The sequence below is a fragment of the uncultured Algibacter sp. genome, assembly GCF_947487605.1.
Taxonomy (GTDB): Bacteria; Bacteroidota; Bacteroidia; order Flavobacteriales; family Flavobacteriaceae; genus Algibacter_D.
The window spans coordinates 1-57,671 of the sequence record NZ_CANKXK010000003.1 but is presented as its reverse complement, the minus strand read 5'-3'; the positions used below and the strand labels follow the sequence as shown (position 1 = coordinate 57,671).

The window sequence follows — 57,671 nt, the reverse complement described above, 5'->3', positions numbered from 1 at the left end:
TTCTAATACCTTAACTAAAGAAACGGATAATATTTCTAGAGGTAAGATTGAAGATATGGCGAGTCAGATTGCAAAACTTCAAGATACTTATGAGTTTATAATTGTGAGTTCTGGAGCTATTGCGATTGCTAAACAGTTTGTGAAATTGGAAAGCAAACAAAAAGAAGTTTTTGTAAAACAAGCTTTGGCTTCTATTGGTCAACCGCATTTAATACGCATATATCAAGAGATTTTTAGGGAGTATGGCTTATTGACATCTCAATGTTTATTATCGTATTCAGATTTTGAAAAGGAAGAAAGTAGAACAAATATTAAGAATACCATTAAAGTCTTAGTAAACAATAGTTATATCCCGATTATCAATGAAAATGATACGGTTGCCACTGATGAAATTAAGTTTGGAGATAATGATAAGTTAGCAGCTTTAACCAGTTCACTTTTAGATGTTGATTTGTGTGTGATTGCAACTAATACAAACGGTATTTATACCAAAGCGTCCTTGGAGAATGGTGAGCCAGAGACTATTAAAGTTGTTGAGGATTTAGAAGCTTTAAAAGCACAAGTTGTCAATTCTAAATCGTCACATGGTAGTGGAGGTATGAAATCGAAGATTGAAGCAGCAGCAGTAACTAAAGATGCTAATATTGAAACATGGATAGTAAACGGTTTGGAAGATAATTTCTTAATTAATGCTTTAGAAGATAAAGTCGCGTTTACTAAAATAAAATAAGTTACCTGCAAGGTTTTAAAAACCTTGTAGGCTTTATAAATTAACCGAGTTGAGACCTGATTAGGTTTTTAAAACCTGACAGGTCTGGAAAATTAGATAATAAAAATGAAACATTACACGTCCATAAACGACATTGACGATATCAATTCTTGGATAGAAGAAGCAAAAAATCTAAAAGCAAATCCGTTAAAGGATATTGAATTAGGAAAAGACAAAACCTTAGGTTTGTTATTCTTTAATTCTAGTTTGCGTACCCGTTTAAGCACGCAAAAAGCAGCTTTAAATTTAGGAATGAATCCTATTGTAATGAATGTTTCTGGTGATGCTTGGGGTATTGAGTTTGGAGATGGCACGGTAATGAACGGGAATACTGCTGAACATATTAAAGAAGCAGCAGCAGTAGTCTCTCAGTATTGTGATATTATAGCGGTAAGAGCATTTCCAACATTAACGGATAAAGTTAAGGATGAGAGTGAGCAGGTTATGAATGCGTTTAAAAAATATGCATCCGTACCTATTGTAAATATGGAAAGTGCTACAGGACATCCGTTACAAGGTTTAACTGATGCACTTACTATTTCAGAACATGCCAAAGTCGAAAAACCAAAAGTAGTATTAAGTTGGGCGCCACATGTAAAAGCATTACCACATGCTGTAGCAAATAGTTTTATACAAGCCATGCAAAAAATGGATGTGGAATTTGTGGTGGCTAATCCTGAGGGTTATGATTTAAATCCTGAAATTACAGGCGATACAAAAATTTATCACAATCAAAGTGAAGCGTTTAAAGATGCGGATTTTGTTTATACCAAAAACTGGAGTTCTTATGAAGATTACGGAAAAGTGAATAACACCGACCCGAATTGGATGATTACTAAAGACAAAATTGGAGAAGCTAAATTCATGCATTGTTTACCAGTAAGACGAAATGTAGTTGTTGAAGATGCCGTTTTAGATACCAATAGTTCGTTGGTTATTGAGCAAGCAAATAACAGAACCTATGCAGCGCAATTGGTGCTTAAAAAAATATTGAAAAATATAGATAACTAGTAGTTAGACCTGTCAGGTTTTTAAAACCTGACAGGTCTAAAATAGAAACTAAATGGAAAAATTAAGTATCGTAAAAATAGGCGGAAACATCATTGAAGATGACACATCTTTAAATGCATTCCTAAAATTATTTTCTAATTTAGAAGGCAAGAAAATTTTAGTACATGGCGGCGGAAAACGAGCAACGTACGTAGCTTCCAAATTAGGTATAGAATCTAAAATGATAGATGGGCGACGCATTACCGATGCCGATACTTTAGAAGTTATTACTATGGTTTATGGTGGTTTGGTAAACAAAAATATGGTTGCAAAATTACAAGCTTTAAATACCAATGCCATTGGTTTAACAGGAGCAGATGTTAATAGCATCAAATCTGATAAAAGACCAGTAAAAGAAATCGATTTTGGATTTGTAGGAGATGTAAAAAACGTAGCTTATAATGCAATCGATAAATTAATTCAAGCTGATTTTACGCCAGTATTTTGTGCGATTACCCATGATGGAAACGGACAATTATTAAACACCAATGCAGATACTATTGCATCACAAGTTGCTGTTGGTATGAGCGCATTGTATGAAACCTCAATTTACTACTGTTTTGAATTGAATGGTGTTTTAGAAGATATTAACGATAAAAACTCGGTAGTAAAACATATCAACGCTAATACCTATCAGGAGTTGTTAGATAAGGGCATTATTGCAGACGGTATGTTGCCAAAGTTAGAGAATTGTTTTGATGCTCTACGTGGTGGTGTGACTACTATAAACATGGGGAACACCTCCATGTTAACTCAAGAAAACGATAATTTCACAAAAATAACCTTGTAAATGGGACTAGAGAAATTAACAACGAATGCTATTGCGCTTTTAAAGAAGTTGATTGAGACCCAATCATTTTCTTCAGAAGAAGCACCAACAGCAGTACATATTGAGGATTGGTTTACGCGTTATAATATCGATTTTAAACGCACAAAAAACAATGTTTGGGCAGTTAATAAATATTTTGAAGAAGGCAAACCCACTTTGTTGTTGAATTCACATCACGACACGGTAAAACCAAATTCAGCCTACACCAAGGACCCATTTAAAGCCATTGTTGAAGATGGGAAATTATATGGCTTAGGAAGCAACGATGCAGGAGGGTGTTTGGTGTCTTTAATCGCAACCTTTACCCATTATTACAATCACGAAAATTTAAAATATAATTTAGTTATTGTCGCTTCCGCGGAAGAAGAAAGCAGTGGTCCAAACGGGCTAAATAGTATGTTGCCTATTATTCCAAAGATTGATGTCGCTATTGTTGGAGAACCAACCTTGATGAATTTGGCGGTTGCCGAAAAAGGCTTAGTAGTTTTTGATGCAGTCATAGATGGTACACCAAGTCATGCTGCACACCCGAACGATAATAATGCAATTTACAATACAATTGAAGCTTTACAATGGTTTAAGGATTTTAAATTTGAAAAAGGGTCTGAAGCTTTAGGAGATGTTAAGTTAACCGTTACACAGATTAATGCAGGAAATCAGCATAATGTAGTGCCTGGTCATGTCGATTTGGTAATCGATGTTCGTGTAAATGACGCTTATAGTAATACTGAAATTGCTGAAGTTTTACAAGAAAACGCTCCAGTAACCAGTATTACACCACGTAGTCTAAGATTAAATTCATCATCCATTCCAATGGATCATGATTTAGTAAAAGCAGGTCTTGCAATGGGAAGAACAAGTTATGGATCCCCAACATTATCAGACCAAGCAGTATTATCTTGTCCGAGTTTGAAATTAGGACCTGGAGATAGTACACGTTCGCATTCGGCAGATGAATATATTTATGTAAATGAAATAGAAGAAGGCATAGAAATTTATGTGGAGTTGTTGAATCGGGTTATAGTTTAACAGTTCTGTCATTCCTAGTAAGGTAGGAGTGCAAAAAGAAAATAAGATTAATAAAATAGACCTGTCAGGTTTTTAAAACCTGACAGGTCTGGGGAAATAAAAACTCTTAGAAGGTTTTTAAAACCTTGTAGGTATAAAATAAAACTAATTAAAAATGAAAGTAGAGATTTCTGCTTTCGCAGAAATTTATGAAACTCTGGGACAAAGGCATATCAATAGATAAAAAAATAGAACAATTTACTGTTGGCAACGATAGAGAAATTGATATTCATATTGCAAAATACGATGTTATTGCATCAAGAGCGCATGCAAAAATGCTTCAAAAAATCGGGATTATTTCTGTTGAAGAATTAGTCGATTTATTAAGCGGATTAAAAGTTTTAGAAGAACAAATTGAAAACGGAACATTCGTTATTGATGCCCAATTTGAAGATGTGCATTCTAAAATAGAATTCGAATTAACTAAAAGTCTTGGTGAGGTTGGAAAAAAGATTCACACCGCACGTTCTAGAAACGACCAAGTTTTAGTGGCTTGCCATTTATATTATAAAGAGAACTTAGGTCTTGTAAAAGACAAGACAAGAACACTTTTTAACACGCTTTTAGATTTAGCAGACACCTATAAAGATAAAGTTTTGCCAGGATATACACACTTACAAGTGGCTATGCCATCGTCATTCGGATTGTGGTTTTCAGCTTATGCAGAACTTATGATTGACGATGTTTATATGCTAGACGCCGCCATTAAAACGGTAGATCAAAACCCATTAGGTTCTGCTGCTGGTTACGGAAGTTCATTTCCAATAGACAGAGAATTAACCACCAAAGAAATGGATTTTGCAACCTTAAAATATAATGTGGTTGCGGCACAAATGGGGCGTGGAAAAAACGAACGTACCATTGCTGCTGCTTTAGGAGGTTTAGCAAATACTTTAGCACGTTTTGCTATGGATACATGTTTGTATATGAGTCAGAATTTTGGATTTATTTCTTTTCCAGATGAGCTAACTACTGGTAGTAGTATTATGCCACATAAAAAGAATCCAGATGTGTTTGAACTTATTCGAGGGAAGTGTAATAAAATACAAGCCTTACAGCATGAAATGGTTTTAATTACTAACAATTTGCCTAGTGGTTATCACAGAGATTTTCAATTGCTGAAAGAAAACATGATTGCTGCTTTTGAAGAGTTAAAAGACATCTTAGATATTTTTAATTTTTCAATTCAACAAATTATTGTGAAGGATGTCGATATTCATGATGATAAATATAAATATCTATTTACTGTAGATAATATAAACACATTAGTTGTAGAAGGACAATCGTTTAGAGAAGCCTACCAAAAAATTGGCGGACAAGTACAGGATGGTACTTATGTTCCAGATACCTCTAAAAAACATACCCATGTTGGGAGTATTCATAATTTGAGTTTAGATAAGATTAAGGAGAAGTTTCCTAAATAACGTGAGTTCGACATAAATTTCATCAAATAAATTGCATTTATAATTCTGAAAAATAGTGTTTTGTCATATCGACAGAGCGAAGAATGAGCGACGAGATATCTCAATTTAATGAGATTCCTCCTCGATTGCTCCGCAATATACTTTCAATCAAAACATGTTTTGATTTCAGTAGCGTTCGGAATGACACAATTTTATTACTAAAATATTTAAAACATTGTAAATCAATGTTTAGTATGTCGAACTCACGTTAAATAGCAATTTAGATGACTTTATCTAGACATTAAGCGAATCTAAAATTTCACATTAGGGGTTATAATAAAAATCTTTTTAGTGAGGGACGAGTAAAAAAATTGTAATGTAAAACCCGACCAACTGTCTTGAGTGAAGTAGAAGGGTATAGTAACCTGCCTACTGGCAGGTAGACGTTCAAATTTAAAAACATTAAAAAAGCACATCGGTTAAAATGCGCTTTTACTGGACTCCAAAAAGTTTAGTTTATTTGGTGACTAACTCAAAATAATTAAATAATCGTGGACTGTCCTAAATGTATATTTGTAAAATTTAAATTTGTTTCTTCTGGGTTATTTATATAATCTTCAATAAAATCGCCCACTTTACTGGTTGAAATATTATCGTATTTCGTATTTAAATCTGGTGTTGTAATTTGAAGTTTCAACGATTTGTCTACTGCCTTTCTAATAAGTGATGCTTCATCATCTAATCCAAAATGGTCTAATAACATCGCTGCCGATAAAATGGAAGCAATTGGGTTTGCAATGCCTTTGTTGGCTGCTTTAGTATAGGCACCGTGAATAGGTTCGAACATGGCATATTTATCGCCATGTGATGCTGATGCTAGTAATCCAATAGAGCCTACAATTACGCTTGCTTCTTCTGATAGGATATCGCCAAACATGTTTTCGGTTAAAATAACATCAAACTGCCTTGGGTTGATTATAAGTTCCATGGCGGCATTATCAATATACATGTAATGTAATTTTACATTAGGATATTGTGGTGCTATTTCTTGAATTATTCTGCGCCAAAGCCTAGAGCTTTCTAAAACATTGGCTTTATCTACTAAAGTTAGTTTGCGTTTTCTTGTTTGAGCTGCTTTAAAGGCTAAATGGGCAATTCGTTCTATTTCAAGCCTACTATATTCACAAGTATCGGAAGCTGTATTACCATCTTCACTAAGAGTTCTTTTTCCAAAATAAATACCTCCAGTAAGTTCTCTGTAAATAAGTATGTTGGTATCTTTTATCTGCTTTTTCTTTAAAGATGATTTGTTTAAAATATCTTCATAAGCAATTACAGGACGAATATTAGCGTATAAACCAAGTTCTTTGCGAAGTCCTAAAAGCCCTTGTTCTGGACGAACCTTTGCATTGGGATCAATATCGTATTTGGTATTGCCAATAGCGCCAAATAAAACGGCGTCTGCTTTTTTACATGTGTTTATAGTTTCTTGAGGTAAAGGCTTCCCTGTTTTATCGATAGCAGATGCACCAACCAAAGCTGTATTGAAAGTAAATACATGGTCAAACTCCATAGCAATAGCTTTTAACACCTTTACAGCTTGAGCTATAACTTCTGGACCAATACCATCACCTGGTAAAACGGCAATATTTAATTTCATCACTTTAACTTTTTGTCATTCCCAGCTTTCTACTACCACTCAAGATAAACTGGGGAGAGAATCTAATTTTATTAACTAGAAATAATTTCGTTATATACTTTGCTGTTTTCTATTATTTGATGAATGTCTGAATCGTCAACTTCTTTCTTTTTATCTGCAAAATCTAAGAAGTTAATATAGATTTCGTCTAGTTGAAGTTTTGTTAATTCATACCCAACATTTTTTGCTCTATAGGCTAATGCAGCTCTACCACTACGTGCTGTTAATACAATTGCCGATTCGGTTACACCTACATCTTTAGGGTCTATTATCTCGTATGTTTCACGGTTTTTAATCACACCATCTTGATGAATACCAGAACTATGAGCAAAAGCGTTTGCACCAACAATTGCTTTATTAGGTTGTGTGTAAATACCCATGCTATCGGACACTAATTGGCTTATGCCATAAAGCATTTCGGTTTGAATACTCGTATCTAAGTTTAAGTAAGGATGTTGTTTTAAAATCATAACAACTTCTTCAAGAGCCGTATTACCAGCGCGTTCTCCAATACCATTTATAGTACATTCAATTTGTCTTGCACCGTTAATAACGCCTTCAATGGAGTTGGCTGTTGCCAAACCTAAATCGTTATGGCAATGGCAAGAAATAATAGCCTTTTCTATGCCTTTTACATTTTCTTTTAGGTATTTAATTTTAGCGCCATACTCACTTGGTAAACAATACCCAGTAGTGTCAGGGATATTTAAGACCGTAGCTCCAGCTTTAATAACCGCCTCACATACACGTGCTAAATATTCGTTGTCTGTTCTGCCAGCATCTTCGGCGTAAAATTCAATATCTTCAACAAAAGATTTAGCATAACTTACTGCTTTAACAGCACGTTCAATAATAGCTTCTTGAGTTGATTTGAATTTATGTTTTATATGCGATTCAGATGTGCCAATACCAGTATGAATTCTTGGTATTTTAGCATATTTTAAAGCCTCAGCAGCAACTTTTATGTCGTTTTCAACAGAACGAGTTAAACCACAAACAGTTGCATTTTTTACAATTTTTGAAATTTCTTCAACCGATTTAAAATCACCTGGGCTAGAAACAGGAAAACCAGCTTCTATTATATTAACGCCTAAACTATCAAGCTGTTCTGCTATTACTAATTTTTGCTCTGTGTTAAGTTTACAACCAGGAACTTGCTCACCATCGCGAAGCGTTGTATCGAAAATTTGTACGTTACTATTAGACATTTATTAAAATATATTTTCGTATTCTTATACGAATGTATATTTTGGTTTGATAAATGACGTTGCTTCAATAATCCTTTTTACGATGTTTAACCTGTTTAATTTTTGTTTAATCAATTGAATGTCAATTTTTTAATAGAGATTTTGTGACTATGACAAGAGAGCAAAAAGATAATTTATTTGTACTAGTTAAATCGCTTTCTAAATCGGAAAAAAGACAGTTTAAGCTGTATGTTGGCCGGTTGGGAGTAAATGAAGACTCAAAATTCTTATTACTTTTTAATATTCTCGATAAACTAAAAGTTTACGATGAAGCGATTATTTTAAAGAAAGGTATTGTTAAAAAACAACAATTATCTAATTTAAAAGCACACCTCTATAAACAGATTCTTATAAGCTTGCGTCTTAATCCGTCTCATCAAAACATTCGAATTCAAATTCGTGAGCAACTAGATTTTGCGACTATTCTTTATCATAAAGGGCTTTACAAACAGAGTTTAAAAATATTAGATAAAGCCAAAAATTTAGCAGTTGCAAATGAAGAGAAAAATGTTGCCTATGAAATTGTTGAGCTTGAAAAAGTAATAGAGTCCCAATACATTACAAGGAGTATTAGTAATCGAGCCGATGAATTAACTATTCAAGCCAAAGAGCTTAGTTTACAAAATGTATTGGCAAGTAAACTATCGAACTTATCTCTACAGTTATACGGTTTATTTTTAAAAACGGGTTATGTAAAAAACGATGAAGAGCATCAAGTTATTACTAATTATTTCAATGATAGATTACCCAAATACGATATTAATAAATTAGGATTTCGAGAAAAACTTTGGCTTTACAAATCTTATTTATGGTATAGTTTTTTAACTGTAGATTTTTTATCCTGTTATAAGTACGCATCAAAGTGGGTAGATTTATTCTATAAGAATAAGAACATGATAATTTTAAATCCTGTCTTTTTCTTAAGAGGAAATCATTATTTGTTAGAAGCGTTATTTTACTTACGTCAGTATGAAAAATTTCAAGAGACACTTAAGAATTTAGAAGAAGTAACCAGAGAAAAGTGGTTTCCATTAGACGATAATAATGATAGTTTAGCTTTTTTATATATCTACAATAATAAATTCAATTTACATTTTATTGAAGGTAGCTTTAAGGAAGGTTTACCATTGATTGATGAAGTTTTAGAGCAGCTAAAAGATTTTAAAAATAGGATAGATGAGCACCATATTATGGTGTTTTATTATAAAATGGCAAGTATGTATTTTGGTGCTGGAGAAACTAAAAAGTGTATTTTTTATCTTGATAAAATTATAAGTAATAAATCGCTTCAAATGCGAGAGGATTTACTCTGCTTTTCTAGAATATTAAATCTTGTAGCACATTATGAAGCTGGATTAGATTATAATTTGGATGTGTTAATAAGAAGCACATATAAGTTTTTAATTAAAATGGAAGATTTATATGAGGTTCAAAAAGAGTTTATTAAGTTTTTAAGAGGATTGGGAGATATTTATCCACATGAAGTAAAAGGTGAATTTGTTAAACTGCACAAGAAGTTAAAAGAGTTTGAGAATGACCCATATCAAAGTCGTGCGTTCTTATATCTAGATATTATTTCATGGTTAGAATCGAAAATTGAGAATAAGCCTATAGGGCAGATAATTAGAAGAAAATTCAAAGAAGATTTGATTAAAAAATGAAAATAGTCACAAAAAAATTTGGATATTAACTTTTTCTAACTGAATATTTGTATTCACAAGTTCAATAACTTATTGAGATGTTATCAAGAAAGGCGGAGGGATTAGACCCGTTGAAGCCTTAGCAACCCTTTACCAGTAAAGAAGGTGCTAAATTCTACCCATAACGGATAGATAACTTAACAAAATTACTTTCTGTAATTTTAAATTTCTTTTTAACATTTTTCTATAAAGGCATATTTGGCTTGATTTATTAATAAATTAATTTTAGAAAAATGAGCACACCAAAATTAGCAACAAATGCACTACATGCAGGACATGATGTTACAACTACATTAGGAACTAGAGCAGTACCAATTTATCAAACAACATCTTATGTTTTTAACAATTCAGATCATGCAGCAAATTTATTTTCTTTACAAGAATTAGGTTTTATATATACACGTTTAAATAACCCAACAAATCAAATTTTACAAGATCGTTTGGCGGCAGTTGAAGGCGGTATTGGAGCTGTTGTTTTTGCATCTGGTACATCTGCTATTTCTACAGGATTATTAACATTATTAAAAGCCGGTGACCATATAGTAGCCTCTAGTAGTTTGTATGGCGGAACGTATAACCTTTTAAAAGTTACGTTGCCAAGATTTGGTATTACAACTACATTTGTAGATGCTGATAATCCTGATAATTTTGCAGCAGCAGTTCAAGATAATACGAGAGCGTTTTTTGTAGAATCTTTGGGTAACCCAAAATTAGATGTATTAGATTTAGAAGCCATTTCTGTTCATTCAAATGCTGCAGGTGTACCCTTTATTGTTGATAATACAGTAGCTACTCCAGCATTATTAAATCCTTTAAACCATGGAGCTAATATTGTTATTCATTCTTTAACAAAATATATTGGCGGTCAAGGAACTTCTATAGGAGGTGCTATTATAGATGGAGGAACTTTTAACTGGGCAAATGGAAAATTTCCAGAGTTTACAGAGCCATCTGCTGGTTATCACGGCTTAGTGTATCATGAAGCTTTGGGTGCAGCAGCTTATACATTTAAATTGATTTTAGAAGGATTACGTGATTTAGGAGGTGCCTTAAGTCCAACTAATGCATTTAATATTATCCAAGGTTTAGAAACTTTACCTGTTAGAATAAAGCAACATTCTGAAAATGCTTTGAATTTAGCTAAATGGTTAGAACAACAAGATGAAGTTGCATGGGTTAATTATCCAGGATTAGAAAGTAGTAAATACAAAGCCTTAGCAGATAAATATCTGCCTAATGGCCAAAGTGGGATTGTTACTTTTGGAGCTAAAAAAGGATTTGATGCTGCGAAAACAATAGCAGACGAAACTAAATTATTTTCATTATTAGCTAATATTGGAGATACAAAATCTCTTATTATTCACCCTGCAAGCACAACACACCAACAATTAAATGAAACTGAGCAAGAATCAGCAGGTGTTTCGGCAGATTTAATTCGTTTGTCTGTTGGTATTGAAGATATAGAAGATTTAAAAGCAGATTTAAAAGCAGCTTTTGCAAAGATATAATGAACTGGCTGAGACCTGTTAGGTTTTAAAAAACCCGACAGGTTTATAACAAAAAAGGAAGTCCTTTGTTACATATAACGGCATTGGCAAATATGCCCGCGTTAGGGATTGAAGTGGAAAGCCCACAGCCCGACGTAGGAGGTGCGAGGACTTGTAGCCTTTCGACTCCGCTCAGGATAAACTCAAGCCCGACCCTTGTGATAACGCCCAAATAAAAAATAAACATTGAAACACGAATTGCAACATATTATTATAAAGAATTACACAACTGAAAAAGGTGCGCTTTACCCTGAGATAAAGTTAAGTTATCAAGTTTTTGGTAGAGCTTTAGGTACGGCACCAACAGTTTTAGTAAATCATGCACTAACTGGTAATAGTAATGTTGCAGGTAAAACAGGTTGGTGGAAAGATTTAATAGGTACTGATAAGGTTATTGATACCAATCTATATTCTGTTTTAGCATTTAACATACCTGGAAATGGCTACGATAGCTTTGTAATTGATAATTATAAAGATTTTGTGGCTCGAGATATGGCTAGAATTTTTTTATTAGGACTTCATAAATTAAAAATATCGAAGCTTTTTGCTACTATAGGTGGATCATTAGGAGGTGGTATTGCATGGGAGATGGCTGTTTTGCAACCAGATTTTACTGAGCATTTAATAGTTGTTGCTACCGATTGGAAATCTACCGATTGGCTTATTGCAAATTGTCAAATTCAAGAACAATTTCTATTAAATTCTAAAAATCCAGTTCATGATGCTAGAATGCACGCCATGCTTTGTTATCGTACACCAGAATCTTTTAAAGAGCGCTTTCAGCGTTCAAAAAATAAGGATTCAGAAATTTTTAATGTAGAAAGTTGGTTATTGCATCATGGTAAAAAATTGCAAGAGCGCTTTCAATTATCAGCCTATAAATTAATGAATCAGTTGTTGAAAACAATTGATGTTACTAAAAATAGGAAAGCAGACCTAAATGTTTTAGAAAATATTGAAGCCAACATACATATTATTGGTGTTGATTCTGACTTGTTTTTTACTGCCGAAGAAAATAAGCAAACACACAAACAATTGGCGGTAACACATGCCAATGTTACGTACAACGAAATTAATTCGGTTCATGGTCACGATGCGTTTTTAATGGAGTATGAGCAATTAGAAAAAATTGTTGAAGGCATTTTTGTGCCAGATTCTAAAAAGAAAAAAATGAAAGTATTAAAGTTTGGGGGGAAATCTTTAGCAAATGGTGATGGATTGAATAAAGTACTTTCCATTATTGAAAATAAAGTACATAACGGCGAAAAAATAGCGGTTGTTGTTTCTGCAAGAGGAAGTGCTACAGACGATTTGGAAACTATTTTAAATAAAACGCTTCAAGGAAAAGAGTATAAAGAAGCCTTAGAAAATTTTAAACAGTATCAAAAAGAGCCTTTAAAGAGTATTGATTTTTCGCAAGAATTTTCAATTTTAAATAAGCTTTTTGAAGGGGTTAGTTTATTGCGAGATTGCAGTCAAAAAACAAAAGATGAAATTTTAGCTCAAGGCGAATTGTTGTCTATTAAATTAGTGTCAAGTTTACTCAATAAAAAAGGAATAAAAGCAAATGCAACAGACACTAGACAATTAATTAAAACGGATGATAATTTTGGTAATGCACAACCTGTTTCACATTTAACTAAGGATAATGTTAAGAATTACTTTAAGAATAATAATAGCGACACTGTTAATATTATAGCTGGATTTATTGCTTCTAATTCTAAAAACGAAACGACAACTTTAGGAAGAAACGGGAGTAATTATACAGCCGCATTAATAGCAAATTATTTAGATGCCGAAGAGTTGCAAAACTATACGCATGTAAATGGTATTTATACTGCCAATCCAGATTTAGTTGAGGATGCACAGAAAATAAGAGAATTATCGTTTGGTGAAGCTAATGAACTAGCCAACTTTGGAACAACGGTTTTACATGCTAAAACAATTATTCCATTAGTTGAAAAAAATATTAATCTGCGTATTCTTAACACCTTTAATTCTGATGATGAAGGCACCCTAATTACAGCAAAACCAAGCTCAAAAGAAGTAACATCGCTATCTGTTTTAGACAATGTTGCATTACTTAATTTAGAGGGACGTGGTTTACTAGGCAAAATTGGTGTCGATGCAAGGATATTTAAAGCTTTAAGCGACAGAGATATTAGCGTGAGTATTATTTCTCAAGGCTCTTCTGAGCGTGGGATAGGTTTAATTATAGATGCTGAAAAAGCAACTCAAGCTGTTATAGCTTTAGAACGCGAATTCGAAAATGATTTTTATGCACAAGACGTAAATAAAATAGAGGTAGTTGATGATGTTTCGGTTATTTCAATTATTGGTATAGAATTGAGTTCTTTTCATAAACCATTTAATGCGCTAATAAAAAATCAAATTACACCATTGCTATTTAATAATACAGTAACTGGTAGAAATGTGAGTTTAGTTGTTAAAAAGCGTCAATTACATAAAGCCATGAATGTAATTCATGGTGAAGTTTTTGGAATTTCAAAAAAAATAAACATTGCCATTTTTGGCCATGGAGGAGTGGGTGGCGCTTTAATAAATCAGATTTTAAAGTCGAAAGATGATATTGAAAAACGTAAAGGCATTAATTTGAATGTTTTTGCCATTGCTAATTCAAGAAAATTATTCTTAAATAAAAATGGTGTTGATGCAAATTGGGAAAAAGCAATTAATGAAACAACTACAGAAAGCTCCATTGAAGATATCATCACTTTTGCAAAAACATATCATTTAGAAAATTTAATAGCAGTAGATAATACAGCAAGTTCCGAGTTCTTTAATAATTATATTCCTTTGGTAGAAGCAGGTTTCGATTTAGTATCATCAAATAAGATTGCTAATACAATTTCACATGAATTTTACAAGGAATTGCGAGTCCAATTAAGTGAGCATAATAAACAGTACTTATACGAAACTACAGTGGGTGCGGGGTTGCCATTAATTGATACCATTAAACTTTTACATGAATCTGGAGAAAACATTACAAGAATACGCGGTGTTTTTTCAGGGACTTTAAGTTATTTATTCAATAATTTTTCAATTCAAGATAAGCCGTTTAGCGAAATCATTCAAGAAACTATAGATAAAGGGTTTACAGAGCCAGATCCAAGAGAGGATTTTTCAGGAAATGATGTGGCAAGAAAGCTATTAATTCTAGCAAGAGAGTTAGATTTGCAAAATGAATTTGAAGATGTTTCTGTATTAAATTTAATACCAGAAGCGTATCGAGATATTTCAGTTGAATCCTTTTTATCACAATTGAATGTGTTGGATAATCAATATCAAAAGATAAAGGACAATCAAAAAGAAGGTCATGTATTACGATATGTTGGTGATTTGTCTGGTGATTTATCTCAAGATAAAGGAAATCTGGAGGTGAAACTAGTGTCAATTCCTGAAGATAGTACTTTAGGACATGTTAAAGGCTCTGATGCCATTTTTGAAATATTTACAGAGTCCTATGGCGAGCAACCTATTGTTATTCAAGGAGCAGGAGCAGGAGCAGAAGTAACAGCAAGAGGTGTTTTTGGTGATATTTTGAGATTGTCTAAACATATAAATTAAGAAGATTTGCATTCCTGAAAAGGCGAGAATCTATGTTAAATAAAAGTCAGACCTGTGAGGTTTTTAAAACCTAATAGGTCTCAAAGTAGTCAAAATGAAAGAAAAGCAATTCGAAACAGAAGCTATTCGTACCCAATTAGAGCGTACAGAATTTTTAGAGCATACAAGTCCGTTATATTTAACGTCCAGTTTTGTATTTGAAGATGCAGAGGATATGCGAGCTTCGTTTAGTGAGGAAAAGCAACGTAATATATACAGTCGTTTTACAAACCCAAACACCTCAGAGTTTGTTGACAAAGTATGTAAAATGGAAGGTGCTGAAGATGGGTATGCCTTTGCAACTGGAATGGCAGCAATTTTCTCAACATTTGCGGCACTTTTAGATAGTGGAGATCATATTGTTTCTGCACGTTCGGTATTTGGTTCAACTCATACAATGTTTATCAAGTATTTACCTAAATGGAATATCGCAACAAGTTATTTTAATATCAATGAGCCAGAAACGATTGAAAGTTTTATTACACCCAATACTAAAATTTTATATGCTGAATCTCCCACAAATCCAGGTATCGATATAATAGATTTAGAACTGTTGGGTAACATTGCTAAAAGACACAACTTAATTTTAATAATAGATAACTGTTTTGCAACGCCGTATATACAACAACCTATAAAATATGGCGCCCATTTAGTAATTCATTCTGCTACAAAGTTAATGGATGGTCAAGGTCGCGTATTAGGAGGTGTTACCGTTGGAAATGCCGACTTGATAAGAGAAATTTATTTATTCGCTAGAAATACAGGGCCAGCTTTGTCTCCTTTTAATGCATGGACTTTATCAAAAAGTTTAGAAACCCTTTCAATTAGAGTAGATAGACATTGCGAAAATGCTGTAAGAGTAGCTGAGTTTCTAGAGAGTCACCCTAAAGTTAATTGGGTAAAATATCCGTTTTTAAAATCACATCCGCAGTATGATATTGCTAAAAAACAGATGAAGCTTGGGGGTAACATCGTTGCTTTTGAAGTTAAAGGAGGTATTGATTCGGGGCGTAGTTTTTTAAATAATATTAAAATGTGTTCATTATCTGCTAATTTGGGAGATACTAGAACCATAGTAACACACCCAGCAAGTACAACCCACAGTAGTTTGGCAGAAGAAGATAGATTGGTAGTGAATATTACAGATGGCTTAGTAAGAATATCTGTCGGATTAGAGCATGTAGACGATATTATTGCCGATTTGAAGCAAGCTTTAAATTAGTATATTAGCCACATGCTATCCAAAAAAACAAAATACGGGTTAAAAGCGCTTACTTTTATCGCAACACGAGAAAGCGATTTACCTGTTCAAGTAAGCGTCATTGCCAAAAGTGAGCAAATTCCACAAAAGTTTTTAGAAAGTATTTTACTTACCTTAAGAAAATCTGGAATTTTAGGTTCAAAAAAAGGAAAACATGGAGGTTATTATCTACGAATGGAACCTTTAGATATTAAAATGACAGATGTTATGCGTGTCCTTGAAGGGCCTATTGCTATGGTACCATGCGTAAGTTTAAACTATTACGAAAAATGCGACGATTGTCCAGATGAACATAAATGTAGCGTTCATAAATTGATGATAGAAGTTCGAGATAGTACACTTAAAGTCTTTAGAAATACTACTTTAGCCGATTTATCCAATACTAATGGATAAAGATTTCTCATATTATTGTCGATTTTAAAAGAATTTTACGCAGTTAATCCTTAAAATTTTCCATTATTCTAAAAAGTTGTAAAAACTCTTTTTTGTGTAATAAAATGTTTTACATTTGTAATTCCTATTAAATTGATAGGATTAATATAAAATAATGACAAATGATTGCACAAATGTTATTAAAAAGTAAAGAAAAGACCACTTACAGTGAGGACTCTACTGATGAGAAACCAATAAGAAGTATTGCTAAAGCTCTTAGCTGGAGGGTTGTTGGTACTTTAGATACCTTGTTAGTTTCTTATATATTAACAGGGAGAATATCACTTGCAGCGTCTATAGCCTCGGTGGATTTTGTTACAAAATTAATTTTGTACTTTTTTCATGAGCGTATTTGGAATGCGGTAAAATGGGGAAAATAAATAGATAGAATAATGTTTACAGAGAATCAAATAGAAGAATTAAATAAAAGTTTTGAAAATGCAACGCCTGCTGAAATTATTCAGAAGGCTTTTGAGCTTAATAATAAAGCAGTGGTTACAACAAACTTTAGACCTTATGAGGCAGCAATCCTTCATGCGGTTAGTCACGTTGAATCAAAAATTCCTGTGGTTTGGTGTGATACGGGTTATAATACACCGCAAACATATAAGCATGCAGAACAAGTAATTAAAGATTTAAACTTGAATGTTCATTTATATGTGCCAAAACAAACGGCTTCACATAGAGATGTGGTTATGGGCATTCCGAGTGTGGACGACCCTAAACACGCTTTATTTACAGAGCAAGTAAAATTAGAGCCTTTTAAAAGAGCGATGGAAGCGCATAAACCAAACGTATGGTTTACAAACTTGCGTCAAGGGCAAACAGCGTTTAGAAACAGTATTGGTATTTTTAGTTTAAGTAAAGATGGTGTTTTAAAAGTGAGCCCGTTTTACTATTGGTCAGATGAAAAATTAGACACCTATTTAGAAGAAAATAACCTGCCAAACGAATTCAAATATTTCGATCCAACTAAAGCTTTGGCTAACCGCGAATGTGGTTTGCATGCTTAAAAAAACCAACCAACCAAACTAAATAAGACATTAAAAATAATATTTCCGCGAAAGCGAAATTAAAATAAGAATATGAAGAAAGATACATCGCATATTAACTCGCTAGAAAATGAAGCGATATATATCATGAGAGAAGTAGCAGCACAGTTTGAAAAACCGGTGTTGTTATTTTCAGGAGGAAAGGATTCAATTACTTTGGTAAGATTAGCGGTTAAAGCATTCTATCCAGCAAAAGTACCTTTTCCTTTAATGCATATAGATACAGGACATAATTTTCCAGAAACTATTGAATTTAGAGACCGTTTGGTTAAAGAATTAGGGCTAGAGTTAATTGTAAGAAACGTACAAGATTCTATCGATCAAGGAAAAGTAAAAGAAGAATCAGGGCGTTATGCTAGTAGAAATATGCTACAAACAACCACGCTTTTAGATGCTTTAGAAGAATTCAAATTTGATGCGGCTATTGGTGGTGCACGTCGTGATGAGGAAAAAGCACGAGCAAAGGAACGTATATTTTCAGTTCGCGATGATTTTGGACAATGGGATGAGAAAAATCAAAGACCAGAATTGTTCGATATGTTGAATGGTGAGATTGATTTGGGGCAAAACGTTCGTGTATTCCCAATTTCAAACTGGACAGAATTAGATGTTTGGTCTTACATAGAAAGAGAAAACATTGAAATTCCATCTATTTATTTTGCACACAAACGTAAAGTGTTTTTAAGAGACGGTATGATTTGGTCTGCTGAGGATGGTGTGGTTTATAGAGATGAAGATGAAGAAGTAATTGAAGAAATGGTGCGTTTTAGAACTGTAGGCGATATGAGTTGTACAGCAGCTGTTTTGTCTGATGCGGTTTCAATATCAAAAGTAGTAGAAGAAATTAGAGATTCTACAATTTCTGAACGTGGCGCAAGAATCGATGATAAACGTTCTGAAGCAGCCATGGAAAAACGTAAACAACAAGGGTATTTTTAAACCCCTAATCCCCGAAGGGGAATTAGCAAGTTTGCATACAAAAAGGATTAAGCTATCCTGCAAGGTTTTAAAAACCTTGTAGGTATTACAAAATAACAACAACAATATTCTTACTTCGCCCGAGTAAGAATTCCTCCTTCATGGGGAGGTTAGGAGAGGCTTTACTATGGAAGTATTAAAAATAGCAACAGCAGGAAGTGTAGATGATGGAAAAAGTACGTTGATAGGACGTATTCTTTACGATACAAAATCATTAACTACAGATAAATTAGAAGCCATTGAAAAAACAAGTAAACAACGTGGTTACGATTACTTAGATTTTTCATTAGCAACCGATGGTTTAGTTGCCGAAAGAGAACAAGGTATTACTATTGATGTCGCACATATTTACTTTTCAACTAAAAAGAAAAGCTACATTATTGCTGATACACCTGGACATGTTGAATATACAAGAAACATGGTAACAGGAGCTTCTACATCACAAGCATCCATCATTTTAATTGATGCGAGAAAAGGGGTTATTGAGCAAACAAATCGTCATTTCTTCATCAATAATTTATTGAGAATTAAGGATGTTGTGGTTGCTATAAACAAAATGGATTTGGTTGATTACTCTGAAGACGTTTACAATAAAATTAAAGCTGATTTTTCTGAATTGATGAGTAAAAGAGATTATCAAGACCAAAAAATTACATTCATTCCAGTAAGTGCTTTAAAAGGGGATAATGTTGTAAATAAATCTGATGTGATGCCTTGGTATAAAGGTGAAGCGTTATTAGAGCATTTAGAACAATTAGATAAGGCTGATATTTTTAATGTAGGTACACCACGTTTCCCTGTGCAATATGTAATTCGTCCAAAAACGGAAGAGTTTCACGATTATAGAGGATACGCAGGAAAAGTATATGGAGGCGATTTAAGTGTAGGGGATGATATTATTGTATTGCCATCAAAAACACGCTCGAAGATTAAGGATATTTATTTCTATGATGAGAAGTATGAAACGGCTTCAAGACGTTCATCGGTAACCATTACTTTAGAAAATGATATTAATGTAAGTCGTGGCGATATGATTGTTAAAGAAAACGATTTACCAACTATTGATAAACAATTTACTGCTAATGTATGTTGGATGGATTCAGATGAGTTAAATCCTGGAGGGAAATATATCGTTCAACATGGTATTAATAAAGTATTAGCGAAAGTTGATAGAATCAATCATAAAATCAATCCAGATTATTCAGGGTTTGAAAAAGATGTCACTGGTTTGGGGATTAATGATATTGCTTCGGTAACCTTCAAATTAAACAAACCTATTTTTTACGACCAGTTTAAAAATCATAGAACTAATGGGTCTTTTATATTAATAGATCCACGGTCAAATAATACGGTTGGAGCCGGATTTATCCAGTAAGCCCTCTAACCCCCGAAAGGGGAATTAGCTAGTTTGTGGTTTAGTAATCCTGCGAGTTTTTTAAAACCTTATAGGTATAATAAAATAAATATTAACAATATTCTTACTCCGCCCGAGTAAGAATTCCTTCCCGAGCCTGCATTGAGCGCAGTCGAAATGGGGAGGTTAGGAGGGGCTAGTATATGCAAAGTTTTAGAACAGAAATAGAAAATCCGATTGTCGAAAACGACATTATAGAGTTAGCCAATAAAATTGAGCTTTTTCATAAAGGTAAAATAGACGAGGAAAAATTTAGAAGTCTTCGTTTAGCACGTGGTGTTTATGGTCAGCGACAAGAAGGCGTGCAAATGATTCGTATAAAATTACCTTACGGAAAAGTAAAGAGTAATCAATTACATAGAATTTCTGATGTTTCTGATGAATATTCTAGAGGCAGATTACATATTACAACACGCCAAGATATTCAAATTCACTATGTAGATTTAAATAGAACGCCAGAACTTTGGGCAGAACTAGAGCGTGATGATGTTACTTTACGTGAAGCATGTGGTAACACGGTAAGAAATGTGACAGCAAGTGAAACTGCTGGAATTGATCCAAACGAACCATTTGATGTGTCGCCTTATGCTGATGCATTATACAAATTCTTTTTACGAAACCCAATCTGTCAGGAAATGGGACGTAAATTCAAAGTGTCTTTCTCGTCTTCAGACGAAGATACAGGACTATCATACATGCATGATTTAGGATTTATAGCAAAGATAAAAGATGGTGTTCGCGGATTTAAAGTAATGATTGGTGGAGGATTAGGTTCTCAGCCTCGTCATGCAGATGTGTTGTATGATTTCTTAGAAACAGATAAAATTATTCCAGTAATGGAAGGGGTTTTAAGAATTTTTGATCGTCATGGAGAGCGTAAAAGTCGCGCAAAAGCGAGAATGAAATTTTTAATTAAAGATATTGGTTTAGAAGCTTTTAAAAAGTTGGTAGAAGCGGAGCAAAGCGCCATTGAATTCAAATCGGTTCTAATTGATGTAGATGCTTATGAGGCTTCAATACCAGTTGAAATAACTACAATCCCTGAAGTAACCATTAAAGATCAACAAGCTTTTGAGACTTGGAAATCGACCAATTTAATTCCTCAAAAACAGGAAGGTTATGTAGCAATTGGTATTAAAGTGTTGTTAGGTGATTTTTATACAGATAAGGCGCGTCTATTAGCTGATTTGGTTGATAAGTATGCTGCTTGCGAGGTGCGTTTAACATTACGTCAAAATATTGTAATCCCTTTTGTGAAAATAGAATTATTACCATTTTTCTATACAGAATTAGATAAATTAGGTTTTGTTGAGGCTGGTTATAATAAAGCAGTAGATATTACGGCATGTCCAGGTACAGATACTTGTAATCTGGGAATTGCAAGTAGTACAGGTATAGCCGATGAGTTAGAACGTGTAATTAAGGCAGAATACCCACAGTATTTAAACAACAAAGATTTAGTTATTAAAATTAGTGGCTGTATGAATGCCTGTGGACAACACAATATGGCGAATATTGGTTTCCAAGGAATGTCTGTTCGTACACCAGATAAATTAGTAGCACCAGCTTTACAAGTATTGTTAGGTGGAGGTAATTTAGGCGATGGAAATGGAGTTTTTGCAGATAAAGTTGTAAAAGTACCAAGTAAGAGAGGACCAGAAGCCTTAAGACGAATTTTAGACGATTACGAGGCAAATGCTAACGGAAAACATTTTGTAGATTATTACAAGGAAAAAGGAGAAAAATATTTTTACGATTTCTTGAACGATTTACAAGATGTATCTAACTTAACTCAAGCAGATTTTATCGATTGGGGAGAAGAAGAAAAATACGTTAAAGAAATTGGTATTGGAGAATGTGCAGGTGTAGTTATCGATTTAATCGCCACCTTGTTTTTTGAAAGTGAAGAGAAAATTGAAAATGCTAAAGCGTCATTTGATAACAAGGTGTATTCAAGTGCTATTTATCATGCTTATAGTTCTTTAGTGAATTCTGCAAAAGCCTTATTATTAGCTGAAAACAAGAAAACAAATACACATGCAGGTATTATTTCTCAGTTTGATGAATTGTTTGTTGAAAGTGGAAGCATAGATTTAGGGACGTCTTTCTCTGAATTGATATATCAAATTAATAAATTTGCACCAACTGCAGATTTTGCAAGTAAGTATATTGAGAATGCAAATCAGTTTTTAGCTAAAGTTAGAGTTTATAGAGAAGCTCAGACTCAACTAGAAAAGAAAGCGGTTTAAAAACATAGAAATGAACTTGAAAACCCCAAAGTTAACTGTTGTAGGTGCAGGTCCTGGCGATGAAGACTTAATTACCCTAAAGGCAATTAAGGCAATTGAAGCGGCGGATGTTATTTTGTACGATGCACTTATCAACGAATCTTTATTAAAATATGCTTCCGAAAATGCGGAGCTTATTTTTGTGGGGAAACGTAAAGGATGTTATGCCTTTCAGCAGGAACAAATTAACGAGTTAATTGTAACTAAAGCCAAAGAAAAAGGACATGTAGTGCGCTTAAAAGGAGGCGACCCATTTATTTTTGGTCGTGGTGCTGAGGAGATTGATTATGTACGAGGTTTTGGTTTAGAAACCTATGTGGTTCCTGGTATTTCGTCTGCATTAGCAGTTCCGGCGTATCAAGGAATTCCGTTAACAAAACGAGGGGCTTCAGAAAGTTTTTGGGTCGTTACAGCTACTACAAAAGATCATGCCTTATCAAAGGATGTTGAGTTAGCAGCAAAATCGACAGCAACCATCGTTATTTTAATGGGGATGCATAAGTTGAGTGAAATAGTTAAAGTGTTTTATGCTGAAAATAAAAGAAATACGCCAGTAGCCATCATTCAAAATGGAACGCGAGAACATGAGAATGTTGGTATAGGAACGATACGAGATATTCAGCAGATTGTAAAAGAAAAGCAATTGGCAGCTCCAGCGATTATTGTTATAGGAGATGTTGTTAAGGAGCGAGCAGTTTTAGATTCAATTAAAAAAGAAGTTGCACGGGGTTAAGTGATGGAAAGAAATAACTTATATCCTATTTTTTTGAAAGCAAAAAGCTTAATTGTGCTTATTGTTGGAGGAGGTAATGTAGCTGAAGAAAAATTAACGTTCTTATTAAAATCAAGTCCAGATGCACACGTCACTATGGTATCGCCTATGTTTCGTGAAGGGACTAAAGAGCTTGCAAAAAAGGGTTGTGTAACATTAGTTGAAGATGTTTACAAAAAAAAGTATATAATGGGCAAGCATATGGTTGTGGCTACGACAGATGTACCTGAAGTAAATGTTCAGGTTTGGAAAGATTGTAGAGCCGAAGCCAAATTAGTAAATGTTGCTGATAACCCACCGTATTGCGATTTTTATATGGGTGGCATAGTAACCAAAGGCAATGTGAAAGTTGCGATTAGTACAAACGGGAAATCGCCAACAACAGCGAAACGTTTACGTCAGTTTTTCGAGGATGTTATTCCTGAAAATGTTGACGATTTAGTGAAGAATTTAAACGAGTACAGAAAAACAATAAAAGGGGATTTTGAAGAAAAAGTGGAAACACTAAACGAATTCACGAAAGGATTAATTGAAAAAAAGTAAAATACACAAGTCCTGTCTGGTTTTTAAAAACGGGCAGGTGTAAATCACAAATATAAAAAATGATTAAGACTGATATACTTATCATAGGCGCAGGACCAACAGGTTTATTTACTGTTTTTGAAGCAGGATTATTAAAACTAAAATGTCATTTAATTGACGCATTGCCACAACCAGGGGGACAATGTTCTGAGATTTATCCTAAGAAACCTATTTATGATATTCCTGGGTTTCCAGAGATTTTAGCTGGAGATTTAACCAGGAATTTATTAGAACAAGGGAAACAATTTGAACCTGGGTTTACCTTAGGTGAACGTGCTGAAACTATAGAGAAGCAAGACGATGGTTCTTTTATTGTAACCACAAATAAAGGTACGCAACACCATGCACCTATTGTAGCAATTGCAGGTGGTTTAGGTTCTTTTGAACCTAGGAAACCAGCCATTGAGGGTATTGCTGATTATGAAGATAATGGTGTGGAATATATTATTAAAGACCCAGAATTTTACAGAGATAAAAAAGTGGTGATTTCTGGTGGAGGAGATTCTGCATTAGATTGGAGTATCTTTTTAACTGATGTAGCTAGTGAAGTGACTTTAATTCATAGAAGAAATGAATTTAGAGGGGCTTTAGATTCTGTTGAAAAAGTAGGCGAGTTAACTAAATTAGGAAAGATTAATTTAATTACTCCTGCTGAAGTTACTGGTTTACATGGCGATGGAAGTATTGAAGCGGTAACTGTGACTCCAAAAGAAGGAGATGCATTTCAAATAGAGACCGATCACTTTATCCCGTTATTTGGATTGTCTCCTAAATTAGGACCTATTGCAAACTGGGGCTTAGAGATTGAAAAGAATGCGATTAAGGTGGATAATTCACTAAATTACCAAACTAATATTCCTGGAATTTTTGCTATTGGTGATGTGAATACTTATCCTGAGAAATTAAAGCTGATTTTATGTGGTTTCCACGAGGCTACTTTAATGTGTCAAGCGGCTTATAGAATTATTAATCCGGGGAAAAGATTAGTATTAAAATATACAACGGTTAGTGGTATTGATGGTTTTGATGGTTCTAGAAAGGAAGCGCCAAAAGCAGTTGTTCAGGCTATTAACTAGAAATTTAATTTTTGAGACCTGTTAGGTTTTTATAACCTGACAGGTCTGATAAATATCAAAAGAAAAATGATTGATTAGGTTTTACTTTGTTTTTCTGAAAATTTTAATTGAACTTGTTCCTCCCTTTGTTTTAAAGGGAGGACAATTTCGATTTAATCGAAATTAGGAGGGTTAAAGTATAAACTCTAAAGGTCTGAAAAAAATACAAATAGCCATAAGCTCAGATTAAAAACGGACTTTGGCGGATAGGTGCATTAGGGATTGTAGAGGAAAGCCCACAGCCCGACGTAGGAGGTGCGAGGACTTGTAACGGAAAGCCCGACCCGTAGGGTAATGCCCAAATAAAAAATAAAAAATTTATAATCCTGCAGGGTTTTAAAAACCTTGTAGGTATTTTTGTTTAAAGATGAAAAGTTATAACGTTTGCTTAAAAGATACTGCTAAAACATTCACGAAACGTTTGTTTTATTCCTTGTTTGATTGTGAACAAGAGGAAGCTCATGGCGCGTATTTGGAGAAAACTTTTCTTGAAATTTTGTCTAAGTTAGAGATTGAAAATGGTAAGGAAATTTGGGCGACATTTAAAGCTGAGCTTCCTGAAATTAGAAAAAAACTGGATTTAGATGCTATTGCTTTTGAGAGTAATGATCCTGCTTCGCACTCTTTGGCGGAGATTTATATGGCGTATCCTGGTTTTTATGCCATTTCGATTTATAGATTGAGTCATGCGCTTTATAAACTTGGGGTTTATATTTTGCCGAGGATGATGAGTGAATATATTCATGGGATTACGGGTGTTGATATTCATCCGGGTGCGACCATTGGCGAATCATTTTACATAGACCACGGTACTGGAATTGTGATTGGAGAGACGTCTATTATTGGTAAACATGTTAAGATTTATCAAGGGGTAACTTTGGGTGGTATTTCGGTGTCAAAAAGTTTGGCGAAAACTAAACGACATCCTACTATAGAAGACAATGTTTGTATTTATGCAAATGCAACAGTTTTAGGAGGCGATATTGTTATAGGCGCAAATAGTATTATTGGTGCTAACGTATGGATTACGGAATCGGTTCCTGAAAATTCGTTAGTAACCTATCAAACAGAAATTAAAATTAGACCAAAAAAGAATGGCATACGAGAATAGTATTATTGGTCAGATTGGGAATACGCCTTTAGTGGAAGCTACACATCTTTTAAAGAAGGAAGGTGTGCGTTTGTTTTTGAAATTAGAAGGAAATAATCCTGGTGGAAGCGTAAAAGACCGTCCTGCTTTTAATATGATTAATGAAGCTTTAAAACGAGGCGATATTAAAAAAGGCGGCACTTTAGTTGAAGCTACTAGTGGGAATACGGGTATTGCTTTAGCGTTTATTGCGAAGCTTTTAGGATTGAAAATGGTGTTGATTATGCCTGAGAATTCAACCGAAGAACGTGTAAAAACCATGCGTGCATACGGTGCTGAGGTTATTTTAACACCTGCTGATATTGGTATTGAAGGCTCGCGAGATTTAGCATTTAAGCTTCGTGACGAAAAGGGATATACTTTATTGAATCAGTTTGAAAATGATGATAACTGGAAAGCTCATTATAAAACAACTGGCCCAGAAATATGGGAAGCAACCAACGGGAAAATAACACATTTTGTATCTGCTATGGGGACTACGGGAACTATAACAGGAACATCAACATATTTAAAAGAACAGAATAAGGATGTGACTATTGTTGGTGCCCAACCTGCTGATGGTGCAAGAATCCCAGGGATTAGAAAATGGTCGCCAGATTATGTGCCTAAATTTTTTGATCCTAAAAAAGTGGATATTGTGGTTGATGTTACAGCAGAAGATGCCAAAGCAACAACCATTAAATTAGCTAAGGATGAAGGTGTTTTTGCAGGTATGAGTAGCGGCGGGTCTGTGTTTTGTGCCTTAACTATTGCTGAACAGATAGAAGAAGGCATTATTGTAGCTATAATTTGCGATAGGGGAGATAGATATTTGTCTTCTACGTTGTTTGAGTAAAATATGAAATTCTCCTGCAAGGTTTTTTAAACTTTGTAGGTGTAAAATATAAATACCTACAAGACCAAAAAAGACCTTGCAGGATAAGGAAAACAAAAATATAGTTAGTATTTTTGTTGCATAATTTTCGTGAAAGCGGAAATAGTTCATAAACGTAATAATGTGTTATCAAGAAAGGCAGAGGGATTAGACCCGTTGAAACCTTGGCAACCCTTTATCTTATTAAAGAAGGTGCTAAATTCTACTAATACTTAAGTATTGGAAAGATAACGAAAAGTGAATTCTTAACTTTTCTTGATGACATACAGATAAATTAGACCTCTTGGGTTTATAAAAACCTGACAGGTCTTGAAATATAAAATTATGTCTAATATACACGAAGCTTTAAAAGAGCGAATTTTGGTTTTAGATGGTGCTATGGGTACCATGTTACAAGCTTATAAATTTACGGAAGAAGATTTTAGAGGCGAACGCTTTAAAGATTACCCAACACCATTACAGGGTAATAACGATTTGTTGTCGATCACACAGCCCGAAGCGATAAAAACCATTCATGGGAAATATTTTGAAGCTGGTGCAGATATTATTGAAACCAATACCTTTTCTGGAACTACCATTGCTATGGCAGATTACCAAATGGAAGATTTGGTATATGAGCTGAATTACGAGTCTGCTAAAATAGCCAAAGAGGTTGCTGATGAATTTACAGCTAAAGAACCACACAAACCGCGTTTTGTTGCGGGTTCAATTGGGCCAACAAATAGAACAGCAAGCATGTCGCCAGATGTTAATGACCCAGGGTATCGTGCTGTAACTTTTGATGAATTAAGAATCGCATACAAACAACAAGTTGAAGCTTTAGTTGATGGTGGTGTAGATTTATTGTTAGTTGAAACGGTGTTTGATACCTTGAATGCAAAAGCAGCATTATTTGCTATTGAAGAAGTAAAAGATGAACGCAACATTGATATGCCAACGATGTTAAGTGGCACTATTACTGATGCCTCAGGACGAACTTTATCGGGGCAAACCGCTGAAGCTTTTTTGATTTCAGTATCGCATATTCCATTGTTATCTGTTGGTTTTAACTGCGCTTTAGGTGCAAATTTATTGCAACCACATTTAGAGGCGATTGCTAATAAAACAGATTTTGCCATTTCTGCACATCCTAATGCAGGTTTGCCGAATGCTTTTGGGGAATATGATGAAACCCCCGAAGAAATGGGTGAGCAAATTGAAGAATATTTAAAGAAAAATTTGATAAATATTATTGGAGGCTGTTGTGGTACGAGTCCAGAGCATATTCGTGTAATTGCTGATATTGCCGCTAAGTATAAACCGCGTCAAGCTGTTACTCTGAGCGCAGTCGAAGGGTCTCATTAAGATAGATAAAAAGACCTGTCAGGTTTTTAAAACCTGACAGGTCTGAGATAATTATCAGAAGATGCGTATAAGACCTGCGAGGTTTTAAAAACCTTGTAGGTCTTAAAGACAAGAATAAATGAAAATAAAACAAACAAAATACATGAAATTGTCTGGTTTAGAACCTTTGGTTTTAAACGAAAACAGCAATTTTATAAATGTAGGAGAGCGAACTAATGTTGCGGGTTCTAGGAAATTTCTTCGACTAATAAAAGAAGAAAAATTTGATGAGGCTTTAGATATTGCACGACATCAGGTAGATGGTGGGGCACAAATTATCGATATTAATTTTGATGATGGTTTGATTGATGGAAAAGAAGCGATGATTCGTTTTTTGAATTTAATAGCTGCAGAGCCTGATATTTGTCGAGTACCTATTATGATTGATAGTTCCAAATGGGAAATTATTGAGGCGGGTCTTCAAGTGGTGCAAGGGAAATGTGTTGTAAATTCTATTTCATTAAAAGAAGGTGAAGAAAAATTTATTTGGGAAGCAAAGCAAATAAAAAGATATGGAGCAGCAGTTATTGTTATGGCTTTTGATGAAGTTGGGCAAGCTGATAATTACGAACGACGTATTGAAATAGCGAAACGTTCGTATGATGTTTTGGTAAATAAAGTTGGATTCCCTTCAGAAGATATCATATTTGATTTAAATATATTTCCTGTGGCTACAGGAATGGATGAGCATCGTAGAAATGCTATTGATTTTATTGAAGCCACACGATGGGTGCGTCAAAATTTAGAAAATGTTTCTGTAAGTGGAGGTGTGAGTAATGTGTCGTTTTCATTTAGAGGGAATAATGGTGTTCGCGAAGCGATGCACTCGGTGTTTTTATATTATGCCATTCAAGCAGGGATGAATATGGGTATTGTAAACCCAGCAATGTTGGAGGTTTATGATGATATTCCTAAAGATTTATTAGAGCATATTGAAGATGTTATTTTAGATAGACGGGATGATGCTACCGAACGATTACTTGATTTTGCTGAAACTGTAAAAGGGTCTAAGGTTGGAAAAACGGTAGATTTATCGTGGCGGAAAAACCCGTTACAAGATAGAATTACACATGCTTTAGTAAAAGGTATTGATGCCTTTATTCTTGAAGATATTGAGCAAGCACGACAAGAAGCTAGTAAGCCCATTGAGGTGATTGAAGGGCATTTAATGATTGGTATGAATGTGGTGGGCGATTTATTTGGAGCAGGAAAAATGTTTTTGCCTCAGGTTGTAAAATCGGCACGTGTGATGAAAAAGGCGGTGGCGTATTTAAATCCATTTATTGAAGCTGAAAAGTCAGATAAATCAGAACCTGTTGGTAAAATATTGATGGCTACTGTAAAAGGAGATGTACACGATATTGGTAAAAATATAGTAAGCGTGGTACTAGCCTGTAACAATTATGAAATTGTTGATTTAGGTGTTATGGTGCCACCAGAAAAAATTATTGAAACAGCTATTAGTGAGCGTGTAGATGCCATTGGTTTATCGGGGTTAATTACACCTTCGCTTGATGAAATGGTGTATTTGGCTAAAGAAATGCAACGTCAGAATTTTGAGTTACCATTATTAATTGGAGGCGCTACAACATCAAAAGCACATACAGCTGTTAAGATTGATACACAGTATAAAAATGCAGTAGTTCATGTTAATGATGCATCACGTGCTGTAACGGTAGTTGGTGATTTATTGAATAAGAAAACATCGCATGCTTATGTGGCAAAGATGAAAGCTGATTATGATGAATTCCGTACCAAGTTTTTAAAACGAGGTAAAGAGAAATCTTATATTTCAATTGAAGAGGCACGGAATAGAAAGTATAAAATTGATTGGGATACTTCTGAAATTGTAAAGCCAAAAGAATTGGGTGTTCAAATTTTAAAGCAATTAAGCTTAAAAGAATTATTGCCATTTATAGATTGGAGTCCGTTTTTTAGAAGCTGGGATTTACATGGTAAATATCCAGATATTTTAAAGGATGATGTGGTAGGTGAACAGGCTACGCAGCTGTTTGAAGATGCACAGGAGATGATTCAGCATATTGTTGCAAAACAATTGTTAAAACCTAAAGCAGTGTTTGGGTTGTTTGAAGCTAATACAATAAATGAAGATGATATTTCAGTTCAGAAAAAAGGGGAAGAAATAGCGATTTTTAGAACCTTGCGTCAGCAATTAAAAAAACGAGAAGGTATTCCTAATTTAGCATTAGCAGATTTTGTTGCGCCAAAAGAAGCAGGTAAAACCGATTATATGGGTGCTTTTTGTGTGGGGATTTTTGGAGCACAAGAATTAGCCGATAGTTACAAAGATAAAGAAGATGATTATAATGCGATAATGGCTCAAGCTATTGCAGATAGATTTGCTGAAGCTTTCGCTGAATATTTGCATAAACAGATAAGAACTAAGCATTGGGGTTATGCGGCTGATGAAGATTTAACAAATCTAGATTTAATAAAAGAAAGTTATAAAGGGATTCGTCCTGCACCAGGGTATCCTGCTTGTCCTGACCATTTGGAAAAGGAAACAATTTGGGAGTTACTGGAGGTTGAAAAACTGATTGGAGTAACCTTAACTGAAAGTTTAGCAATGTGGCCAGCAGCAGCGGTTTCTGGATATTATTTTGGAAACCCCGAAGCGAAGTATTTTGGATTGGGTAAAATTACGGATGACCAGTTAACAGATTATGCAGAAAGAAAAGGCATAACTAAGGAGAAAGCTAGAAAGTGGTTGCATCCTAATTTGGCAGAATAAACAGTTTGAACTAACCTCCCCAAAGGGGAAGAATTTGTATGGAGGTTTAGGTGAATTAGACCTGACAGGTTTTTAAAACCTGTCAGGTCTTGGAAAAGCATAAGCGTGAGAGTTTCCCCTCCTTGGAGGGGTTAGGGGTAGGTTTTTAGAGTATGAGTTGCACAATAGATATGAAATTTATAGAATTAACTTTAGGTAGTTATATTATATCGCATGGATATGATAACAAAAACAAAGAACAATTACAGCATGTGCATTCGGAAACATTTTCGAAAAAAGTGGTTCCTGTTTCCAGAATAAAATCTGTGAGCGAAAAATATATTTTAACTGATTATGTTGATGGCAGATGGATATATTGGGAATATGAAGAGGATTTTGAAGATGTAAAAAAAGCATTGGTGTAGTTCGCGTTAGGGATTGCAGTGGAAAGCCCACAGCGAGGCACGAGCGAGGACTTGTAGCGTAAAGCCCGACCTTTTGCGATCCTGCAAGGTTTTAAAAACCTAGCAGGTATGAGTAAAAGGTAACGCCCAAATAAAAATAAAATTAATATTGATGAGATTTCTGCCTTAGCAGGAATAACAAGAACATATAAATGAAAGTAACAGACCATATAAAACAGGCAAACGGGAAAACATTGTTTTCCTTCGAAATTATACCACCACAAAAAGGTAGAAATATACAGGAATTGTATAATAATATTGATCCCTTAATGGAATTTAATCCGCCATTTATTGATGTAACAACATCTAGAGAACAGTATATTTATATTGATAAAGGTGAGGGGCTTTTAGATAGAAAAATAACCCGTATGCGTCCAGGAACGGTTGGTATTTGTGCTGCGATAAAGCATAAGTATAATGTGGATACGGTACCGCATGTTTTGTGTGGTGGTTTTACCAAAGAAGAAACAGAATATTTATTGGTAGATTGTCATTATTTAGGTATTGATAATGTGATGGCGTTACGTGGTGATGCTATGAGTCATCAAAAATATTTTGAAGCTTCTAAAGGAGGGCATAAGTATGCTACCGAGTTGGTGTCTCAAATTCAGAACCTGAATTTAGGTAAGTATCTTCATGACGTGGTTGAGTCTGAGCATAAATCAGACTTTTGCATAGGTGTTGCTGGTTACCCTGAAAAACACATGGAGGCACCTTCATTACAAACTGATTTAAAACGATTAAAAGAAAAAGTAGATGCTGGGGCAGATTACGTGGTAACCCAAATGTTTTTTGATAATCAAAAATATTTTGAGTTTGTTGAAGCTGCCAAAGCCGCAGGAATTAATGTGCCTATTATTCCAGGAATTAAACCAATTGCAGTGAAGCGCCATTTACAAATATTACCACAAGTATTTAAAATTGATGTTCCCGAAGAATTAATTCAAGCTGTAGAGAACTGCAAAGATAATAAGGAGGTAAGACAAGTTGGAATAGAATGGGGAATAAAGCAGTCTAAAGAATTATTAGATTATGGTGTTCCTGTATTGCATTATTACTCGATGGGGAAAAGTGATAATATAAAGGCTATTGCTTCAGAATTGTTTTAATTATTATTGCATTACTTTTGCACAATATGCTAAACCCATAAATGAAGTTTTTTTTAACCTGCTTTCTTTGTATTTGTTTCGGTATTTCCTTTTCACAAGAAAAGGAACACACATCATATTTCGACCTTAATTATTTTAAAGGTAATATAGCACTTCATAATAATGATATTCTTCATTTAATAAAAGGACACCCCGAAGGTTTTATTTTAAGCTGGAATAAAAAAACCTATGGTTTTAATACATGGGAACAGCGCTATAGTTATCCTGATTATGGTTTCTCTTTTGCTTATCAAAACTTAAAAAATGAAGTATTAGGGAAGAATTATTCTATGTACGCACATTATAACTTCTACTTTTTTAACAGAAACTTAATGATGCGTGTTGGCCAAGGTTTGGCATTAACAACAAATCCTTACGATAAAGTTGATAACTTTAGAAATAATGCTTTTGGCTCTAAACTTATGAGTAGTACTTACATAATGTTAAATTATAAGAAGGAACGCTTGTTCGATAAATTTGGATTTCAGGCTGGTCTATCATTAATTCATTACTCAAATGCGAATGTGAAAGCACCAAATACGAGTATTAATTCGATAACTTATAATATTGGACTTACCTATAGTCTGGATGAAGATGAACCAGAGTATCAATATACACTTGATGAAAACGATAGAAAATTTACAGAACCTATAAAGTACAATTTAGCATTTAGAACGGGTGTAAATGAAAGTGATGTAGTGGGAAGCGGTCAGTTTGCATTTTATACGATATCAGCCTATGCGGATAAACGAATTAATAGAAAAAGTTCGTTGCAACTAGGAGCAGATATATTCTTTTCAAATTTTTTAAAAGAGTATATCTATTATCGAAGCGTCTCTTTTCCTGAAGAAAGTGTATCTGGAGATGAAGACCATAAACGGGTTAGTATTATTGCTGGTCACGAATTGTTTGTAAATAGAACATCGCTAATCACCCAATTTGGGTACTATATTTATTATCCGTTTGACTTTGAAGGGCGAACCTATGTAAGAGTTGGTTTAAAGAGATATTTTGGAAAAAAATGGTTTGGAGCCTTAACTTTAAAGTCCCATGCTTTTAAGGCAGAGGCGGTAGAATTTGGTGTAGGTATGCGATTATAACAAAAAGATGAAAAAACTAATTTATATTTTATCGTTTTTATTGCTTTTTACTTGTGACAGCGAGAGTACAGGTGATTGTTTTCAGAAAACAGGAAGCATTATTCAAAGTGAAGTAACGGTGGCTTTGTTTGATAAAATATTAGTTAATCGCGATATTGAATTAATAGTTAAAGATGGTGCCGAACAAAAAGTAATTATTGAAACAGGAGATAATTTATTGAATGATGTGAGTGCAGTAGTTAAAGATAATAAACTTATACTTACTGATAATAACACCTGTAATTATGTGCGTGATTATGGTGTTACAAAAGTACATGTAACCTCTCCTAATATTACAGAAATTAGAAGTTCTACGCAATACGATATTAGTTCAGATGGTGTTTTAACTTATCCCAGTTTAACAATTTTATCTGAGGATTTTAATTTTCCAGATACATTTACAAGTGCTAATTTTAATCTTCGAGTTGATAACAATAGTGTTAGAGTTGTTTTCAATAATTTATCTAATTGTTTTATTTCTGGAAACACCAATAGTTTATTTATAACGTTTGCTTCTGGATCAAGTCGTTTTGAAGGCGAAAACCTAATAGCGCAAAACGTTACTATATCTCACAGAAGTAGTAACGATATGATTGTGAATCCGCAGCAATCACTTAAAGGTGTTTTGAGAGGTACAGGAGATTTAATTTCAAAAAACACACCACCAGTAATTGAAGTTGAACAGCTTTATACAGGTAAATTAATTTTCGAATAGTTTTACAGATTGTTTTGCAATTTCCAGCTCTTCGTTAGTTGGAATCACTAAAATTTGAACCTTGGAATCTTCAGTGTTAATAGCTCTGATTGTATTTGCTCGTAATTTATTTTTGTCAGTATCTAAATCAATACCTAAAAAATCTAAATTATCACATACTAATTCACGCATTAAACTGGAATTTTCTCCAATGCCTGCTGTAAACACAATGGCGTCCAATCCGTTTAAAATGGCGGCGTAGCTTCCTATGTATTTTTTTATTCTATAGGCGTTCATTTCTAGAGCTAATTTACAGGCTTTGTTGCCCTTTTCGGCTTGAGATTGAATGTCTCTTAAATCGCTATACCCAGTTAACCCAAGCATGCCACTTTTCTTTTGAAGTAAAGTATTGATTTCTTTTAATGAATAATCGAATCTTTTAGATAAATGAAAAATTATGGATGGATCGATGTCCCCAGATCGTGTTCCCATAATCAACCCACTAACGGGTGAGAAACCAAGTGAATGGTCTATGCTTTTTCCATCCCTAATGGCAGTCATGCTACAACCGTTCCCTAAGTGGATGGTTATTATTTTAGAACGTTGTTTTCCTAAAAAGTCAATAGCTTTTTCTGACACATATTTATGACTTGTGCCATGAAACCCATAGAGTCTTATGTTATGTGTGTCTGAGAACTCATTTGGAATAGCATATTTATAAACATGCTCTGGAATAGTTTGGTGAAAAGCGGTATCAAAAACAGCCACTTGTTTTGCCTTTGAAAAAATAGTTTCAGCTACTTCGATCCCCTCTAAATTAGCAGGATTATGCAATGGTGCTAACGAGGATAAAGCCTTTATTTTTTCTTTTACTTCTGGTGTGATTAGCGTCGTATTGCTAAAATGTTTACCACCGTGTACCACACGATGTCCAACAATATCGATAGCATTGGCAGATTTTATTATACCAGTATTTTTATCTAATAAGTGGTTTGCTAATAATTCTAATCCACTTTTATGATTGGCTATTGAAGTAATGTCGGTAATTGTTTCGTCCTTTGTCTTAAATGTGAATTTAGAATCTTCGAATCCAATACGTTCAATTAGTCCAGAACACAAAATAGTTTCCTCTGGCATTAAAAATAGTTGAAATTTTAATGAAGAACTTCCTGAGTTTAAAACTAATATTTGCATATTAAAGGTCTTGGGCTTGAATAGCTGTTATAATAACTGTGCTGTATATGTCGTCTGCAGTACAACCTCGACTTAAATCATTTACAGGTTTGTTGAGTCCTTGAAGCATTGGTCCAATAGCAAGTGCACCCGTTTCACGTTGTACAGCTTTATAAGTGTTGTTTCCTGTATTTAAATCAGGAAAAATTAAAACACTAGCTTGTCCTGCAACTTCAGAATCGGGTAATTTACTTTTGCCAATACGCATATCTACGGCAGCATCATATTGAATAGGGCCTTCGATTTTTAAATCTGGAACTAGCTTCTTAGCAATTTCTGTTGCTTTTCTTACTTTATCTACATCTTCTCCTTTTCCAGAAGCACCAGAAGAGTAAGATAACATGGCAACTTTAGGTTCTACTCCAAAATTTTTCGCTGTTTTGGCAGATGAAATAGCAATTTCTGCTAATTGTTCTGCATTGGGGTTTGGGTTAATAGCACAATCTCCAAAAATAGAAACGCGATCTTCCAAACACATAAAGAATACTGAGGAAACGAGATTTACATCTGGCTTTGTTTTTATAAATTGTAAGGCAGGGCGCAATGTGTGAGCAGTAGTGTGAAGTGCCCCAGAAACCATACCATCGGCATGCCCTTTGTAAATCATCATGGTTGCAAAATATGAAACATCAGACATAGCATCTCGCGCCATATCTATATTCACCCCTTTGTGTTTTCTTAGTTCGTAAAAAGTGTTTACATAGTCTTTATAATGCTCTGATTTTTGAGGCGATACAATCTTTATGTCATCCGTATTTAAAGAAATATCAAATTTTTCTAAACGCTCTTTTATTTTTTCTTCTTCACCAATTAAAGTTAAATCAACAACATGTGCATCAATTAGCTTTGCTGTTGCTCGCAGAACGCGTTCGTCATAACCTTCTGGCAAAACTATATGCTTTTTATCTTTTAACGCACGTTGCAATAAATTGTATTGAAACATTCTCGGGGTAAAGATATCTGATTGAAAAGTTATTAAATCTTCAGAAAGTTTTTCTGTAGCTACGTGTTTTTCAAAAGTGGCTATAGATGTTTCAATTTTTTCGGTGTTTTCAGCATAAATTCTGGATTTAATTTTACCAATGGTGTTTGTGACGTAAAATGTACCCTTTTTAACACTAATTATAGGTATAACGCTTGAAAGCCCTTCGATTAATTTTGAAATAGAATCTTCGGGAATTAATCCGCCAGTTAAAATGATACCAGATATTTTGGGATAATTTTTTGAAATATTAGCTTGAAGAGCTCCTAAAATAATATCGGCTCTATCACCAGGGGTTATCACTAAAACATTATCTTTTAAGTGTGTTAGATAGTTGCGTAATTGCATAGCGCCAACACTAAAGTTTTCAGATTGGTTGTTAATCATGTCTTCACCAAAAAGAATCTTTCCATCAAGTTTTTTTGTAATCTCTTTAATAGTTGGACTTGCTAAACTTTTAATTTTAGGAATTACAGTTATATCTGTTCCGTTATGTATTCTTGTTTTTAAAAGAGCTTTTAATGCTGTAACATCTTTAGGATCAATTTTGTTAGTCATTATAGAAAGCACATCCACTTCTTCTTTAAAAGTATCATGTGCTAATTGAACGTTGTCAACCACTTCTGGTAATGATTTTCCATCACCTTGAGAAACTATAATTACTGGAAGACCTAAATTTTTGGAAATTAACATGTTAATATCTAATTCTAGGCTAGAATTTTCATGTGAAAAATCGGTACCTTCAACTAAAACAAAATCAAAGTGATCTTCAAGAGATTTATATTTTTTAATAATTTCGTCAATAACATCTCCAGATTTTCCTTTGTTGTATAAATCAAGAACTTGATTTCTTGTATAAGCATAAGTGTTTTTGTAATCTATGTTTATATCAAAATAGGAAACGACCGTATTTATGTGGTTATCTTTTTCGTTGTCTATGGTGTCTTCAATAATAGGTCTAAAATATCCAACCTTGGCAGTTTTACCTAAAAGCATACGCATTAAGCCGAGAACTACAACAGATTTTCCACTATTTGGTTCAATGGTTGCAACATAAATTCCTTTACTCATGTTATTACATTTCTATTGTTACAAAGATAGCTCATAGCATTTTTTTAATTAAATGAACTAAACTAAATTACTTGATGTTTATGCAAAATTATCAACTCAAGTCAAGGTTAAAGATGATAATTATCATATCCTCAAAAATTATTAAGGGTAGAACAAAAAAGAGCAATATATTATTTGGAAGTTAAATCTCTAAAGAGAGATTCTAAACTTGCGTTTTTTTGATTAAGCTGAAGGATTTTAAGCTGATTATCATGAGCAAAATCAAAAACATAAGAGCGCATATCTTCTGCGGTTTTAAAAGTTATTTCGTAAACAAAATCATGTGTATTTACAACGTTGCTAACTTTTGGAAGCTTCAATAAAAAAGCATCTTCTACACGGTAATCAAATTCGACAATAACTATTTGTTCTTTTTCATTACGTAAATCTTGCAATTTTTTATCTGCAACAATTTCACCTTTATTAATTATGATAACCCGATCGCACATAGCTTCTACTTCCTGCATAATATGGGTTGATAAAAAAATTGTTTTAGTTTTTCCAATAGACTTAATAAGGTTTCTAATATCAACTAATTGATTTGGGTCTAGACCTGTTGTGGGTTCATCGAGAATTAAAACATCGGGATTATGTAATAGGGCATTTGCTAATCCAACACGTTGACGAAACCCTTTGGATAGTTGTTCTATTTTTTTATGAGATTCTGGTGTTAAACCAGTTTGTTCAATTACTTCATTAATACGTGCTTTATTTACTTTATAAATACTTGCGTTAAACTCTAAATATTCCTTCACATACATTTCTAAATAGAGGGGGTTGTGCTCTGGTAAATAACCAACACTTTGTTGTACTTGTTTGGTGTTTTTAATTACGTCAAACCCATTCACTTTAGCCAATCCTTCGTTAGCATTAATAAAGGTTGTTAATATTTTCATCATGGTAGATTTCCCAGCACCGTTCGGTCCTAAAAAACCAACAATTTCTGGTTTATTTACTTTGAATGAGATTTTATTTAGGGCTTTTTGATTTCCGTAAAGTTTAGAAACGCCAATGACTTCAATAGACATAATTAAAATTATTTGTTCAAAAATAATTGATTATATAATGCAATGTTATATTTGCTGTAAAATCTTTAAAACTTTTATGAAAACAAAAAAAAATGTTTTTAACAATTTTGATTTCTAAAAATATTATTTACTTTAGCCACGTAATTATGACAACAACAGTATATTATACATATTTTAGTTTCTTTTATTTCTTTTTTAGCAAAGAAATCGAGACCTTGTATGTATAATTTATAACTATAAATTTTTATATGAGTCTCGATGAAAATCGGGACTTTTTTTTGTTCAACTTTTGGTTGAACTACCTCAATGAAGATTGAGGTCTTAATAATGAAATAAGATTTTGATTAAAACAGTAGCCATACAAGGAGTAAGAGGATCTTTCCATCATATTGTGTCTCAACAATTTTTTAATAAAAATGTTGCAGCTATTGAATGCTTGACTTTTGATAGAGTTGTTGAAAGTTTAATAGATAAAGAATGTGATGCAGCGATTATGGCTTTAGAAAATTCTATTGCAGGATCCATTATACCTAATTATGCATTAATTGATAAATATAATTTACATGTAGTAGGAGAACATTATGTTGATGTGCAACATAATCTTATGGCACTTTCTGGACAGAAAATAGAAGATATTAAAGAGGTTTATTCACATCCAATGGCATTGCTTCAATGTAAAGAGTTTTTTAAGCAATACCCTCACATTAAATTAGTTGAAGATAAAGATACTGCCGAAGTTGCGGAACGTATTCAACAATACCAACTAAAAGGAATTGGAGCGATAGCAAGTGTTAAGGCTGCTGAAATTTTTGAATTAACCATTTTAGCACACAGCATACAAACCATTAAGCATAATGAAACACGCTTTGTAATAGTTAAACGTACAAATTCTGAAGTTCCAGAAAATGAAATAAACAAGGCGTCAATCAAATTTGAGACCGATCATAAACGCGGAAGTTTAGCAACTATTTTAAATGTAATGAGTGATTGTAAATTGAATCTTACCAAAATTCAATCACTACCAATAGTTGAGACACCATGGAAATATGCTTTTTTTGTGGACGTTACATTTGAAACATATAACGATTTTAAGAAAGCAAAATCGGTTATTGAGATTATGGGAGAAGGCTTTAAAGTGTTAGGCGAATATAAAAAAGCTAAGTTATGATTCAAGTAGCCGACAGATTGCGTACCGTTGAAGAGTATTACTTCTCTAAAAAATTAAGAGAAGTAAATCTGCTTATAGCAAGTGGTAAGCCTATTATTAATTTAGGTATTGGAAGCCCAGATATGCAGCCACCAAAAAAGGTTGTGGATGCTATTTCTAATAGTTTGTTCGATAAGAATGCCCATAAATACCAGAGTTATCAAGGTCTTCCAGAATTAAGGCAAGCTATTGTTGGTTTTTATAAAGAACATTATGATGTTAACCTAAGTGCAAACACCGAAGTTTTACCATTAATGGGGAGTAAGGAAGGGATTATGCACATTTCTATGGCGTATCTTAATAAAGTTGACGAAGTGTTAATACCTAATCCTGGATATCCAACCTATCAATCTGTTACCAAATTAGTAGAAGCAACACCAGTGTTTTACGAGTTGGACGAAGCAAATAATTGGTTGCCAGATTTTAAAGCCTTGGAACAATTAGATTTGTCTAAAGTGAAACTCATGTGGGTTAATTACCCTCATATGCCTACAGGGGCAAAACCATCTAAATATTTATTTGAAGAGTTGGTTGCTTTTGCTAAAAAACATGAGATTTTAATTGTTAATGACAACCCATATAGTTTTATTCTTAATAATAATCCGACAAGTATTTTAAGTGTTGATGGTGCCAAAGAAGTTTGCTTAGAATTAAATTCATTAAGCAAAACATTTAATATGGCTGGCTGGCGTGTAGGTATGGTAGTTGGAGATAATAAACATATTAATAATATTTTAAAGGTGAAAAGTAACATGGATTCTGGAATGTTTTACGGAATTCAAAAAGGAGCAATTGAAGCATTAAAATGTTCAAGTATGTGGTTTAGTACTTTAAATAGTGTTTATTATCAACGTCGCGATTTAGTTTGGAAGTTAGCCGATGCACTTAATTGTACTTATGATAAGGAAGCTTCAGGACTTTTTGTTTGGGCAAAGTTACCAGCATATTTAAAATCTGAAGAGTTTATAGATTTGGTATTAAAGGAGAATCATATTTTTATAACACCAGGGACTATTTTTGGAACTAAAGGAGAAGGATATATAAGGTTTTCTTTATGTGCTTCAACAGAAGCATTAGAAGAAGCCATAGCGCGAGTTAAATAAGATGAAAAATATATACGCCATAGGAGTCGGTTTAATAGGAGGTAGTCTTGCTATTGATATTAAGAAGCATAATCCAGATGTGATTATTCATGGTATTAGTAGAAAAGAGACGACACTTAATACCGCTTTGGAGTTAAATTTAATTGACAAAAAAGCAACGCTCGATGATATAGCACATGCAGATTTGGTTATTATTTCTATTCCTGTAGATGCTACGGTAAAATTATTACCAACTATTTTAGATAAAATATCTGATACAGGTTTGGTAGTTGATGCGGGTTCAACTAAAGAAGCTATTTGTAAGGTGGTTGAAAACCATCCGAAGCGAAGAAATTTTTTAGCAATGCATCCTATTGCAGGTACAGAACATTCTGGACCAACGGCAGCTATTGAAGGCTTATTTGTTGGAAAAACAAATATTGTTTGTGAGGTTGAAAAAACAACGTTTAAGCTCCAGGAAAAAGCGTTGAAGTTATTTACAGATATTGGAATGCGTATACGTTATATGAATCCGAAAGAGCATGATAAGCATATTGCTTATGTTTCTCATTTATCTCATATAAGTGCGTTTATGTTAGGAAAAACGGTGATTGATAAGGAGAAGAACGAACGTGATATTTTTGATATGGCGGGAAGTGGATTTGCATCTACGGTACGTTTGGCTAAAAGTTCGCCAGAAATGTGGACGCCTATTTTTAAACAGAATAAGACTAATGTTATTGAAACGTTAGAAGAGTATATAAATAACCTCACTCATTTTAAGAAATTGATGAAGGATGATAATTTTGAGGCAATTTTTGATGAGATGAAAAACACAAATCATATTAAGGATATACTTAACGGTATTATATAGAAGGGTCTGAATTTAGGGGTTAGAAAATTGAAATTGGCTGATATGCCCGCGTTAGGGATTGCAGAGGAAAGCCCACAGCGACGAAGGAGCGAGGACTTGTAGCGTAAAGCCCGACCCTTTAGGGTAACGCCAAAAAAAGAGAATAAAATAGTATAAAATAAATAGTAAACGAAATAGCCTAAGCAGCTAAATATTAAGTAAAAATGGAAAACACAAAAAAAATGAGAACCTGGTTAGATGATTTAAACTTAAGTCATCCACTAGTAATTGCAGGTCCGTGTAGCGCAGAAACGGAAGAGCAAGTATTGAAAATTGCTCACGAATTGAAAGATACAGATGTAAGCTACTTTAGAGCGGGTATCTGGAAACCTAGAACACGTCCAGGTATGTTTGAGGGTGTTGGAGCATTAGGTTTAAAATGGCTTCAGAAAGTAAAAGCAGAAACTGGAATGAAGGTTTGTACAGAGGTTGCCAATGCAGCACATGTAAAATTGGCTTTAGAACACGATGTGGATTTATTATGGATTGGTGCACGCTCTACTGTGTCTCCGTTTATCATGCAAGAAATTGCAGATGCTTTAAAAGGTACGGATAAACCTGTTTTAATAAAAAATCCTGTTAACCCAGATTTAGCATTGTGGTTAGGTGGTATTGAACGTATTTATAGTTCTGGTGTTAAAAATATAGGGGCGATTCATAGAGGATTTTCTACGTATCAAAAAACAAAATATCGTAATATTCCAGAGTGGCAATTGGCTATTGAGTTTCAAAATAGATTTCCAGATATTCCTTTAATTAACGATCCGTCGCATATTACAGGTAAGAGAGATATGATAATGGAAGTGTCTCAAGAAGCTTTAGATTTAAATTTTGATGGCTTGATGATTGAAACGCATTATGATCCAGATAATGCCTGGAGTGATGCTGCACAACAAGTAACACCAGCCACTTTAGTTCAAATTATGAAAGATTTAAAAATAAAAAAAACAGGTAGTACAGAAGAGGATTACAATAAAACTTTAAATACTTTAAGAGCTCAAATTGATGTAGTTGATAATCAGATAATAGAATTATTAGGCAAGCGTATGAAAGCTGCTGATGGTATTGGAGCACTTAAGAAAACTAAAAATGTTGCTGTTTTACAATCTAAACGTTGGAATGAGATTTTAGGTAAAATGGTTTTGGAAGGTGAACAACACGGTTTAAGTGAAGAGTTTATTTTAAGAATGTTTAAGGCGGTTCATCAAGAATCAATTAATCATCAAGAAAAAGTGATTAACGGGTAATTTACTTTATAATATAATATAAAAATGCCTCGCTAAAACGAGGCATTTTTATTGTTTATAATTAGTCATTTTTTGTGTAAGCTAACCTTCTTGATGCTTTTCGCATTAAAACATTTATTAAATCTTCTGGAGAACTTCCAATGCTACCTCTCACTTTTTTATTGTAATTCCATAATAAAACACCATCTTCAGCATTATGAACACTCATATTTACAATAGCACTATTTGTACTACCCCAGAAACCTAATACCAAGCCTAAAGCAACAGATGCGCCTTCAGACATTGGTTTGTTAGTTTCAAATTCTCCTGAAATTACAGCATCAACTTCAAGTAATTTTGCTAACTCTTGAGGTGTAAAATCAGTTATATTATCATAGTTAATATTTTTTCTTTTGAGTAAAGCGGTAGTTACTTTTGGGTCTTGTACTTCTAAGTTTTTCAATTTTCCACGTTTTTTTCTTTTTAAAAACCATGAGTACATAGCGGTTTGTATACCTTCGCCTTCAGCTTTTTCTAGTCTGTACAATTTTTCGTCATCCATATCTTTCATTTGCTTAGGTCTTAGCTTTACTTGAGTTTTAAAAGGAACCACAGCAATTATTTTATGAGACTTTGCAATTTCATCAAATTCAGGGTTTTCATAGAGGTTAGTTTGAGCTTGAACTTTGAATAAAAAAGTAACAAATAGAATTGGGAATAATAATTTTTTCATGTTGTTGTTGATTTTTGAATTTAAGAAGCTAATATAAATGAATTCTTACAATAATAATTGTTATTTTAATTTACTTTTGAAGAATATATGACAGGACGCGTTTACAAATCTACAGGAAGCTGGTACACAGTTAAAACCCAATTAGGAGAGGCCTACGAATGCCGTATAAAAGGGAAATTCCGTATTAAAGGAATTAAAAGCACGAACCCAATTTCGGTTGGAGATATTGTAGATTTTGAATTGGAAAAGGATAATAATACAGTAACAGGTATTATCCATAATATTCATGATAGAAAAAATTATATAGTTAGAAAATCTGTAAACCTTTCTAAGCAAACGCATATTATATCAGCGAATATAGATCAGGTGTTTTTAATGATTACTATAAACAATCCACCAACATTAACGAGTTTTATTGATCGTTTTTTAGTAACTGCTCAGGCATATTCTATAAAAACAATATTGCTTTTTAATAAAATCGACACTTATGATGATGAGGCTCTTAATGAGGTTAAATTTTTAGCACATACTTATAGAAAAATTGGCTATGAATGCATTGGGGTATCTGCTAAAACAGGTAAGAATGTCGATAAAGTAAAGTCTTTAATGCTTGATAAAGTTAGTATGTTTTCTGGTCATTCGGGAGTTGGCAAATCAACATTGGTTAATGCTATTGAACCCGAACTAAATTTAAAAACGAAAGAAATATCGCAGTTGCACATGCAAGGGCAGCATACTACAACATTTGCAGAAATGTTCGATTTAAGTTTTGGAGCTAAGATAATTGATACCCCAGGAATAAAAGGTTTCGGAGTTGTAGATATGGATAAAGAAGAAATTGGGGATTATTTTCCTGAATTCTTCACTTTAAAACAAGATTGTAAATTCAATAATTGTTTACATCTTCAGGAGCCAAAATGTGCAGTTAAACAGGCTCTCGATAATAATGAAATAGCCTTTTCAAGATATAGAAGTTATTTACAGATTATTGAAGGAGAAGATGAGCATTACAGAACCGATAATTGGGACGAAGATTAAATGAGAGTTGTAATACAAAGAGTATCTAAAGCTAGTGTGGCAATTGAAGGTAATGTTGTAGCCTCGATAGATAGTGGATTATTAATATTAGTAGGTATTATTGAAGAAGATACCCAAGAAGACGTAAAATGGTTGACTAATAAAATAGCTAATTTACGCGTTTTCAATGATGCAGATGGGGTTATGAATCGTTCTGTAAAAGATGTAAATGGTAATGTAATTGCTGTTAGCCAATTTACCTTGCATGCATCAACAAAAAAAGGCAATCGTCCAAGTTATATAAAAGCTGCAAAACCAGAGATTTCTATTCCAATTTATGAAAGATTTATTAATCAGTTAGAAGTGGATTTAGATAAAAAAATTCAAACAGGAACCTTTGGAGCAGACATGAAAGTAGAGCTAATAAATGATGGTCCAGTAACTATAATTATAGATTCGAAAAATAGAGAATAATGGCATCTATATTTGGACATGGTGTTGTTGCTTATACTTTTTCAAAAATACTTGACAGGCATAATAGTAAGTGGCTTTTAGTTGCTGCAATAATTTCATCAATTTTACCAGATATAGATGTAATGACATTTCATCTTGGGGTGCCGTACGAAGCCCCATTTGGACATCGAGGCTTCACACATTCCATTCTCTTTGCCATACTATGGGCATTTCTTTTAATGGTAACATTTGGCAAGAAGCATAATGGTTTGTGGTTTGTAGTTATTTTACTATCAACGCTTTCACACGGCATTTTGGATGCTATGACTACTGGAGGCAGAGGTGTTGGTTTCTTAATTCCATTTAATAACGATAGGGTTTTCTTCCCACTAAGAAAAATTATGGTATCGCCTATAGAGATAAAAAGTTTTTTTTCAGATTGGGGTTTACAGGTGATATTTAGTGAAATAAAATATATACTTTTACCTTGTATTTTGATTTTAACTTTTTTAAAAATAAATGAACATTCAAAACGCACAAAAAATAGTAGACAATTGGATTAACGAACATGGAGTTCGGTATTTTAATGAACTCACCAATATGGCGCAACTAACCGAAGAAGTTGGTGAGGTGGCACGTATTATTGCACGGCGTTATGGAGAACAAAGCGAAAAGGAAAGCGATAAAGACAAAGACTTAGGAGAAGAATTAGCCGATGTGTTATTTGTAGTGTTATGTCTTGCAAACCAAACAGGTGTAGATTTGCAAAAAGCTTTCGATAAGCGTATGGATAAAAAAGCAAAACGCGACCATGATAGGCACCATAATAATCAGAAATTAAAATAATTTATATCTATCTTTGACGCTTCTAATTTTAGAAGCGTTTTTTAATAGGTGAATATGAATTTTACACTACATAAGTCGGTAATAAATAAGCAATCAACTATAAAAATAACAGGTTCAAAAAGTGAATCGAATCGATTGTTATTACTTAAAGCATTATATCCAGAAATCGCTTTAGAAAATGTTTCAAATTCAGATGATAGTTGTCTCATGACTAAGGCACTTGATTCAAAAGAACAAGTTGTCGATATTCACCATGCAGGTACAGCTATGCGTTTCTTAACAAGTTATTTTTCTGTTCAAGAAGGAAGAGAAACTATCCTTACCGGTTCTCATCGCATGAAAGAACGTCCTATTAAAATTTTAGTAGCAGCTCTGCGAGAACTTGGGGCAGATATTAGTTATGTAGAGAATGAAGGATATCCGCCAATTAAAATTAAAGGAAAAAAAATCACCAAAAATAAAGTTTCCCTAAAAGCCAATGTGAGTAGTCAATACATCTCATCGCTACTACTTATTGCATCAAAATTAGAAAATGGGTTAGAATTAACTTTAGAAGGAGTAATCACCTCTATTCCATATATAAAAATGACTCTGAGTTTGTTAGACGAACTTGGTGTTGAATCTTCTTTTAAAAACAACGTTATAACAGTTAAACCCAGTACTAAAAATTTAACGACTAAAACCTTAGTAGTTGAGTCCGATTGGTCATCAGCATCTTACTTTTTCAGTATTGTGGCCCTAAGTGATGTAGGCACTGAGATTACATTATCTTCTTACAAGGAAAATTCTTTGCAAGGTGATTCGGTTTTAGTCGAAATTTATAAACATTTTGGAGTAGAAACTTCATCGTATAATAATACAATAACCATCAAGAAGGTTAAGCAAAATAATACGCCTAAAACTTTTAATTTAGTTAATGCTCCAGATATTGCACAAACAATAGCCGTAACGTGTTTTGCTTTAGGTATTTCTTGTGATTTAACAGGGTTACATACGTTAAAAATTAAGGAAACAGACAGATTGGTTGCTCTTAAAACTGAAATTGAGAAATTAGGAGGTGAAGTTAGAATAACCAATGAGTCCCTGCATTTATCTGCTAACAAAACTATAAAAAGCGGTGTTTCTATAGAAACATATCACGACCATAGAATGGCTATGGCTTTTGCACCTTTGGCTTTAAAAACAGAACTAGTTATTAAAGAATCCATGGTAGTATCAAAATCCTATCCAACATTCTGGGAAGATTTAACGCAGTTAGGGTTTAAAATAACTCAATAATAAATAGCTATTTACTTGACAACCCCTATGTCGAGATTGTATATTTGCAGCTTTCTTAAAAACACATAAATTCACATACATGAAATTATCACACTTTGGCTTTAATTTACCAAATGAACTTTTAGCAGAATACCCTTCAGAAAATAGAGATGAATCTCGTTTAATGGTTTTAAATAGAAAAGAACAAACAATCGAGCATAAGCAATTTAAAGATCTTATCGATTATTTTAATGAAGACGATGTATTAATATTAAATAACACGAAGGTTTTTCCAGCAAGATTATATGGTAACAAGGAAAAAACTGGAGCTAGAATTGAGGTTTTTTTATTAAGAGAATTAAACGAAGAGCAACGCCTTTGGGATGTACTTGTCGATCCAGCACGTAAAATAAGAATAGGCAATAAACTCTATTTTGGTGATGACGAAACATTAGTTGCTGAGGTAATAGATAATACCACTTCTAGAGGAAGGACGTTACGTTTTTTATATGATGGCTCCTATAAAGAATTTAGAAGCAAGTTAACCGAACTAGGAGAAACGCCACTTCCAAAATATATTAAGCGAGAGGTTGAGCCAGAAGATGAGGAACGCTATCAAACTATTTTTGCTAAAAATGAAGGTGCCGTAGCTGCTCCAACAGCAGGTCTACATTTTTCAAGACACTTATTGAAACGTTTAGAGATAAAGGGTGTTAATTTTGCTGAGGTTACACTTCACGTTGGATTAGGTACTTTTAATCCAGTAGAAGTTGAAGATTTATCTAAACACAAAATGGATAGTGAAGAGCTTAAAATAGACGCAAAAGCTGTAGAATTAATAAATAAAGGAATCAACGAAAAAAGGCGTGTTTGTGCAGTTGGTACTACTGCAATGCGAGCTATTGAAAGCGCTGTGTCTTCTAGCGGAATGCTAAATGAGGCAGATGGATGGACTAACAAATTTATTTTCCCACCATATGATTTTAGCATCGCAAACAGTATGATTACTAATTTTCATACACCAAAATCTACCTTGTTAATGATGGTATCGGCATTTGCAGGGCACGATTTTATTAAACGCGCTTACGAAGAGGCAATCAAAGAAGGCTATAAATTCTATAGCTACGGAGATGCCATGTTAATTATATAATCAGAATATATTCGAAATAATAAAGGAGGCAGTCTAAAAAGTCTTTATAATTTGATTTGTCAGGTTGAGCCTGTCGAAACCGATATTGATTATCAGTAAGTTAAAGATATTTCGACAAGCTTAATATGACATCAAACTTACTTTTTAGACAGCTTTTTTTTGTGTTATTTGGGCATTCCCTCCCGATAACTATCGGGAGGTCGGGCTTTCACTACTCGCTTCCTCCTGCGTCGGCGAGCTCAAACATGCCGTTCAATCCCTAATGCAAATCAGAACTTCAATTAATATTTATAATGTAAACAGAAAAACTCCCCCCCTTAAAGAGACCTAAGGAAGTGTTTTTTTAGAGTTTAAGTTATTTGTTTTCATAGCAAAATATAATTATTCCTAATAAATAGTAATCACCCATTTATAACATAAGAGTTTCTTTCTTTGCAGGATTAAGGAGGCTTTTTCCTTATTTTTGCATCAGTCATGGCAGAAAATAAAAAAGACATTCGCGCATTAACCAAAGAACAACTCAGGGACTTCTTTGTAAAAGAAGGAGATAAAGCATTTCGCGGTAATCAAGTGTATGAATGGTTGTGGCAAAAATCGGCACATACTTTTGATGATATGACCAATGTTTCTAAAGAAACACGTAAAATGCTAGAAGACAATTTTGTAATTAACCATATCAAGGTCGATCAGATGCAACGCAGTTCAGACGGTACCATAAAAAATGCTGTTCGCTTGCATGACGATTTAATTGTAGAATCTGTTTTAATTCCAACTAAAACCAGAACAACCGCCTGTGTGTCAAGTCAAGTAGGCTGTAGTTTAGATTGTAAATTTTGTGCAACTGCACGTTTAAAGCGTATGCGGAATCTTAATCCAGACGAAATTTACGATCAAGTAGTCGCTATCGATAATGAGAGTAGATTATATCACAATAGGCCTTTAAGTAACATTGTGTTTATGGGCATGGGCGAACCGCTCATGAACTATAATAACGTTATTAAAGCCATCGATAAAATTACGTCAGCAGAAGGTTTAGGGATGTCTCCAAAGCGAATCGTGGTCTCAACTTCTGGAGTACCAAAAATGATTAAAAAAATGGCAGATGACGATGTTAAATTTAAACTAGCAGTGTCATTACATTCGGCTATAGATGAGGTAAGAACATCTATAATGCCTTTTAATAAAAACTTTCCGCTTAACGATTTAAGAGAAGCATTACAGTACTGGTATGCGAAAACTAAAAACAGGATTACTTATGAGTATGTTGTGTGGGATGGTATTAACGACAAAAGAAAAGACATAGATGCGTTGGTTGAATTCTGCAAATTTGCTCCAAGTAAAGTGAATCTAATTGAATATAATCCTATTGATGATGGCGCATTTCAGCAAGCCAATTCTAAAGCAATAGATATGTATGTTAAAGTATTAGAAAGTAACAATATTACTGTAACTGTGCGCCGAAGTAGAGGAAAGGATATTGATGCCGCTTGTGGACAATTAGCTAATAAAAGTTAAAAATATTACTATCTAAAACCTATATTTGAATCTTCTTATGAAGATTGTAGAACAAATAAAACAGCCCATAGCATTTGAAATGGATCTTTTCGAGCAAAAGTTCCAACTCTCAATGTCTAGTAAAGTGGCGCTTCTTAATAGAATTACACATTACATTGTTAATAGAAAGGGAAAACAAATGCGACCCATGTTTGTTTTTTTGGTTGCCAAAATGGTTTCTAATGGTGAAGTCAGTGAGCGAACTTACAGAGGCGCTTCAGTTATCGAGCTCATTCATACAGCTACTTTGGTTCATGATGATGTTGTAGATGATAGTAACCGTCGTCGAGGTTTCTTCTCTGTTAATGCGCTTTGGAAAAATAAAATAGCGGTTTTAATAGGTGATTTTTTATTGTCTAAAGGGTTGTTGTTATCAATAGATAATAATGATTTCGATTTACTAAAAATAATTTCCATTGCTGTTCGCGAAATGAGTGAAGGGGAATTACTTCAAATAGAAAAAGCACGAAAGCTCGATATTACAGAAGCTATTTATTACGAAATTATTCGTCAAAAAACTGCAACGCTTATTGCTGCTTGCTGCAGTCTTGGAGCTGCCTCAGTAAAACCAGAATCGCTTCATGTAGAAAGTATGCGCAGATTTGGAGAACTAATAGGTATGGCATTTCAAATAAAGGATGATTTGTTCGATTATGGGGAAACCCAAATAGGTAAACCAACGGGTATTGACATTAAAGAACAAAAAATGACCTTACCATTAATTTATGTGCTTAATAATTCGAGTAAAAAAGATAAAAATTGGTTAATAAACTCAATTAAAAATCATAATAAAGACACTAAGCGTGTTAAAGAGGTTATAGCTTTTGTAAAGAATAATGGTGGTTTAGATTATTCCATTAATAAAATGAAACAATTTCAGACAGAAGCTTTAGAATTATTACAAACCTACCCAGAGTCCAAGTATAAAAATTCACTTGAGCTTATGGTGAACTATGTAATTGACAGGAAAAAATAATTATTGTTGTTGCTGTTGTTGCACGAGTTCTAAGTTTTGTCTGTAACTATTGTTGTTTACAACTTTTTCTTCGGTATTTAACTGCAGCGTTAAATCATCATTACTGTTTCTTAGAGTGCTTACTTTTACCTTAACAAACAGTTCGTCTTTCGCATTTCCTTTAAAAACACCTTTTACTGGTGCACAATCTTTGTAATCTCTTCCAATAGCAAGTCTAACATGATACTGGTTGGCAATTAAGTTATTGGTTGGATCTAGTCCTAACCAACCATAATCTGGAATGTAAGCTTCAATCCAAGCATGGGTGGCTCCTTCACCTCTCGAACCATCTTCATTTGGACAAATATAGCCGCTCACATACCGCGCAGGGATACCTAACATGCGCACCATTTGAAGTAAAATGTTTGTGAAATCTTGACAAACACCAGCCTTAAGGCTCCATACATGATCTAGTTTGGAATCAACATTGGTAATGCCTTGAATGTATTTAAAATTTGTATAGATATAACGGCATAATGCTAGAACCATTTTATATGGTGATTCTACGGTTAAATCTTTTGTTGCAAGAAGTTCAGAAATTTCTTTAGTGCCGTCAAAAGTTTTATACTTTAAATAGTCAATAAAGGCAGGGTTGTTTTTTAATAGTTGTAATTCCTGCCATTGATTAGGAGTAGGTTTTAAATCATCTGGAAATGGCTTTGTAGTAGTAATGACTTCAATATCGGAAACTATAGACAGGTAGTTATGAGGTTCTATAATCATAAAAGTGCCTACAGTATTTCCAAAAAAATCACTTCTAGTTTCTATTTTAGGATTTGTATTGATAGTTAAAAAATGAGAAACAACACTTTGATGTTCATCCTGAATTGGATGAAGCATAATTTGGTTTGCACCATCAATAACCAAATTGCTATAGCTATATTTAGTAATATGTTTGATGAAAAATTTTGGCATTAGTCTCTAATTAAAATGCGAAAAATATACGGTGTTTATGCTAAAAGAAATGTTTTTAATGTCTTCTTTTATTTCTTTAATAAAGTTTTCTAATCCGCGCTCGTTAATACTTTCAATAGTAGTATATTTTATTGTACTTTCTAGTTTTCCAAGTAAAAATTCTATATTATTTTTTTCAAGCTCGCCAGATTCTATTAATTGTCTTAAATGCCGGTTAAGTTTATTGATGCAATAGTAAATAGATCTTGGAAAAAGTTTATCCTGAAATACCATGGTAATTATATGATCTTCTTTAAAACTAGATTTGTGCTTTTTTAAATACAGTTGGTAGCCCCCAATAGACAATAGTAAGTTTTTCCAAAAAAAACTTTGTTCTAAACTGTCAGATGTTTTAGCGATCTCTGTAAGTTTTATGGCAGTAAAATCGGTTATTTGAATTACGCGCTCTAAGAATTTTCCAATGTTCATAAAGTAATAGGAAGCTCCTCTTTCTTGAGTGATATCCATGGTGCCATAGAACATTAAATGATAGGCTTTTAAATTATCTAAAAACTCTATAAGCTCATCTTCATTTAGCTTTTTTTCAATATCCTTCTTTGTAAGTAAGAGGTAATAATTATTGATACACAACCACAATTCTCTAGAAATATGTTCTTGTACACTTCTTGCATTTTCTCTAGCTTTAGTTACAATGTTTAATATTGAGTTTAGATTATCCTTACTAAACACCATAAAGTTGATACATTCTATGGGGTCTTCGGTATAAAAGGTGTTGTTTTCTGGCGTGTAGGTTTTAATTATGGGAGTCCACGGAAATAACTCTGGTGAATCCTGATTGGCATAAAAATTCGTTTTAAGTAAACTTATAATGCCGTTACCACGTTCCATGTATCGTTCTAACCAAATTAAATTATTTGCTACTCTACTAAGCATAAATTAAGTTTTATTATTGAATTACCCACGTGTCTTTACTGCCTCCACCTTGCGAACTATTAACTACTAGCGACCCCTTTTTTAGTGCAACACGGGTAAGTCCTCCAGGAGTAATTTCTATACCATCGCGACCTGCAAGGGCAAATGGTCTTAAATCAACACATCTTGGAGATAATTTTCCTTCAATACAACAAGGTGCTGTGGAGAGGCGTAAGATAGGCTGAGCTATAAAATTATCAGGCTTTTTCTTAACATTCTCAATGTAGTCTTTTATTTCGGCTTCAGAGGCTTCATGACCCATTAACATGCCGTAACCACCACTCCCATCAGTCTTTTTAATAACCATCTCTTTAATGTTGTTAACAACATATTTGAACTCTTCTGGCTCACCCAATTGGTATGTTTTAATATTTTTTAAAATTGGTTCTTCGTTTAAATAATATTTTATCATATCGGGAACATAAATATAAATGGCTTTATCATCTGCAATTCCAGTGCCAGGGGCGTTAATTATGTTTACATTCCCTTCTCTGTAAGCGGCCATGATTCCAGCAACACCAAGTGTGCTTGAAGCATTAAATTCAAGCGGATCTAGGAAGTCATCATCAACACGTCTATAAATAACATCAACGCGTTTTAAGCCGTTGGTTGTCTTCATATAAACTACATGGTCTTTTACAACAAGGTCGCTACCTTCAACTAATTCTATACCCATTAGTCTGGCAAGAGTGGTGTGTTCGTAATACGCCGAATTATAAATACCTGGAGTTAAAAGAACCACTTTAGGATTATTTTGATCCGATAGTTCCTGAAGTTTCTTGTATAAAATATTAGGATAATTTGAAACCGAACGTATATTGCTCTTTGGAAGCACCCCTGGAAAAATCCGTTTAGAAATTTCACGGTTTTCTAGCATATAGCTCACACCAGATGGCGTACGCAGATTATCTTCTAACACATAAAATTCACCATCATTATTTCTTATAAGATCGACACCAGCGATGTGTACATAAATATCATGTGGTACATTTACACCTTTCATTTCACGTAAAAAATAGGGGCAAGAATAGATTAAATCGGCTGGAATTATACCATCTTTAATTATAAATTGATCGTGATATACATCTTTTATAAACAGATTTAATGCTGTTAGTCGCTGTTTTATACCTTTATCAATTTTGTCCCATTCCTTTGATGTTATTATTCTTGGAACAATATCAAACGGAAAAATCTTCTCAATCCCTTCATTATCATTGTATACTGTAAATGTAACGCCTTGACTCATAAAAAGTTGACGAGATAATTCTTCTTTTTTAAAAAGGACTTCTGGAGATGTACTTAGCAAATAAGAATTTATAATGTCATATTGAGTGCGTATCTTGGAATCGTTCTTATACATTTCGTCCCAAGTACTTGGAAGCAACTCATAAGATGAAAATAAATTATTATTTACCATAGTATAAACCTTTTTTTCTAAAATAGTAAATTTTGAATAAAATTCAACAAATTTTGAATTTCAAAAAGAATTATTCAGTGTTTTTTAAATTAAGCAACGAATATTTTTTAAAAACAGTCATTTTTTATGATTTATTTGCGATTATTATATTAGTTATATCTTTTTTTAGTTCGAATTTTGAAAAAGAAATTATAGTTAGGCAACCATTTGTATAAAATTTGCGTCTAGTTAAGTAGAAAGCAAAATGAAACATTCGTAATTTAAATTTTCATTGATTTTTGGATAATTATACGAATGTTAAATCTAATAGATGAAAAACAATATAAATTAATAGATAAAATCATTTTTGAAGGTTATTCAACTCCATACTAACGAATCCGCTTTAATAAAAAGGGCGCTTAAAAATAACCGTGATGCTCAGCACACCTTGTTTGAGGAACATGCTCCAAAAATGTTAAGTGTATGTAGGTACTACATAAAAGATTTACAACAGGCTGAGGAAGCCATGTTGAATGGTTTTTTAAAAGTATTTACAGGTTTGAAGGGTTATAGAAACGAAGGAAGTTTTGAAGGATGGATAAGACGTATTATGGTAAGAGAATCTATTTCTTATTTGCGCAGCAAGAAAACATTTGAATTTCCAGTTGAAGACCTCGTTACAGAAGATGATTCTCATAACAATATTGAAGTAGATATGGGTGTTGCTGAAATACAACAACTTATAGATAATCTTCCTGAAGGTTATAAAATGGTGTTTATTATGTATGCCGTTGAAGGCTATAAGCATCATGAAATTGCTGAAATGTTGAATATTTCAGAAGGTACTTCGAAGTCGCAGCTATTTAAAGCAAGAAAGCTTCTTCAGGTAAAAATCAAAGAATTAAACAAGACTAGTTATGACACCAATTAAATTTGACGAAAATATTAAAGAAAAACTTGATAAGCGAATTTTACAGCCATCTTCGGAAGCTTGGAATAAGTTATCAGGTCGATTAGATTCGTCTGAAAGTAAACCAACTAATAAAGCCTATTGGTGGATTGGTATTGCTGCAAGCGTTGTTGGAGTTTTATTTATTACAAGTCAATTTTTAAGCGATTTGCCAAAGCAAATTATTACTCTAGAAATAGTGAATACACCAGAAGTTATTGAAGATGATTCCAATAGCTCAATAATAAATCAAGAAATTGAAAAGGTTAAGCCAAGTGTTAAAGAATCTTTGGCTAATTCAGAAGTAAGAGAGACTCCATCATTGAAACAAAGTGATATAGATGCCGAATCAAATAATAAAGTAGAAGTAGCTATTACACAAGCTAATCAAGCACCAATTAGGACATTTGAAAAAGATATTCCCAAAGATACTATTTTAAAGAAATTAACATTTGAAGAACAGAAAATACAAGATGTCGTTGCGCAAATAGATTTGCTAAAACAAGATAATGTAGAAGTAACAGATGAAACAATTGATGCTCTGTTATATGAAGCGCAAAAAGAAATAGCTCTAAATAAATTAATAAATAAAAGTACAGGGATAGTCGATGCCAATTTATTGCTTCAAGACGTTGAAGCAGAGGTAGACCAATCCTTTAGAAGTAAAGTTTTTGAAGCTTTACAGAAAAGTTACAATTCAGTAAAAACTGCAGTTGCTAATCGTAACGAATAAATAGTTAAAATTTCAATCATTAATTAATTCCCTAAGCAGGGTAAAACGAACAGTTATGCAAACAATTACGAAGTATTTGGCATTGGTAATGCTATGTTTAAGTGTGCAATTAATCAATGCACAAGATTCTATTCCAAAACCAATTAATCAAAAAAGAATAGATGCTTTAATAGCTCATAAGGAAACCATTAAGGCACAAGAAAGAGAATTGTTAAAAGAAGAGGTTAAAACGATTAATCAACTTTTAGATAGGAAAGAAATCACTCTAGACGAAGCTGAAACTTTAAAGAAAGAGGCGGCTAAAAAACGTGCATTAAATATTGAAAATCGAATTACAATTGTTGATAATCAAATTTCACTCTACCAGAGGAATCATTATCCAAAGCCTAAAGAAGAAAAGGAAAACTTATTTGGTGTTAATATTAGCAATAGAACGTTTAATGTTAAAACAAATAGGAAACCGCCTAAACAAGATATAAAGACATCAAACGATTTGCTATTTGCCATTGGTTTTAATAATACTGTTCAAGAGGGTGCTGGATTAAATGATGCGTTATATAAGACAGGAGGTTCAGGGTTTGTAGAATTAGGTTGGAATTGGAAAACCCGTTTAGTAAAAAATGCTCCCTGGGCAAGAGTAAAATATGGTTTTTCCTTTCAATGGAATAAATTTGAGCTGAAGGATAATCAATATTTTGTGCAGAATGGGGATGTAACTTCATTAGAAACGTTTCCTGTAGAGCTTAAGAAATCTAAATTCAGAGTTACCAATTTGGTGTTTCCGCTACATTTTGAGTTTGGCCCTTTAAAGAAGCATTCTAGAAAAGATCTTACCAGATACATTAATAATGATCAATTTAAAATAGGGATTGGTGGTTATGGAGGTTTTCGTTTGGGGACTAGGCATAAATTAAAATATAAAGAAAATGGAAATTTAGTTAAGGAAAAACTGAAACGGAATTACAATGTGAGTAATTTTGTTTATGGGTTAAGTAGTTATATTGGTTTTGGAGATACAAGTTTATATGTTAAATACGATTTATCTCCACTTTTTAAAGATCAAGTTGCAGACCAAAATAATATTTCTATAGGTCTTCGATTTGACATTGACTAAAAAGACGATAACGATTATTGTTTCATATTATTAATTAAGCGTTTTTAATTCTGGTGTTCATTAAGTCTTTACGGTTGTATTTTTTAATCCACTCATTAACGGTTGTAGGCGCAATAGAGTAAAGTTTACAAAGTTCACTTTTTGTGTGTTTTCCAATGCTAAGTTCGTCTAAAATTTTTAATTTGAAAGGTTCGCTGTAACGTCTAATTACTTTGTCATTTTTATACATAATTGTGTTAAATTATGTAGCCTTTATTCAGGACGGGTCAAAATGTTTGCCAACGGTTACGTATAAACCTGAGTTCGACGTAAGGATTTAGAAAAACAGAGCTAATTGATTTGTATTTTCTGTTTCAAATTTAATACTTGG

51 protein-coding genes and 2 riboswitches (1 of these 53 running past the window's edge) are annotated in these 57,671 nt (G+C 33.5%); of the genes, 41 read left to right on the top strand and 10 right to left on the bottom strand.

What is annotated here, in order from left to right; translation table 11 throughout:
• From proB to argH, 5 genes are all read left to right on the top strand, one after another.
• Positions 1 to 730, top strand: the 3' portion of a protein-coding gene (gene proB / locus Q0739_RS04260; protein ID WP_298237465.1) for a glutamate 5-kinase. It extends 32 nt beyond the left edge of the window; 730 of the gene's 762 nt are visible here — the last part of the coding sequence; the start codon falls outside the window, past its left edge; the stop codon is at positions 728 to 730.
• Positions 731 to 835: 105 nt separating this feature from the next.
• Positions 836 to 1,780, top strand: coding sequence for an N-acetylornithine carbamoyltransferase (locus Q0739_RS04255; RefSeq protein WP_298237464.1), 945 nt, complete (start codon positions 836 to 838; stop codon positions 1,778 to 1,780).
• A gap of 52 nt (positions 1,781 to 1,832) precedes the next feature.
• Positions 1,833 to 2,609, top strand: coding sequence for an acetylglutamate kinase (argB, locus tag Q0739_RS04250; protein ID WP_298237463.1), 777 nt, complete (start codon positions 1,833 to 1,835; stop codon positions 2,607 to 2,609).
• On the top strand, positions 2,610 to 3,677 hold the full coding sequence (locus Q0739_RS04245; protein ID WP_298237462.1) for a M20 family metallo-hydrolase: 1,068 nt from the start codon (positions 2,610 to 2,612) through the stop codon (positions 3,675 to 3,677).
• Positions 3,678 to 3,865: 188 nt separating this feature from the next.
• A complete protein-coding gene (argH, locus tag Q0739_RS04240; protein ID WP_298237461.1) occupies positions 3,866 to 5,140 on the top strand; it encodes an argininosuccinate lyase in 1,275 nt (424 codons plus the stop codon).
• 520 nt (positions 5,141 to 5,660) lie between these two features.
• On the opposite strand, the gene leuB is transcribed toward argH, so the two are convergent.
• Both leuB and Q0739_RS04230 read right to left on the bottom strand, forming a co-directional pair.
• Complete coding sequence (gene leuB / locus Q0739_RS04235) at positions 5,661 to 6,779, bottom strand: 3-isopropylmalate dehydrogenase (protein ID WP_298237460.1); 1,119 nt, start codon at positions 6,777 to 6,779, stop codon at positions 5,661 to 5,663.
• Positions 6,780 to 6,850: 71 nt separating this feature from the next.
• A complete protein-coding gene (locus Q0739_RS04230) occupies positions 6,851 to 8,026 on the bottom strand; it encodes a 2-isopropylmalate synthase (RefSeq protein WP_298237459.1) in 1,176 nt (391 codons plus the stop codon).
• Between the two features lie 149 nt (positions 8,027 to 8,175).
• On the opposite strand from Q0739_RS04230, the gene Q0739_RS04225 reads away from it, so the two are divergent.
• The 21 genes from Q0739_RS04225 (at position 8,176) to Q0739_RS04125 (ending at position 34,437) form a co-directional block, all read left to right on the top strand.
• Positions 8,176 to 9,726: a hypothetical protein gene (locus Q0739_RS04225; RefSeq protein ID WP_298237458.1), complete on the top strand. Its 1,551-nt coding sequence runs from the start codon at positions 8,176 to 8,178 to the stop codon at positions 9,724 to 9,726.
• A 77-nt stretch (positions 9,727 to 9,803) separates the two neighbouring features.
• Positions 9,804 to 9,904: riboswitch (SAM riboswitch) on the top strand.
• A gap of 94 nt (positions 9,905 to 9,998) precedes the next feature.
• Positions 9,999 to 11,273, top strand: coding sequence for an O-acetylhomoserine aminocarboxypropyltransferase/cysteine synthase family protein (locus tag Q0739_RS04220; RefSeq protein ID WP_298237457.1), 1,275 nt, complete (start codon positions 9,999 to 10,001; stop codon positions 11,271 to 11,273).
• Between the two features lie 225 nt (positions 11,274 to 11,498).
• Positions 11,499 to 14,900, top strand: coding sequence for a bifunctional aspartate kinase/homoserine dehydrogenase I (gene thrA / locus Q0739_RS04215; protein ID WP_298237456.1), 3,402 nt, complete (start codon positions 11,499 to 11,501; stop codon positions 14,898 to 14,900).
• Positions 14,901 to 14,994: 94 nt separating this feature from the next.
• On the top strand, positions 14,995 to 16,161 hold the full coding sequence (locus Q0739_RS04210) for an aminotransferase class I/II-fold pyridoxal phosphate-dependent enzyme (RefSeq protein WP_298237455.1): 1,167 nt from the start codon (positions 14,995 to 14,997) through the stop codon (positions 16,159 to 16,161).
• A 12-nt stretch (positions 16,162 to 16,173) separates the two neighbouring features.
• Positions 16,174 to 16,593 (top strand): Rrf2 family transcriptional regulator, encoded by a 420-nt coding sequence (locus Q0739_RS04205; RefSeq protein ID WP_298237454.1) that lies wholly within the window; start codon positions 16,174 to 16,176, stop codon positions 16,591 to 16,593.
• A gap of 161 nt (positions 16,594 to 16,754) precedes the next feature.
• On the top strand, positions 16,755 to 17,012 hold the full coding sequence (locus Q0739_RS04200; RefSeq protein ID WP_298237453.1) for a DUF2061 domain-containing protein: 258 nt from the start codon (positions 16,755 to 16,757) through the stop codon (positions 17,010 to 17,012).
• A gap of 12 nt (positions 17,013 to 17,024) precedes the next feature.
• Entirely contained in the window at positions 17,025 to 17,645 is a 621-nt protein-coding gene (locus Q0739_RS04195) for a phosphoadenosine phosphosulfate reductase family protein (RefSeq protein WP_298237452.1), read from the top strand.
• A gap of 72 nt (positions 17,646 to 17,717) precedes the next feature.
• A complete protein-coding gene (cysD, locus tag Q0739_RS04190; protein WP_298237451.1) occupies positions 17,718 to 18,623 on the top strand; it encodes a sulfate adenylyltransferase subunit CysD in 906 nt (301 codons plus the stop codon).
• Between the two features lie 166 nt (positions 18,624 to 18,789).
• Entirely contained in the window at positions 18,790 to 20,037 is a 1,248-nt protein-coding gene (locus Q0739_RS04185; protein WP_298237450.1) for a GTP-binding protein, read from the top strand.
• A gap of 182 nt (positions 20,038 to 20,219) precedes the next feature.
• Positions 20,220 to 22,325 carry a HEPN domain-containing protein gene (locus Q0739_RS04180; RefSeq protein ID WP_298237449.1) on the top strand — a complete coding sequence of 702 codons (2,106 nt, stop codon included), beginning with the start codon at positions 20,220 to 20,222 and terminating at the stop codon, positions 22,323 to 22,325.
• Between the two features lie 10 nt (positions 22,326 to 22,335).
• A complete protein-coding gene (cobA, locus tag Q0739_RS04175) occupies positions 22,336 to 23,097 on the top strand; it encodes a uroporphyrinogen-III C-methyltransferase (RefSeq protein ID WP_298237448.1) in 762 nt (253 codons plus the stop codon).
• A gap of 3 nt (positions 23,098 to 23,100) precedes the next feature.
• A complete protein-coding gene (locus Q0739_RS04170; protein WP_298237447.1) occupies positions 23,101 to 23,679 on the top strand; it encodes a bifunctional precorrin-2 dehydrogenase/sirohydrochlorin ferrochelatase in 579 nt (192 codons plus the stop codon).
• 59 nt (positions 23,680 to 23,738) lie between these two features.
• The gene (locus Q0739_RS04165) at positions 23,739 to 24,794 is read left to right on the top strand and encodes an NAD(P)/FAD-dependent oxidoreductase (protein WP_298237446.1); all 1,056 of its coding nucleotides are present in this window, start codon (positions 23,739 to 23,741) and stop codon (positions 24,792 to 24,794) included.
• A 406-nt stretch (positions 24,795 to 25,200) separates the two neighbouring features.
• Entirely contained in the window at positions 25,201 to 25,944 is a 744-nt protein-coding gene (epsC, locus tag Q0739_RS04160; protein ID WP_298237445.1) for a serine O-acetyltransferase EpsC, read from the top strand.
• The gene (gene cysM, locus Q0739_RS04155) at positions 25,928 to 26,818 is read left to right on the top strand and encodes a cysteine synthase CysM (RefSeq protein ID WP_298237444.1); all 891 of its coding nucleotides are present in this window, start codon (positions 25,928 to 25,930) and stop codon (positions 26,816 to 26,818) included. Before epsC ends, cysM begins: the two co-directional genes overlap by 17 nt.
• Before the next feature lie 162 nt (positions 26,819 to 26,980).
• Positions 26,981 to 27,091: riboswitch (SAM riboswitch) on the top strand.
• A gap of 90 nt (positions 27,092 to 27,181) precedes the next feature.
• Positions 27,182 to 28,201: a homocysteine S-methyltransferase family protein gene (locus Q0739_RS04150; protein ID WP_298237443.1), complete on the top strand. Its 1,020-nt coding sequence runs from the start codon at positions 27,182 to 27,184 to the stop codon at positions 28,199 to 28,201.
• Between the two features lie 118 nt (positions 28,202 to 28,319).
• Positions 28,320 to 30,992, top strand: coding sequence for a methionine synthase (metH, locus tag Q0739_RS04145; RefSeq protein WP_298237442.1), 2,673 nt, complete (start codon positions 28,320 to 28,322; stop codon positions 30,990 to 30,992).
• A gap of 152 nt (positions 30,993 to 31,144) precedes the next feature.
• On the top strand, positions 31,145 to 31,396 hold the full coding sequence (locus Q0739_RS04140; RefSeq protein ID WP_298237441.1) for a hypothetical protein: 252 nt from the start codon (positions 31,145 to 31,147) through the stop codon (positions 31,394 to 31,396).
• A gap of 191 nt (positions 31,397 to 31,587) precedes the next feature.
• Complete coding sequence (metF, locus tag Q0739_RS04135; protein ID WP_298237440.1) at positions 31,588 to 32,544, top strand: methylenetetrahydrofolate reductase [NAD(P)H]; 957 nt, start codon at positions 31,588 to 31,590, stop codon at positions 32,542 to 32,544.
• A 41-nt stretch (positions 32,545 to 32,585) separates the two neighbouring features.
• Positions 32,586 to 33,683 (top strand): acyloxyacyl hydrolase, encoded by a 1,098-nt coding sequence (locus tag Q0739_RS04130; RefSeq protein ID WP_298237439.1) that lies wholly within the window; start codon positions 32,586 to 32,588, stop codon positions 33,681 to 33,683.
• Between the two features lie 7 nt (positions 33,684 to 33,690).
• Positions 33,691 to 34,437 carry a head GIN domain-containing protein gene (locus Q0739_RS04125; protein ID WP_298237438.1) on the top strand — a complete coding sequence of 249 codons (747 nt, stop codon included), beginning with the start codon at positions 33,691 to 33,693 and terminating at the stop codon, positions 34,435 to 34,437.
• On the opposite strand, the gene Q0739_RS04120 is transcribed toward Q0739_RS04125, so the two are convergent.
• The 3 genes from Q0739_RS04120 to gldA form a co-directional block, all read right to left on the bottom strand.
• Positions 34,423 to 35,610, bottom strand: a complete 1,188-nt coding sequence (locus tag Q0739_RS04120; RefSeq protein WP_298237437.1) for an acetate kinase — start codon at positions 35,608 to 35,610, stop codon at positions 34,423 to 34,425. The genes Q0739_RS04125 and Q0739_RS04120 overlap by 15 nt on opposite strands.
• Before the next feature lies 1 nt (position 35,611).
• Positions 35,612 to 37,702: a phosphate acetyltransferase gene (gene pta / locus Q0739_RS04115; protein WP_298237436.1), complete on the bottom strand. Its 2,091-nt coding sequence runs from the start codon at positions 37,700 to 37,702 to the stop codon at positions 35,612 to 35,614.
• A gap of 170 nt (positions 37,703 to 37,872) precedes the next feature.
• Positions 37,873 to 38,769: a gliding motility-associated ABC transporter ATP-binding subunit GldA gene (gldA, locus tag Q0739_RS04110; RefSeq protein WP_298237435.1), complete on the bottom strand. Its 897-nt coding sequence runs from the start codon at positions 38,767 to 38,769 to the stop codon at positions 37,873 to 37,875.
• Between the two features lie 340 nt (positions 38,770 to 39,109).
• Here gldA and Q0739_RS04105 point away from each other — a divergent pair, with 340 nt between their 5' ends.
• From Q0739_RS04105 to Q0739_RS04090, 4 genes are all read left to right on the top strand, one after another.
• On the top strand, positions 39,110 to 39,937 hold the full coding sequence (locus Q0739_RS04105; RefSeq protein ID WP_298237434.1) for a prephenate dehydratase: 828 nt from the start codon (positions 39,110 to 39,112) through the stop codon (positions 39,935 to 39,937).
• Positions 39,934 to 41,079 carry an aminotransferase class I/II-fold pyridoxal phosphate-dependent enzyme gene (locus tag Q0739_RS04100; RefSeq protein ID WP_298237433.1) on the top strand — a complete coding sequence of 382 codons (1,146 nt, stop codon included), beginning with the start codon at positions 39,934 to 39,936 and terminating at the stop codon, positions 41,077 to 41,079. The genes Q0739_RS04105 and Q0739_RS04100 overlap by 4 nt, the downstream gene beginning before the upstream one ends.
• Before the next feature lies 1 nt (position 41,080).
• The gene (locus Q0739_RS04095) at positions 41,081 to 41,932 is read left to right on the top strand and encodes a prephenate dehydrogenase (RefSeq protein WP_298237432.1); all 852 of its coding nucleotides are present in this window, start codon (positions 41,081 to 41,083) and stop codon (positions 41,930 to 41,932) included.
• A 203-nt stretch (positions 41,933 to 42,135) separates the two neighbouring features.
• Positions 42,136 to 43,218, top strand: a complete 1,083-nt coding sequence (locus tag Q0739_RS04090) for a bifunctional 3-deoxy-7-phosphoheptulonate synthase/chorismate mutase type II (protein ID WP_298237431.1) — start codon at positions 42,136 to 42,138, stop codon at positions 43,216 to 43,218.
• 61 nt (positions 43,219 to 43,279) lie between these two features.
• Here Q0739_RS04090 and Q0739_RS04085 read toward each other — a convergent pair whose 3' ends face one another.
• The gene (locus Q0739_RS04085; protein WP_298237430.1) at positions 43,280 to 43,930 is read right to left on the bottom strand and encodes a hypothetical protein; all 651 of its coding nucleotides are present in this window, start codon (positions 43,928 to 43,930) and stop codon (positions 43,280 to 43,282) included.
• An 87-nt stretch (positions 43,931 to 44,017) separates the two neighbouring features.
• Here Q0739_RS04085 and rsgA point away from each other — a divergent pair, with 87 nt between their 5' ends.
• The 8 genes from rsgA (at position 44,018) to Q0739_RS04045 (ending at position 51,183) form a co-directional block, all read left to right on the top strand.
• Complete coding sequence (gene rsgA / locus Q0739_RS04080) at positions 44,018 to 44,968, top strand: ribosome small subunit-dependent GTPase A (protein WP_298237429.1); 951 nt, start codon at positions 44,018 to 44,020, stop codon at positions 44,966 to 44,968.
• The gene (gene dtd, locus Q0739_RS04075) at positions 44,969 to 45,421 is read left to right on the top strand and encodes a D-aminoacyl-tRNA deacylase (protein WP_298237428.1); all 453 of its coding nucleotides are present in this window, start codon (positions 44,969 to 44,971) and stop codon (positions 45,419 to 45,421) included.
• Positions 45,421 to 45,963 (top strand): metal-dependent hydrolase, encoded by a 543-nt coding sequence (locus Q0739_RS04070; RefSeq protein ID WP_298237427.1) that lies wholly within the window; start codon positions 45,421 to 45,423, stop codon positions 45,961 to 45,963. Before dtd ends, Q0739_RS04070 begins: the two co-directional genes overlap by 1 nt.
• Complete coding sequence (locus tag Q0739_RS04065) at positions 45,920 to 46,246, top strand: nucleotide pyrophosphohydrolase (RefSeq protein ID WP_298237426.1); 327 nt, start codon at positions 45,920 to 45,922, stop codon at positions 46,244 to 46,246. Before Q0739_RS04070 ends, Q0739_RS04065 begins: the two co-directional genes overlap by 44 nt.
• 54 nt (positions 46,247 to 46,300) lie before the next feature.
• On the top strand, positions 46,301 to 47,524 hold the full coding sequence (locus Q0739_RS04060; protein ID WP_298237425.1) for a 3-phosphoshikimate 1-carboxyvinyltransferase: 1,224 nt from the start codon (positions 46,301 to 46,303) through the stop codon (positions 47,522 to 47,524).
• 79 nt (positions 47,525 to 47,603) lie between these two features.
• Positions 47,604 to 48,653: a tRNA preQ1(34) S-adenosylmethionine ribosyltransferase-isomerase QueA gene (gene queA / locus Q0739_RS04055; RefSeq protein ID WP_298237424.1), complete on the top strand. Its 1,050-nt coding sequence runs from the start codon at positions 47,604 to 47,606 to the stop codon at positions 48,651 to 48,653.
• A gap of 474 nt (positions 48,654 to 49,127) precedes the next feature.
• Positions 49,128 to 50,168 (top strand): 23S rRNA (adenine(2503)-C(2))-methyltransferase RlmN, encoded by a 1,041-nt coding sequence (rlmN, locus tag Q0739_RS04050; protein WP_298237423.1) that lies wholly within the window; start codon positions 49,128 to 49,130, stop codon positions 50,166 to 50,168.
• A gap of 37 nt (positions 50,169 to 50,205) precedes the next feature.
• Entirely contained in the window at positions 50,206 to 51,183 is a 978-nt protein-coding gene (locus Q0739_RS04045; RefSeq protein WP_298237422.1) for a polyprenyl synthetase family protein, read from the top strand.
• Here Q0739_RS04045 and Q0739_RS04040 read toward each other — a convergent pair whose 3' ends face one another.
• From Q0739_RS04040 to Q0739_RS04030, 3 genes are read right to left on the bottom strand one after another with little or no spacing between them, the layout of a single operon-like run.
• Entirely contained in the window at positions 51,184 to 52,137 is a 954-nt protein-coding gene (locus tag Q0739_RS04040; RefSeq protein ID WP_298237421.1) for a transglutaminase family protein, read from the bottom strand.
• A gap of 6 nt (positions 52,138 to 52,143) precedes the next feature.
• Positions 52,144 to 53,070 (bottom strand): alpha-E domain-containing protein, encoded by a 927-nt coding sequence (locus tag Q0739_RS04035; protein WP_298237420.1) that lies wholly within the window; start codon positions 53,068 to 53,070, stop codon positions 52,144 to 52,146.
• 13 nt (positions 53,071 to 53,083) lie between these two features.
• The gene (locus Q0739_RS04030) at positions 53,084 to 54,526 is read right to left on the bottom strand and encodes a circularly permuted type 2 ATP-grasp protein (protein WP_298237419.1); all 1,443 of its coding nucleotides are present in this window, start codon (positions 54,524 to 54,526) and stop codon (positions 53,084 to 53,086) included.
• Positions 54,527 to 54,872: 346 nt separating this feature from the next.
• On the opposite strand from Q0739_RS04030, the gene Q0739_RS04025 reads away from it, so the two are divergent.
• The 3 genes from Q0739_RS04025 to Q0739_RS04015 are packed head-to-tail and all read left to right on the top strand — an operon-like array spanning position 54,873 to position 57,301.
• On the top strand, positions 54,873 to 55,436 hold the full coding sequence (locus Q0739_RS04025) for an RNA polymerase sigma factor (protein WP_298237418.1): 564 nt from the start codon (positions 54,873 to 54,875) through the stop codon (positions 55,434 to 55,436).
• Positions 55,423 to 56,187 carry a hypothetical protein gene (locus Q0739_RS04020; RefSeq protein ID WP_298237417.1) on the top strand — a complete coding sequence of 255 codons (765 nt, stop codon included), beginning with the start codon at positions 55,423 to 55,425 and terminating at the stop codon, positions 56,185 to 56,187. The genes Q0739_RS04025 and Q0739_RS04020 overlap by 14 nt, the downstream gene beginning before the upstream one ends.
• 55 nt (positions 56,188 to 56,242) lie before the next feature.
• Entirely contained in the window at positions 56,243 to 57,301 is a 1,059-nt protein-coding gene (locus Q0739_RS04015) for a hypothetical protein (protein ID WP_298237416.1), read from the top strand.
• A gap of 34 nt (positions 57,302 to 57,335) precedes the next feature.
• Here the strand turns inward: Q0739_RS04015 and Q0739_RS04010 are convergent, their stop codons facing one another.
• Positions 57,336 to 57,530 (bottom strand): transposase, encoded by a 195-nt coding sequence (locus tag Q0739_RS04010; protein WP_298237415.1) that lies wholly within the window; start codon positions 57,528 to 57,530, stop codon positions 57,336 to 57,338.
• Positions 57,531 to 57,671 lie beyond the last annotated feature (141 nt).

Coding starts and splice junctions, on each gene's coding strand:
- Q0739_RS04255 (WP_298237464.1), top strand. CDS start 836: ATGAAACATTACACGTCCATAAACGACATTGACGATATCAATTCTTGG.
- argB (WP_298237463.1), top strand. CDS start 1,833: ATGGAAAAATTAAGTATCGTAAAAATAGGCGGAAACATCATTGAAGAT.
- Q0739_RS04245 (WP_298237462.1), top strand. CDS start 2,610: ATGGGACTAGAGAAATTAACAACGAATGCTATTGCGCTTTTAAAGAAG.
- argH (WP_298237461.1), top strand. CDS start 3,866: ATGAAACTCTGGGACAAAGGCATATCAATAGATAAAAAAATAGAACAA.
- leuB (WP_298237460.1), bottom strand. CDS start 6,779: ATGAAATTAAATATTGCCGTTTTACCAGGTGATGGTATTGGTCCAGAA.
- Q0739_RS04230 (WP_298237459.1), bottom strand. CDS start 8,026: ATGTCTAATAGTAACGTACAAATTTTCGATACAACGCTTCGCGATGGT.
- Q0739_RS04225 (WP_298237458.1), top strand. CDS start 8,176: ATGACAAGAGAGCAAAAAGATAATTTATTTGTACTAGTTAAATCGCTT.
- Q0739_RS04220 (WP_298237457.1), top strand. CDS start 9,999: ATGAGCACACCAAAATTAGCAACAAATGCACTACATGCAGGACATGAT.
- Q0739_RS04210 (WP_298237455.1), top strand. CDS start 14,995: ATGAAAGAAAAGCAATTCGAAACAGAAGCTATTCGTACCCAATTAGAG.
- Q0739_RS04205 (WP_298237454.1), top strand. CDS start 16,174: ATGCTATCCAAAAAAACAAAATACGGGTTAAAAGCGCTTACTTTTATC.
- Q0739_RS04200 (WP_298237453.1), top strand. CDS start 16,755: ATGATTGCACAAATGTTATTAAAAAGTAAAGAAAAGACCACTTACAGT.
- Q0739_RS04195 (WP_298237452.1), top strand. CDS start 17,025: ATGTTTACAGAGAATCAAATAGAAGAATTAAATAAAAGTTTTGAAAAT.
- cysD (WP_298237451.1), top strand. CDS start 17,718: ATGAAGAAAGATACATCGCATATTAACTCGCTAGAAAATGAAGCGATA.
- Q0739_RS04185 (WP_298237450.1), top strand. CDS start 18,790: ATGGAAGTATTAAAAATAGCAACAGCAGGAAGTGTAGATGATGGAAAA.
- Q0739_RS04180 (WP_298237449.1), top strand. CDS start 20,220: ATGCAAAGTTTTAGAACAGAAATAGAAAATCCGATTGTCGAAAACGAC.
- cobA (WP_298237448.1), top strand. CDS start 22,336: ATGAACTTGAAAACCCCAAAGTTAACTGTTGTAGGTGCAGGTCCTGGC.
- Q0739_RS04170 (WP_298237447.1), top strand. CDS start 23,101: ATGGAAAGAAATAACTTATATCCTATTTTTTTGAAAGCAAAAAGCTTA.
- Q0739_RS04165 (WP_298237446.1), top strand. CDS start 23,739: ATGATTAAGACTGATATACTTATCATAGGCGCAGGACCAACAGGTTTA.
- epsC (WP_298237445.1), top strand. CDS start 25,201: ATGAAAAGTTATAACGTTTGCTTAAAAGATACTGCTAAAACATTCACG.
- cysM (WP_298237444.1), top strand. CDS start 25,928: ATGGCATACGAGAATAGTATTATTGGTCAGATTGGGAATACGCCTTTA.
- Q0739_RS04150 (WP_298237443.1), top strand. CDS start 27,182: ATGTCTAATATACACGAAGCTTTAAAAGAGCGAATTTTGGTTTTAGAT.
- metH (WP_298237442.1), top strand. CDS start 28,320: ATGAAAATAAAACAAACAAAATACATGAAATTGTCTGGTTTAGAACCT.
- Q0739_RS04140 (WP_298237441.1), top strand. CDS start 31,145: ATGAGTTGCACAATAGATATGAAATTTATAGAATTAACTTTAGGTAGT.
- metF (WP_298237440.1), top strand. CDS start 31,588: ATGAAAGTAACAGACCATATAAAACAGGCAAACGGGAAAACATTGTTT.
- Q0739_RS04130 (WP_298237439.1), top strand. CDS start 32,586: ATGAAGTTTTTTTTAACCTGCTTTCTTTGTATTTGTTTCGGTATTTCC.
- Q0739_RS04125 (WP_298237438.1), top strand. CDS start 33,691: ATGAAAAAACTAATTTATATTTTATCGTTTTTATTGCTTTTTACTTGT.
- Q0739_RS04120 (WP_298237437.1), bottom strand. CDS start 35,610: ATGCAAATATTAGTTTTAAACTCAGGAAGTTCTTCATTAAAATTTCAA.
- pta (WP_298237436.1), bottom strand. CDS start 37,702: ATGAGTAAAGGAATTTATGTTGCAACCATTGAACCAAATAGTGGAAAA.
- gldA (WP_298237435.1), bottom strand. CDS start 38,769: ATGTCTATTGAAGTCATTGGCGTTTCTAAACTTTACGGAAATCAAAAA.
- Q0739_RS04100 (WP_298237433.1), top strand. CDS start 39,934: ATGATTCAAGTAGCCGACAGATTGCGTACCGTTGAAGAGTATTACTTC.
- Q0739_RS04095 (WP_298237432.1), top strand. CDS start 41,081: ATGAAAAATATATACGCCATAGGAGTCGGTTTAATAGGAGGTAGTCTT.
- Q0739_RS04090 (WP_298237431.1), top strand. CDS start 42,136: ATGGAAAACACAAAAAAAATGAGAACCTGGTTAGATGATTTAAACTTA.
- Q0739_RS04085 (WP_298237430.1), bottom strand. CDS start 43,930: ATGAAAAAATTATTATTCCCAATTCTATTTGTTACTTTTTTATTCAAA.
- rsgA (WP_298237429.1), top strand. CDS start 44,018: ATGACAGGACGCGTTTACAAATCTACAGGAAGCTGGTACACAGTTAAA.
- dtd (WP_298237428.1), top strand. CDS start 44,969: ATGAGAGTTGTAATACAAAGAGTATCTAAAGCTAGTGTGGCAATTGAA.
- Q0739_RS04070 (WP_298237427.1), top strand. CDS start 45,421: ATGGCATCTATATTTGGACATGGTGTTGTTGCTTATACTTTTTCAAAA.
- Q0739_RS04065 (WP_298237426.1), top strand. CDS start 45,920: ATGAACATTCAAAACGCACAAAAAATAGTAGACAATTGGATTAACGAA.
- Q0739_RS04060 (WP_298237425.1), top strand. CDS start 46,301: ATGAATTTTACACTACATAAGTCGGTAATAAATAAGCAATCAACTATA.
- queA (WP_298237424.1), top strand. CDS start 47,604: ATGAAATTATCACACTTTGGCTTTAATTTACCAAATGAACTTTTAGCA.
- rlmN (WP_298237423.1), top strand. CDS start 49,128: ATGGCAGAAAATAAAAAAGACATTCGCGCATTAACCAAAGAACAACTC.
- Q0739_RS04045 (WP_298237422.1), top strand. CDS start 50,206: ATGAAGATTGTAGAACAAATAAAACAGCCCATAGCATTTGAAATGGAT.
- Q0739_RS04040 (WP_298237421.1), bottom strand. CDS start 52,137: ATGCCAAAATTTTTCATCAAACATATTACTAAATATAGCTATAGCAAT.
- Q0739_RS04035 (WP_298237420.1), bottom strand. CDS start 53,070: ATGCTTAGTAGAGTAGCAAATAATTTAATTTGGTTAGAACGATACATG.
- Q0739_RS04030 (WP_298237419.1), bottom strand. CDS start 54,526: ATGGTAAATAATAATTTATTTTCATCTTATGAGTTGCTTCCAAGTACT.
- Q0739_RS04020 (WP_298237417.1), top strand. CDS start 55,423: ATGACACCAATTAAATTTGACGAAAATATTAAAGAAAAACTTGATAAG.
- Q0739_RS04015 (WP_298237416.1), top strand. CDS start 56,243: ATGCAAACAATTACGAAGTATTTGGCATTGGTAATGCTATGTTTAAGT.
- Q0739_RS04010 (WP_298237415.1), bottom strand. CDS start 57,530: ATGTATAAAAATGACAAAGTAATTAGACGTTACAGCGAACCTTTCAAA.